General features: G+C 65.3%; 45 protein-coding genes. 20 read left to right on the top strand and 25 right to left on the bottom strand.

Translation table 11 applies throughout. The features are described 5' to 3' along the window. Window positions 1-158 precede the first annotated feature (158 nt). Window positions 159-794, top strand: coding sequence for a hypothetical protein (locus ACXAF3_RS16540; protein WP_475113401.1), 636 nt, complete (start codon window positions 159-161; stop codon window positions 792-794). Window positions 795-872: 78 nt separating this feature from the next. Here ACXAF3_RS16540 and ACXAF3_RS16535 read toward each other — a convergent pair whose 3' ends face one another. The 5 genes from ACXAF3_RS16535 to ACXAF3_RS16515 all read right to left on the bottom strand — a co-directional run bounded on the left by ACXAF3_RS16535 (window position 873) and on the right by ACXAF3_RS16515 (window position 7613). Beyond that, window positions 873-1685 carry a symmetrical bis(5'-nucleosyl)-tetraphosphatase gene (locus tag ACXAF3_RS16535; protein ID WP_475113400.1) on the bottom strand — a complete coding sequence of 271 codons (813 nt, stop codon included), beginning with the start codon at window positions 1683-1685 and terminating at the stop codon, window positions 873-875. After that, window positions 1685-2500, bottom strand: a complete 816-nt coding sequence (gene rsmA, locus ACXAF3_RS16530) for a 16S rRNA (adenine(1518)-N(6)/adenine(1519)-N(6))-dimethyltransferase RsmA (protein ID WP_475113399.1) — start codon at window positions 2498-2500, stop codon at window positions 1685-1687. Before rsmA ends, ACXAF3_RS16535 begins: the two co-directional genes overlap by 1 nt. Before the next feature lie 95 nt (window positions 2501-2595). Further along, window positions 2596-3588: a 4-hydroxythreonine-4-phosphate dehydrogenase PdxA gene (gene pdxA, locus ACXAF3_RS16525; RefSeq protein ID WP_475113398.1), complete on the bottom strand. Its 993-nt coding sequence runs from the start codon at window positions 3586-3588 to the stop codon at window positions 2596-2598. Between the two features lie 93 nt (window positions 3589-3681). Further along, on the bottom strand, window positions 3682-5025 hold the full coding sequence (locus ACXAF3_RS16520) for a peptidylprolyl isomerase (RefSeq protein WP_475113397.1): 1344 nt from the start codon (window positions 5023-5025) through the stop codon (window positions 3682-3684). A gap of 8 nt (window positions 5026-5033) precedes the next feature. Then, window positions 5034-7613: an LPS-assembly protein LptD gene (locus ACXAF3_RS16515; protein ID WP_475113396.1), complete on the bottom strand. Its 2580-nt coding sequence runs from the start codon at window positions 7611-7613 to the stop codon at window positions 5034-5036. Window positions 7614-7832: 219 nt separating this feature from the next. Here ACXAF3_RS16515 and ACXAF3_RS16510 point away from each other — a divergent pair, with 219 nt between their 5' ends. The 8 genes from ACXAF3_RS16510 (at window position 7833) to trpC (ending at window position 15624) form a co-directional block, all read left to right on the top strand. Continuing rightward, window positions 7833-8891: an aminoglycoside phosphotransferase family protein gene (locus tag ACXAF3_RS16510; protein ID WP_475113395.1), complete on the top strand. Its 1059-nt coding sequence runs from the start codon at window positions 7833-7835 to the stop codon at window positions 8889-8891. A gap of 30 nt (window positions 8892-8921) precedes the next feature. Further along, entirely contained in the window at window positions 8922-9635 is a 714-nt protein-coding gene (gene murU / locus ACXAF3_RS16505) for an N-acetylmuramate alpha-1-phosphate uridylyltransferase MurU (RefSeq protein ID WP_475113394.1), read from the top strand. A 12-nt stretch (window positions 9636-9647) separates the two neighbouring features. Beyond that, complete coding sequence (rpe, locus tag ACXAF3_RS16500; RefSeq protein WP_475113393.1) at window positions 9648-10313, top strand: ribulose-phosphate 3-epimerase; 666 nt, start codon at window positions 9648-9650, stop codon at window positions 10311-10313. Between the two features lie 282 nt (window positions 10314-10595). Then, window positions 10596-12104 (top strand): anthranilate synthase component I, encoded by a 1509-nt coding sequence (gene trpE / locus ACXAF3_RS16495; RefSeq protein WP_475113392.1) that lies wholly within the window; start codon window positions 10596-10598, stop codon window positions 12102-12104. Further along, window positions 12091-12939: an ion transporter gene (locus ACXAF3_RS16490; RefSeq protein ID WP_475113391.1), complete on the top strand. Its 849-nt coding sequence runs from the start codon at window positions 12091-12093 to the stop codon at window positions 12937-12939. Before trpE ends, ACXAF3_RS16490 begins: the two co-directional genes overlap by 14 nt. Further along, a complete protein-coding gene (locus tag ACXAF3_RS16485) occupies window positions 12936-13514 on the top strand; it encodes an anthranilate synthase component II (protein ID WP_475113390.1) in 579 nt (192 codons plus the stop codon). The genes ACXAF3_RS16490 and ACXAF3_RS16485 overlap by 4 nt, the downstream gene beginning before the upstream one ends. A gap of 197 nt (window positions 13515-13711) precedes the next feature. Then, complete coding sequence (gene trpD, locus ACXAF3_RS16480; protein ID WP_475113389.1) at window positions 13712-14779, top strand: anthranilate phosphoribosyltransferase; 1068 nt, start codon at window positions 13712-13714, stop codon at window positions 14777-14779. 38 nt (window positions 14780-14817) lie between these two features. Continuing rightward, window positions 14818-15624, top strand: a complete 807-nt coding sequence (gene trpC / locus ACXAF3_RS16475; RefSeq protein ID WP_475113388.1) for an indole-3-glycerol phosphate synthase TrpC — start codon at window positions 14818-14820, stop codon at window positions 15622-15624. 137 nt (window positions 15625-15761) lie between these two features. Here trpC and crp read toward each other — a convergent pair whose 3' ends face one another. Next, a complete protein-coding gene (gene crp / locus ACXAF3_RS16470; RefSeq protein ID WP_475113387.1) occupies window positions 15762-16397 on the bottom strand; it encodes a cAMP-activated global transcriptional regulator CRP in 636 nt (211 codons plus the stop codon). 346 nt (window positions 16398-16743) lie between these two features. Here crp and ACXAF3_RS16465 point away from each other — a divergent pair, with 346 nt between their 5' ends. Beyond that, window positions 16744-17151 (top strand): OsmC family protein, encoded by a 408-nt coding sequence (locus ACXAF3_RS16465; protein WP_475113386.1) that lies wholly within the window; start codon window positions 16744-16746, stop codon window positions 17149-17151. A gap of 38 nt (window positions 17152-17189) precedes the next feature. Here ACXAF3_RS16465 and coq7 read toward each other — a convergent pair whose 3' ends face one another. The 11 genes from coq7 to ACXAF3_RS16410 all read right to left on the bottom strand — a co-directional run bounded on the left by coq7 (window position 17190) and on the right by ACXAF3_RS16410 (window position 29300). Further along, window positions 17190-17834, bottom strand: a complete 645-nt coding sequence (gene coq7, locus ACXAF3_RS16460) for a 2-polyprenyl-3-methyl-6-methoxy-1,4-benzoquinone monooxygenase (RefSeq protein ID WP_475113385.1) — start codon at window positions 17832-17834, stop codon at window positions 17190-17192. A 28-nt stretch (window positions 17835-17862) separates the two neighbouring features. Beyond that, window positions 17863-19155 (bottom strand): phosphoribosylamine--glycine ligase, encoded by a 1293-nt coding sequence (gene purD / locus ACXAF3_RS16455; RefSeq protein ID WP_475113384.1) that lies wholly within the window; start codon window positions 19153-19155, stop codon window positions 17863-17865. 130 nt (window positions 19156-19285) lie between these two features. Continuing rightward, a complete protein-coding gene (gene purH, locus ACXAF3_RS16450; RefSeq protein ID WP_475113383.1) occupies window positions 19286-20851 on the bottom strand; it encodes a bifunctional phosphoribosylaminoimidazolecarboxamide formyltransferase/IMP cyclohydrolase in 1566 nt (521 codons plus the stop codon). Window positions 20852-21150: 299 nt separating this feature from the next. Further along, on the bottom strand, window positions 21151-21459 hold the full coding sequence (fis, locus tag ACXAF3_RS16445; protein WP_475113382.1) for a DNA-binding transcriptional regulator Fis: 309 nt from the start codon (window positions 21457-21459) through the stop codon (window positions 21151-21153). Next, window positions 21456-22394, bottom strand: a complete 939-nt coding sequence (gene dusB, locus ACXAF3_RS16440) for a tRNA dihydrouridine synthase DusB (protein ID WP_475113402.1) — start codon at window positions 22392-22394, stop codon at window positions 21456-21458. Before dusB ends, fis begins: the two co-directional genes overlap by 4 nt. A gap of 268 nt (window positions 22395-22662) precedes the next feature. Next, window positions 22663-23799, bottom strand: a complete 1137-nt coding sequence (locus ACXAF3_RS16435) for a DUF3426 domain-containing protein (RefSeq protein ID WP_475113381.1) — start codon at window positions 23797-23799, stop codon at window positions 22663-22665. Between the two features lie 63 nt (window positions 23800-23862). Continuing rightward, the gene (gene prmA, locus ACXAF3_RS16430; protein WP_475113380.1) at window positions 23863-24744 is read right to left on the bottom strand and encodes a 50S ribosomal protein L11 methyltransferase; all 882 of its coding nucleotides are present in this window, start codon (window positions 24742-24744) and stop codon (window positions 23863-23865) included. A 194-nt stretch (window positions 24745-24938) separates the two neighbouring features. Then, entirely contained in the window at window positions 24939-26279 is a 1341-nt protein-coding gene (gene accC, locus ACXAF3_RS16425; protein WP_475113379.1) for an acetyl-CoA carboxylase biotin carboxylase subunit, read from the bottom strand. Between the two features lie 15 nt (window positions 26280-26294). Next, window positions 26295-26756: an acetyl-CoA carboxylase biotin carboxyl carrier protein gene (accB, locus tag ACXAF3_RS16420; protein ID WP_475113378.1), complete on the bottom strand. Its 462-nt coding sequence runs from the start codon at window positions 26754-26756 to the stop codon at window positions 26295-26297. 39 nt (window positions 26757-26795) lie between these two features. Next, window positions 26796-27251 carry a type II 3-dehydroquinate dehydratase gene (aroQ, locus tag ACXAF3_RS16415; RefSeq protein ID WP_475113377.1) on the bottom strand — a complete coding sequence of 152 codons (456 nt, stop codon included), beginning with the start codon at window positions 27249-27251 and terminating at the stop codon, window positions 26796-26798. A gap of 261 nt (window positions 27252-27512) precedes the next feature. After that, window positions 27513-29300, bottom strand: coding sequence for a protein-disulfide reductase DsbD family protein (locus ACXAF3_RS16410; RefSeq protein ID WP_475113376.1), 1788 nt, complete (start codon window positions 29298-29300; stop codon window positions 27513-27515). A 120-nt stretch (window positions 29301-29420) separates the two neighbouring features. On the opposite strand from ACXAF3_RS16410, the gene ACXAF3_RS16405 reads away from it, so the two are divergent. The 4 genes from ACXAF3_RS16405 (at window position 29421) to ACXAF3_RS16390 (ending at window position 33142) form a co-directional block, all read left to right on the top strand. Further along, window positions 29421-30149 carry an N-acetylglucosaminyltransferase gene (locus ACXAF3_RS16405; protein WP_475113375.1) on the top strand — a complete coding sequence of 243 codons (729 nt, stop codon included), beginning with the start codon at window positions 29421-29423 and terminating at the stop codon, window positions 30147-30149. After that, window positions 30149-30625 carry a copper chaperone PCu(A)C gene (locus tag ACXAF3_RS16400; RefSeq protein ID WP_475113374.1) on the top strand — a complete coding sequence of 159 codons (477 nt, stop codon included), beginning with the start codon at window positions 30149-30151 and terminating at the stop codon, window positions 30623-30625. Before ACXAF3_RS16405 ends, ACXAF3_RS16400 begins: the two co-directional genes overlap by 1 nt. A 67-nt stretch (window positions 30626-30692) precedes the next feature. Further along, window positions 30693-31262: a YajG family lipoprotein gene (locus ACXAF3_RS16395; protein WP_475113373.1), complete on the top strand. Its 570-nt coding sequence runs from the start codon at window positions 30693-30695 to the stop codon at window positions 31260-31262. Between the two features lie 119 nt (window positions 31263-31381). After that, window positions 31382-33142 (top strand): EAL domain-containing protein, encoded by a 1761-nt coding sequence (locus ACXAF3_RS16390; RefSeq protein ID WP_475113372.1) that lies wholly within the window; start codon window positions 31382-31384, stop codon window positions 33140-33142. 139 nt (window positions 33143-33281) lie between these two features. Here ACXAF3_RS16390 and ACXAF3_RS16385 read toward each other — a convergent pair whose 3' ends face one another. Further along, entirely contained in the window at window positions 33282-34280 is a 999-nt protein-coding gene (locus ACXAF3_RS16385; protein ID WP_475113371.1) for an adenosine kinase, read from the bottom strand. Window positions 34281-34518: 238 nt separating this feature from the next. Here ACXAF3_RS16385 and mrcB point away from each other — a divergent pair, with 238 nt between their 5' ends. Next, window positions 34519-37158 carry a penicillin-binding protein 1B gene (gene mrcB / locus ACXAF3_RS16380; RefSeq protein WP_475113370.1) on the top strand — a complete coding sequence of 880 codons (2640 nt, stop codon included), beginning with the start codon at window positions 34519-34521 and terminating at the stop codon, window positions 37156-37158. A gap of 43 nt (window positions 37159-37201) precedes the next feature. Here the strand turns inward: mrcB and hemB are convergent, their stop codons facing one another. From hemB to ACXAF3_RS16355, 5 genes are all read right to left on the bottom strand, one after another. Continuing rightward, window positions 37202-38215: a porphobilinogen synthase gene (gene hemB / locus ACXAF3_RS16375; protein WP_475113369.1), complete on the bottom strand. Its 1014-nt coding sequence runs from the start codon at window positions 38213-38215 to the stop codon at window positions 37202-37204. A gap of 17 nt (window positions 38216-38232) precedes the next feature. Then, window positions 38233-39516, bottom strand: a complete 1284-nt coding sequence (hemL, locus tag ACXAF3_RS16370) for a glutamate-1-semialdehyde 2,1-aminomutase (RefSeq protein WP_475113368.1) — start codon at window positions 39514-39516, stop codon at window positions 38233-38235. 348 nt (window positions 39517-39864) lie between these two features. Next, window positions 39865-40650: a bifunctional hydroxymethylpyrimidine kinase/phosphomethylpyrimidine kinase gene (thiD, locus tag ACXAF3_RS16365; protein WP_475113367.1), complete on the bottom strand. Its 786-nt coding sequence runs from the start codon at window positions 40648-40650 to the stop codon at window positions 39865-39867. Between the two features lie 92 nt (window positions 40651-40742). Further along, window positions 40743-41165, bottom strand: a complete 423-nt coding sequence (gene hemJ, locus ACXAF3_RS16360) for a protoporphyrinogen oxidase HemJ (RefSeq protein WP_475113366.1) — start codon at window positions 41163-41165, stop codon at window positions 40743-40745. Window positions 41166-41193: 28 nt separating this feature from the next. Then, complete coding sequence (locus ACXAF3_RS16355; RefSeq protein WP_475113365.1) at window positions 41194-43014, bottom strand: chloride channel protein; 1821 nt, start codon at window positions 43012-43014, stop codon at window positions 41194-41196. A gap of 98 nt (window positions 43015-43112) precedes the next feature. On the opposite strand from ACXAF3_RS16355, the gene argC reads away from it, so the two are divergent. The 4 genes from argC (at window position 43113) to erpA (ending at window position 45951) form a co-directional block, all read left to right on the top strand. Next, entirely contained in the window at window positions 43113-44159 is a 1047-nt protein-coding gene (gene argC / locus ACXAF3_RS16350) for an N-acetyl-gamma-glutamyl-phosphate reductase (protein WP_475113364.1), read from the top strand. A 54-nt stretch (window positions 44160-44213) separates the two neighbouring features. Further along, entirely contained in the window at window positions 44214-44957 is a 744-nt protein-coding gene (locus ACXAF3_RS16345; RefSeq protein WP_475113363.1) for a DUF6776 family protein, read from the top strand. Window positions 44958-45021: 64 nt separating this feature from the next. Beyond that, window positions 45022-45432 carry a bactofilin family protein gene (locus tag ACXAF3_RS16340; protein ID WP_475113362.1) on the top strand — a complete coding sequence of 137 codons (411 nt, stop codon included), beginning with the start codon at window positions 45022-45024 and terminating at the stop codon, window positions 45430-45432. A 165-nt stretch (window positions 45433-45597) separates the two neighbouring features. Further along, window positions 45598-45951, top strand: coding sequence for an iron-sulfur cluster insertion protein ErpA (erpA, locus tag ACXAF3_RS16335; RefSeq protein ID WP_475113361.1), 354 nt, complete (start codon window positions 45598-45600; stop codon window positions 45949-45951). Window positions 45952-46132: 181 nt separating this feature from the next. On the opposite strand, the gene ACXAF3_RS16330 is transcribed toward erpA, so the two are convergent. Next, window positions 46133-47242: an anhydro-N-acetylmuramic acid kinase gene (locus ACXAF3_RS16330; RefSeq protein ID WP_475113360.1), complete on the bottom strand. Its 1110-nt coding sequence runs from the start codon at window positions 47240-47242 to the stop codon at window positions 46133-46135. Window positions 47243-47251: 9 nt separating this feature from the next. Then, on the bottom strand, window positions 47252-48622 hold the full coding sequence (locus ACXAF3_RS16325) for a peptidoglycan DD-metalloendopeptidase family protein (protein WP_475113359.1): 1371 nt from the start codon (window positions 48620-48622) through the stop codon (window positions 47252-47254). A 292-nt stretch (window positions 48623-48914) separates the two neighbouring features. Between ACXAF3_RS16325 and tyrS the strand changes: the two genes are divergently transcribed. Next, window positions 48915-50219: a tyrosine--tRNA ligase gene (gene tyrS / locus ACXAF3_RS16320; protein WP_475113358.1), complete on the top strand. Its 1305-nt coding sequence runs from the start codon at window positions 48915-48917 to the stop codon at window positions 50217-50219. Window positions 50220-50579: the final 360 nt, after the last annotated feature.

Here is a 50579-nt window from a genome sequence, read left to right as displayed (position 1 = left end):
TGCGCGGCCTCCAGCTTGAAATCCGGGCTAAATCTTCTTTTTGTGGTGGTCATTTATTCACCTGATCTTCGTTGAGAGTGATAATATCACTCAAAATCAGGTGGCCAAATTTACTATGCCACTACAGGGTGAAAAGGCTGCTTTTGCGGCTCTGCTTAGTGCATTTCAAAGTAAACATCCTCTACTGGGGCCTCTGGGTAACCCCCTTACTGGTCTTATTGCATCTTGGAGAGGCGTTTCACTTTGGGCTTTATTCCCTCTGGTTTGTTCTATTTACGCTGCTGTATATGCTGGCGGTACTGGCGTTTACCCTGCTCAGGTATCGGGCGATCCTATTCTCTACCCGTCCAGACAGGCTGCTGGGGAAGGGGAGTGGTGACCGCTACAAATGGCTGATGGCGCCGCTGGGATACATCATCTTTTCCTGTGGGCTGCTGTATCCCGGCCTGTCGGTCGCCCCGAGATTTCTGCTGGCGGTCTTTGCCTCTGTACTGGTGGCCCAGGGGATCAATGCCATTCTCCGCAACGATGCCCAGGTCCGTTTCTGGATGCATGTGAAATCCTGCAGTCGGGTCTACCTGTTGATCGAGGGGGTCTGTGGAGGTGCGGCGTTGGCTTCGCCGTTCATCGCGGCGATATCCTGGCTGCTGAATACCTCGCCACTGGACTATTGTTTCGTTTTCCTGCTGGCTGCGGGGCTACTCTCGTTCTTGTCTCTGTCGAATCGCGGGCGAAGCCTTGTGGCCCCCCTGCTCGCGGGGGCGGGTGTGGGGCTGCTGTTCCTGTCAGGCTGAAGGGAATCCCTGAAGCAGTTTTAAGGGAGGGCTAGCGAAGTTTACCCTGCCTAGATCCTGGTCGAGTGCCAGCCCGCCCTATAGACTGCAGTCCGCGCAGAAAAATTCCTCGTCGCTCAATCGCATCGCAGTCAGGTAGCCGCCCCAGACACAGCCGGTATCCAGCGCATAGACATTGGGTGTATCAGCCCTGCCCTCCAGCGCGGCCCAGTGGCCGAAGATGATCTTGTCGTTTTTGGTCTTGCGCTCGGGGAAGCTGAACCAGGGCTTGAACTCGCCGTGGGCGGCCTGGGGGCCGCGCTTGGTGACCAGGTCCAGGGTGCCGTCGGCCTTGCAGAAGCGCATGCGGGTGAAATAGTTGGTGATGGAGCGCAGCCGCTCGATTCCCAATAAATGGTCGCTCCAGCAGTGGGGTTCGTTGCCGTACATGCCGTAGAAATAGGCCTTGGCCAGGGCGTCATCGGCCAGCGCCCGGTGTACTTCGCGCGCGAGTTCGAGCGCCTTGGTGACGCTCCAGATCGGCGGAATGCCGGCGTGTACCATGGTGAAGCCCTTCTTGTGCACCACCAGCGGCAGGCCCTGCAGCCACTCGAGCAGTTTGTCGGCGTCTTTCGCGCGCAACACTTTGGCCAGGTCGTGCTCTTTGTCTGTCAGTCGCTTGGCGCCGTGGGCCAGGGCCAGCAGGTGCAGGTCGTGGTTGCCGAGCACCGCGGTGACCTGGTGGCGGTGTTCATACAGGAAGCGCAGGGTGCCGAGACTGTCGTGGCCGCGGTGCACCATATCGCCGGCCAGCCACAGTTTGTCGCGGTCGGGGCGGAAGTGAATTTTTTTCAGCAGCCGCTGCAGTGGCTCGAAGCAGCCCTGTATATCGCCAATGGCGTAGGTGGCCATTAATCCCCGGTCCCCGCTCCGTTTGTCTCAGCGTATAAATAATTTGTCAGCTGCACGAACTCCTGCACGCTCAGTGTCTCCGGGCGGCGTCCGGCATCCACCGGCAGCTGCGCGGCATCGAGTTCCGGGTACAGGGGTTTCAGCGCGTTGCGCAGCGTCTTGCGGCGCTGCTGGAAGGCGACGTTGACGATGCGCTCCAGTAGCTGCTCGTCTTCGGCCGGGTAGGGCGGTGTGGCGTGGGGCACCAGGCGCACTATCGCGGATTCCACCTTGGGCGCCGGGCGGAAGGACTGCGGCGGCACCGGGAAGAGTCCCTGCACGCGGCAGTGGTATTGCACCATTACGCTGAGGCGGCCATAGGACTTGCTGCCGGGCGTCGCACTGAGGCGATCCACCACCTCCTTCTGCAGCATAAAGTGCATGTCCTGCACCACACCGCGGAAACTGAGCAGGTGGAACAGCAGCGGCGTGGAGATGTTGTAGGGCAGATTGCCGACGATGCGCAGCGGCTGGCCGGCGGCGAATTCGCCGAAGTCAAACTTGAGCGCGTCTTTTTCGATGATTTTGAACTGGGGGTAGTCGCGGAATTTGAATTGCAGCAGCGGTATCAGATCGCGGTCCAGTTCCACCGCGGTCAAAGATGGGCAGCGTTGCAATAACAGCTGGGTGATGGCGCCCTGGCCGGGGCCTATCTCCACCAGCTTGTCGCTTTCCTTCGGCGCTACGGCGCGCACTATCTTTTCGATGATATTTTCATCGATGAGGAAATTCTGGCCGAAGCGCTTGCGCGCCTTGTGTTGGAAAAAGTTGTCCATTAAAAAATGTTCGTCTGATTTGCGTAGGAGGGCAAGGGAGCGCAGCGCTGTGCCCATCTTGGCGGTGGTGATGGGCACGCTGCGCTTTGCCCATCCTACAGGTGGCGCAATTGCGCTAATTCTATGGCCTGGGACAGGGCCGCCCGCAGGCTGCCGGCGTCGGCCACACCCTGGCCGGCGATATTGAGGGCGGTGCCGTGGTCCACCGAGGTGCGGATAAACGGCAGCCCCAGGGTGATGTTCACCGCGTGGCCGAAACCCTTGAATTTTAACACCGGCAGGCCCTGGTCGTGGTACATGGCCAGCACCGCGTCGCAGCGCGCCAGCTGTGGCGGGGTGAACAGGGTGTCGGCGGGCAGCGGGCCGATCAGCTGCAGGCCCAGGGCGCGCAGCTTGTCCAGTGCGGGCTCTATGACTTCGATTTCCTCGCGCCCCAGGTGGCCGCCCTCACCGGCGTGGGGGTTGAGGCCGCAGACACCGATACGCGGTGTCTCTATGCGGAACTGATCGCGCAGGCTGCGGTGCAGTATCGTGATGATCTGCTCCAGGCGCGGGCCCGTGATTGCGGCGCTGACGTCCTTAAGGGGCAGGTGGGTGGTGGCCAGGGCCACGCGCAGGTCGTCCGCGGCCAGCATCATTACCACCCGCTCGACGCCGGCCAGATCGGCGAAGAATTCGGTGTGGCCACTGAAGGCGATGCCGGCGTCGTTGATCACGCCCTTGTGCACCGGGCCCGTCACCAGGGCGTCGAAGCGCCGCTGCCGGCAGCCGTCGGCGGCGGTGCGCAGGGTATTGAGCACATAGGCCGCGTTGGCGGTGTTCAGGCGGCCCGCCTCGGCCGGTTCGGCCAGCGGCACCGGCTGGACAAAAAGGCTGCCGGAGGGGGTGGCCGCGGCGGGGGCATCTGGGTCGAACGGCAGCAGTCTGAGGGGCTGGCGCAGCTGCGCGGCGCTTTGTTCGAGCAGTTGCGGGTCACAGACGGCGACGATTTGTGCCGCCTGCGCCGCGCCGGCGGTGGCCAGTTTAACCGCCAGCTCCGGGCCTATACCGGCGGGTTCGCCGGGGGTCAGGGCGATTCTCGGGATCATGTCTGCGCCGGTCCTTCGATAAAAATACCGGGCGCTGGACGCCCGGTGTTCGCCTGCAAGCAGGCTCCTACAGCTATGCGTGCGGCGCGGGGGTTACTGCCGGGTTGCGCCTTCCGCTTCGGTGGACTCTTCCTGCATATCCGGCAGCTTGATCTCGACATAAGCCTGGTCGCGGATTTCGCGGCGCCAGTTCTGCAGCTCTTCCTCGTAGCGGCGGTTGCGCAGCAGGTTGGCGGCCTGGTTGCGGATGTACTGGTCGGTCATGTCCTGCTTGCGGCGGCCCTCCACCTTGAGGATATGCCAGCCGAACTGGCTGCGGAACGGCATGCTCACCTCACCCACCGGGGTGTTGTTCATGGCCTGGGTGAACTCGGGTACGAACTGGCCGGGCATGGACCAGCCGAGGTCGCCGCCGGAGAGCATGGTGCCGATATCCTCGGAGTTCTCCCGCGCCAGCTCGCCGAAGTCGGCGCCGTCCAGTATTTGCTGGCGCAGTTCGAGCAGCTTGTTGTAGGCGTCGTCGTCACTGAGGATGGCAGAGGGCTTGACCAGGATATGGCGCACCTTGGTCTGCTCCACCACCTGCTCGGTGGAGCCGCGCTGGGCGTGGATCTTCAGCAGGTGGAAGCCGGCGTCGCTGCGGAAGGGGGCGGTGACATCGCCGACTTTCAGGCCCTCGAGGGCCTCGGCGAACAGGGTCGGCAGCTCGACTGTCTTGCGCCAGCCCAGGTCGCCGCCGGCGAGCGCGTTCTGGCCGGCGGAGTTGGCGATGGCGAGGCGGCGGAAGTCGGCGCCGCCGCGTGCCTGCTGGGCCAGCTGTTCGGCTTTTTCGCGCGCCTTGGCCACCTCCTCGCTGGGCGCGCTGGAGCTGACCGGTATCAGGATATGGCCCAGCTCGTACTGGGGGGATTTCCAGAATTCACCCTCTTTGGAGCGCAGGAAGTTGTCGATGTCCTGGTCGCTGATCTGGATGCGGCGGTTGACGCTGCCCTGCTCGACGCGGCGGATCAGCAGTTCCTGGCGGATCTGCTGACGGAAGTTCTTCATGGACAGGCCGTCGGCGGCCAGGCGCTGGCGGAACTGCTCCGGGCTGACGCCGGCGTTCTGCTGCACCCGCGCTATGGCCTGGTCCAGCTCCGCCTCGGAGATGGTAACGCCGGCGCGCGATGCCATTTGCAGCTGCAGCCGCTCGATGATCAGCTGTTCCAGCACCTGGCGGCGCAGTATGTCGAGCGGCGGCGCCTGCACCTGCTGGGCCCGGATCTGGTTCATGATGGTGTTGAGGCGCTGTTGCAACTCGCTGGCCATGACCACGTCGTCATCGACCACGGCAACCACCCGGTCGAGTGTCTGCACCTGGGCGGAAACGGTGGTCGCAGCCAGGGCGCAGAGCGCAACCAGCGCCAGCAGGCCGCTTTTCAGCGCGGATTTATGCATTATTGTCATCACTGTTTCAGTACTTCTCTCTGATCAAAGTTGGCGATGCCCTGGCTGAGCATACGGGTGACGGTGGTGCCCAGGCCGGCGAGCCCCTTCAGTTGCAGTTCCAGGTAGATCCCCTCGTCGAACTTCAGGTCCTCCGGCTCGACCACATCCGCCAGGTCGTTGTCCAGGGAGCGGCGCCACACGAGGCGCGCGCGGTAGCAGCAGCTGTCATATTCGACGCCGGCCAGATATTCCAGTTCCCGGTCGAAGGTGAAGTCGTAGTTGGCACCGGCCAGTATAGAGGTGCGGGCGTTGAGCGGTAAAACCGCCGACGCGTTGCCCTGGCGGATGGATCTGTCGGTCTCGTCGCCATTGGCGAAGCGGATCACCTGGTCGTTGCGCTGGTAGACATAGCCCAGGTTGAAGATGCGGAAGTCGTCGTCCAGGTAGCGCAGGCTGAAGTTGCCGCGGTTGATCGTGTGATCGCTGTCGTCGTAGACCACCTCGCTGCCGATGCGCAGGGAGTGAATCGGGCGGCTCTCCAGGCGCGCGGCCAGTTCCGAGCGGGGCGACCCCTCGATGGCGTCGTCGAGGCCGATACGCGCGTCGTCGGAGTAGAAGATCTGTCCGACACTGGCGGACAGCAGGTCGCGGCCGCTCGACGGGTCGATAAGGCGCGTGGTCAGGCCGAGGGCCACCCGGTCGGCGTCGTCGATGCGGTCGTTGCCGGTAAAGCGGCTGTCGCGGAACAGCTGGTCGTAGCTGAAGGTGAACAGCGAGGTGTCGAACAGCAGGTCGTTGCCGCCGTCGAGCGGATTCTGACTGATATCGATAAAGTCGCTCTGGTCGGCGTCGCTGCTGACCAGCGCAAACAGGCGCGGCTCCAGTGTCTGCACATAGTCGCGGCCGAAGGCGCTGCCGTCGCGCTCGAAGAAGAGCCCGGTATCCAGCGTGAACTGGCCGGCGGAGGCTTCCGGGGTATCGCTGCTCTCGGGTTTCAGGAACTGGTCGTCCAGGCGGTAGCCCAGGTAGCGGGCCGCCAGGCCCGGCTTTACATAGCCCCAGAGCCACTGCTTGTCCCAGTAGAGCTCGTAATCGAGCCGTACCCGCTCGCCGGTGACGAAGTCGCGTGTGTCCTCGGTGACGCTGTCGGGATTGTCCGCGTCGGCGATAAAGCGGATAGTCTGGGTGTCGTCGTGATCCCAGCTGGTGATCTCGTTCTGCATCGACAGCAGCCAGTCGCCCCAGCGGTAGTTGCCGTCCACATCCAGGCGCGGCAGCTGGGCGTAGGTGTCGAATCTGTCTTTCTGCAGCAGCTGGTAGTCCTGGGCGCGCAGGGTCGCCCGCCAGTGCTCGCTGCTGAGGCTGCCCTGCACCATCTGGTTGACCTGGGTCTCGGCGGAGACGCTCAGGTTGGCGGTGTCCAGGTCGCGGAAGTAGTCCGGGTCGCTGACCTTGGTGTAGTCGATAGCGGTGCGCCAGAAACCGTCGCCGCCGCCCTGCTGTTCCAGGTTCACAAGCCAGCGATCGGTGCCCTTGGCCGGATTGACCAGGTCCTCCGGGAAGCCGGCCTGGATCAGCTCGCGGGCGTCTTCGTCGTCGCCGCCCTTGTCGTTCGGCAGGCCGGCGAAGCGGACCTCGGTGTTGAACAGCCGGCTCAGATGGCGCACTTCCACCTCGGCGCCTGTGCCGCGGTGCTGGATATAGCGCGGCACTATGGTCGCGTCCATCTGCGGCGCTATGTTCCAGTAGTAGGGGATGGCGACATCCCAGCCGTTCTCGTCGCTGTTGCTGACACTGGGGAACAGGAAGCCGGACAGGCGCGCATCCCCCACCGGGAAGCGCAGGTAGGGGAAGTAGAACACCGGCACGTCGAGGATCTCGAGGCGCACGTCCCGCGCCACCCCCTGGCGCTGCACATTGTCGATAGTGATCTGGCCGCCGCTGACCCGCCAGATCTCGTCGCCCGGTTCGCAGCGGGTGTAGTTGCCCCGGGTCAGCGTCAGCTCGCCACTGGCCTCGCGGGCGGCGTGGCTGGCACTGCCGTGCACGAAGGCGTCGTGTACCACATAGGTGGCATCCTCGATGGCCGCGGCGCGGCTGTCGGTGTGCACCTCGGCGGCGGCGCCGCGCACCAGCAGGTTGGGCTCGCGCATCTCTATGGCGCCGCGCAGGTAGGCGGTGCTCTCGTTGCGGTTCACATCCACCTGGTCGGCGAACAGCTGCCGGTAGCCCTGGGTGATATGCACATTGCCGCGCAGCTCCGCGGTGCCGTCGTCCAACCACTTGGATTCGTCCGCGGTGGCGCGCAGCGGTGCCTCGTCCGGGTCCAGGTCTGCGTCGGCGTAGTTGCGCGGCGGCGCGACAAAGGTGCCGGAGCAGACCGCCGGCATGGCGGCACGCTGCGCGGGGCTCAGCTGCGACTTGGGCAGCCAGTCCAGGTACAGGTAGGGGTTGTAGTCGGCATCCGCGGGCGTGCCGGGGTCCTCCGCGGCGGCCCACAGCGGCTGCGCGGCGATCAGGCCGATGGCGAGCGAGTGCGGGCGTGAAATCTGTTTAATTGCCAGCGCCAGGCGGCGCCACCGGGAAGCTTCCAGCATCAGGTGATATGTTCCGGCTATCTTTAGTCTTTTCTACCGTCGGGAGGGGCGCGCGGCGCGACCTGGCGCGCGCAAAAATCAGCGGACGATTCTACTTGAATGTAGAAGTGGTTGATAGCGGCTTGCCCCGGCGCGGGCGGCGGGATTTCTGCGGTCGCCGCTGGACGCGGACGGCGTCGCGGTTACAATGCGGCCAAAGTATCGGAGTAGTAACGGCGGATGAGCGGGCAATCGACGGGTGGAACAGACAAGCGGCGCGAGGCATTGAGCCTGTGGGCCGGCCGCGCACTGGGGCTCGATCGCGCCGCACCGCTGCAGACGCTCGCCGGCGATGCCGGTTTCCGCCGCTACTTCCGCACCGAGACGGAGCCGCGGCTGATCGCGGTGGATTCCCCCCCAGAGCGCACTAATCCCGCCCGCTTTGTGGCCGTGGCCGACTATCTGCGCCGCAACGGCATCCACACGCCGCTGGTGACGGCGGCGGATGTGGAGCAGGGATTTATGCTGCTCGAGGATCTCGGCGACCGGCAGCTGCTCGGCGAACTGGACGACGACAGCGTCGAGGGCCTCTACGCCGAGGTGCTGAGCGAGCTGCTGTGCCTGCAGCAGATACCGCCGGCGGACGACCTTTTCCCCCCCTACAGCCGCGAACTGCTGCTGACGGAGATGCGCATACTGCCGGAGTGGCTGGCGCAAAAACTGCTCGGCTACCCGTTGCGTGCGGCGGACGAACAGCTGCTGGAGCACACCTTCGACCTGCTGCTGGACAGCGCCGCGGAGCAGCCGCAGGTGCTGGTGCATCGCGACTATCACAGCCGCAATCTGATGATCCGCGACGGCGAGCGCCCGGGCGTAGTGGATTTCCAGGACGCCGTGTGGGGGCCCGTCACCTACGATCTGGCCTCGCTGCTGCGCGACTGCTATATACGCTGGCCGCGCGAGCGCGTGCAGCGCTGGGCCCTGTCGTACGCCGCCACCGCAGAGGCGGCGGGGGTGCTGGAGCCGGTTGCGCCTGCGACCTTCCTGCGCTGGTTCGACTGGATGGGGCTGCAGCGGCATATCAAGGTGCTGGGGCTCTTCCCGCGCCTGTATCTGCGCGACGGCAAACAGGGCTACCTGCCGGACCTGCCGCTGGTGATCCGCTATGCGCTGGAGGTGGCCGGGCGCTACCCTGAACTGAAGCCCTTTGCCGACTGGTTTGCCGCCGAGCTGCTGCCGCTGATCGAGCGCCAGGACTGGTACCGGGATTACCGCACTGCCGGCGGGCGCCGCCGCTAATCAGAAACCGCAACCGCACAGAATTCTTCCATGAGCGAGACACAACACCCTATTCCCACCGCGATGGTGCTGGCCGCCGGCTTCGGCAAGCGCATGCGCCCGCTGACCGACAAGGTGCCCAAGCCGCTGCTGCCGGTGGCCGGCAAGCCGCTGATCGAGTACGCGCTGGAGCGGCTGGCGCGCATCGGTGTGCAGCGCGTGGTGATCAACCTCGGTTATCTCGGCCACAAGATCCGCGAGCGGTTGGGCAATGGCGAGCGCTGGGGGTTGGAGATCCGCTACTCGGTGGAGCGGGAGGAGGAGCCGCTGGAGACCGCCGGCGGCATTATCAAGGCGCTGCCGCTGCTGGGAGAGGATCCCTTCCTGGTGGTCAACGGCGATGTCTGGTGCGACTTCGACCTGGCCCAGTGGCTCGCGCGGCCGCTGCCCGACGACTGCCCCGGGCGCCTGCTGATGGTGCCCAACCCGCCGCACAATCCGGAGGGGGATTTCGGCATCGATAACGGCCTGCTGTCCGGTACCGTCAAGCCGCGCTATACCTTCGCCGGCATCAGCTGGCTGCGCCCGCAGATGCTGACCGGCTACCCGAAGGCGCGCCGCTGTTTCGGTCTCGGCGAGGTGTTCACCTACAACGAGGACCGCCTGCAGGCGGAGCTCTACCGGGGCGACTGGTGTGATGTGGGCACCCCGGAGCGTCTCGAACGGCTGGATGCGCGCCTGGCAGAAGGCAAAGCGAACCAATAAAGGAAGCAGAAAATGTCGAACTACAAAATTGCCCCGTCCATTCTCTCTGCCGATTTCGCCCGTCTCGGCGAGGAGGTGGATGCGGTGCTGGCCGCCGGCGCCGACTGGGTGCACTTCGATGTGATGGACAACCACTATGTGCCCAACCTGACCATCGGCCCGATGGTCTGCCAGGCACTGCGCAAGCACGGCGTCGAGGCGCCCATCGACGTGCACCTGATGGTGGAACCGGTGGACGATATGATCCGCATGTTCGCCGATGCCGGCGCCACCTATATCACCTTCCACCCGGAGGCCTCGCGCCACGTGGACCGCTCCCTGCAGCTGATCCGCAGCCTCGGCTGCAAGGCCGGTCTGGTGTTCAACCCGGCCACGGGCCTGGATGCGGCCAAATACGTGATGGACAAGCTGGATATGATCCTGCTGATGTCGGTCAACCCGGGCTTCGGCGGGCAGAAATTTATCCCGGCCGCGCTGGACAAACTGCGCGAGGCGCGCGCGCTGATCGACGCCTCCGGCTTCGATATCCGCCTGGAGATCGACGGCGGCGTCACCCGCGACAATATCGCCGAGATAGCCGCCGCCGGCGCCGACACCTTTGTGGCCGGCTCGGCCATCTTCAATGCGGACGATTACGCGGAGGTCATCGGGGCCATGCGCCGGGAATTGGCGAAGTAAGCTCGGCGGCTCCCCTGTCCCGCCCGCGAAGCGGGCGTATGCCATGGATGGCCGAGCCCAAACCCCTTGCCCGCCCCCAAATGGATTTGTACACTTGAGCGCCTGCAATGAGGGAATACCCGTGATCCACACAGCCCCCCACAACACCAGCTGGCGATGGCGCCACTGATCCGCTGAGGCCAAACCGGTACCCGATACCGCCGCGGCCGCCTTTCCCGTGGGCGCCTGTCCCGCCCGCCGACCGAATCTCTAAAAACAATTCCAAACTCTGGAGTCGTCGCCATGACCCCAAGCGAATACGCCCAACTTGCGTCTGCGGGCTACAACCGCATACCGCTGGTGCGCCGCGTGCTGGCTGACATCGAAACGCCGCTGTCCACCTACCTGAAGCTGGCCGCGGGCCGCTACAGCTACCTGCTCGAATCGGTGCAGGGCGGCGAGAAGTGGGGGCGCTACTCGATTATCGGCCTGCCGGCGCGCACCCTGCTGCGAGTGCGCGGCCACGAGGTTGCCGTCGAGCGCGACGGCGAGGTCATCGAGCGGAGTGAGTGCGCCGATCCGCTGGCCTTCGTGGAGGAATTCCAGCGCCGCTACCGGGTGCCGGAGCTGCCGAATCTGCCGCGTTTCAACGGCGGCCTGGTGGGTTATTTCGGCTACGACTGCGTGCGCTATATAGAGCCGCGCCTGGCCGACAGCGCGCCAGCCGATACCCTCGGCAACCCGGATATACTGCTGATGGTCAGCGATGAACTGGTGGTATTCGACAATCTGGCCGGCGCGGTGATCTTTATCGTGCACGCGGACCCGGCGCAGGAGGATGCCTACGCGCGGGCGCAGCGGCGCCTGGATCAGCTGGTCGGCAGACTGGCGCAGCCGCTGCCGGACACTGTGCCGCTGGATCTGGACGGCAACGCCATCGACGAGTCCGCGTTCAAATCCCACTTCGGCGAGGCCGCCTTCAAGCGCGGCGTCGAGCGGGTCAAGGAGTACATACTCGCCGGCGACGTGATGCAGGTGGTGCCGTCACAGCGCCTGTCCGCGCCCTTCGACGCGCCGCCGCTGAATTTCTACCGCGCGCTGCGCAGCCTGAACCCGTCTCCGTACATGTATTTCCTCGACCTGGGGGACCACCAGGTGGTGGGCTCCAGCCCGGAAATCCTCGTGCACCTGGAGGAGGGCGAGATGACGGTGCGCCCGCTGGCCGGCACCCGCCGCCGCGGCGCCAGCGAGGAGGAAGACCGGGCGCTGGAAGAGGAGCTGCTGGCGGACCCGAAGGAGATCGCCGAACACCTGATGCTGATCGACCTGGGGCGCAACGACGTCGGCCGGGTCGCGGAGACCGGCAGCGTGCGGGTCACCGAGAAGATGGTCGTCGAGCGCTACTCCCACGTGATGCACATCACCTCGAACGTAACCGGCAAACTGAAGGCCGGTCTGTCCGCGATAGACGCGCTGCGCGCGGCGCTGCCGGCGGGCACTCTATCCGGCGCGCCGAAGATCCGCGCGATGGAGATTATCGACGAACTGGAACCGGAGAAACGCGGTATCTACGGTGGCGCGGTCGGCTACCTGGCCTGGAACGGCAATATGGACACCGCCATCGCGATACGAACCGCGGTCATCAAAAATGGTCAGCTCTATATCCAGGCCGGCGCCGGTCTGGTGGCCGACTCGGACCCCCAGTCCGAGTGGGATGAAACCATGAACAAAGCCCGCGCGCTCTTCCGCGCCGCGGCCATTGCCCTATCGACCCGTGAGACGAACAAGATCACCAGCGATGAACGAAGTTAGTATTCCGCAGAAGTTGACCCTGGCCGAGCAGTGCGCGCGCATTGTCGCGGCGCCGCTGTTCAACCGGGTGATTATCGGCCTGATCCTGCTGAACGGCATCGCCGTGGGCCTGGAGACCTCCACCTGGGTGACCGAGCGTTTCGGCGGCCTGCTCGGCGCGATCAACCAGCTGATCCTGGCCGCGTTTATCGCCGAGGCGGCGATCAAGATGGCCGCCCACGGCAACCGCCCGTGGCGCTATTTCGCCAGCGGCTGGAACTGCTTCGATTTCAGCATTATCGCGCTGAGCCTGATACCCGCCGCCGGTCCGCTGGCGACGCTGGCGCGCCTGGTGCGGGTACTGCGCGTACTCAGGCTGGTATCGGCCTTCCCGGAGCTGCGCCTGCTGGTGGACACGCTGCTGAAGAGCCTGCCGAGCATGTTCCATATAGCGCTGCTGATGAGCATCATTTTCTATATCTACGGCGTGGCCGGCTATTTCCTGTTTCACGAAATCGATCCGACCCACTGGCGCAGCCTGCCGATCGCACTGCTGAGCCTGTTCCGTATCGTCACCTTTGAGGACTGGACCGACATCATGTACACGGCCATGGAGGCCATGCCCTGGGCCTGGGTCTACTTCGTCAGCTTCGTCGTGATGGGGGCTTTCGTGATGATCAACCTGTTTATCGGCGTGGTGCTGAACAACCTCGAGGAGGCCAAGCTGCGGCGCCTGGATGAGCTGCAGCTGCCGCCGAGCCAGACCGAAATCCTGCGCGAACTGCGCGCGACCCAGGACGCGCTGGCGCGCCTGCAAAAACGCATGGAGCAATCCAACGGAGGAGCCGCACAATGATACTGATGATCGACAACTACGACTCCTTCACCTGGAATGTGGTGCAGTACATGGCCGAACTGGGCGCGCTGGTCAAGGTGGTGCGCAACGACGAGATCGCGGTCGACGATATCGAGCGCCTGGCGCCGGAGAAGATCGTGATCTCCCCGGGGCCCTGCACGCCGAACGAGGCCGGTATCTCGATGGACACCATCCGCCGTTTCGCCGGGCAGATTCCGATTCTGGGTATCTGCCTCGGCCACCAGAGCATCGGCCAGGTATTCGGCGGTCGCGTCGTGCGCGCGCGGCAGGTCATGCACGGCAAGACCTCGCCGATTGTGCACAACAACCTGGGGGTGTTCCACGGCCTGTCGAATCCGTTCGAGGCCACCCGCTACCACTCGCTGGTGGTGGAGAAGGCAAGCCTGCCGGAGTGCCTGGAGATCACCGCCTGGACCGAGACCGAAGATGGCGAGATCGACGAGATCATGGGCTTGCGCCACCGCGAGCTTCCGGTGGAGGGGGTGCAGTTTCACCCAGAATCCATTCTGACGCAGCACGGCCACGATATGCTGAGGAATTTTCTCGAACAATAAGAGTAGAAGTTTGCAGTGCTCGATGAGAAGGCCCTGTTGCCGGGGGGGGAATTTTAGGAACAACCGTGAAACATCCCCCCACGTCTTTTTGGTCAGGCCCCCCCCCCCCCCCCCCCCCCCCCCCCCCCCCCCCCCCCCCCCCCCCCCCCCCCCCCCTCCCCCGCCACGACGCTTGATCGAAACGGTAGGGGAAAATAATGAATATCCAACAGGCCATCGCCAAGCTGGTCGACGGCGAACACCTGAGCCGCGCCGAGATGCGCGAGACTGTGGGCCAGATTATGCGCGGCGAGGCCGAGGAGGCGCAGATAGGTGCGCTGCTGGTGGCGCTGCGCATCCGCGGCGAAACCGTCGACGAGATCGCCGGTGCGGTGGAGATGATGCGCGCGCTGGCGAAGAAGGTGGAGCTGGATCTGACCAACGCGGTGGATATCGTCGGCACCGGCGGCGACGGCGCCAACCTGTTCAATGTCTCCAGCGCGGCCAGCTTCGTCGCCGCCGCCGCGGGCGCGCGGGTGGCCAAGCACGGCAACCGCTCGGTGTCCTCCTCGAGCGGCGCCGCCGACCTGCTCGAGCGCGCCGGTATCTTCCTGGAGCTGAGCCCGCAGCAGGTGGCCCGCTGTGTCGATGCCATCGGTGTCGGCTTTATGTTCGCGCCCACCTATCACAGCGCCGTGCGCCATGCGGGCCCGGCGCGCAAGGCGCTGGGTATGCGCACCATCTTCAACCTGCTCGGCCCGCTGACCAACCCCGCCGGCGTCAGGCGCCAGGTGATCGGCGTCTACGACAAGCGCTACTGCCGCATACTGGCCGAAGTGCTGCGGAGTCTCGGCTCCGAACACGTGCTGGTCGTGCACAGCGACGACGGCCTGGACGAGGTCAGCCTGGCTGCGGATACCTTCGCGGTGGAGCTGAAGGGCGGTGAGCTGCGCGAGCGCGTGCTGCGCCCGGAGGACTTCGGCATCGAGCGCCAGAGCCTGGACGGCCTCTGCGTATCCGGCTCCGAGGAGTCCCTGGCGCTGATCCGCGACGCGCTGGGCAAGGGCGCCACAGAGGCCGGGCGCAAGGCCGCCGATATCATCGCGATAAACGCCGGCCTCGCGATCTACGCGAGCGGTGTGGCCGACTCCGCCGAACAGGGCGTGGCCATGGCCCAGGATGCGATAGCCAGCGGCCTCGCCGGCGAGAAGATCAACGACCTGGCCGCCTTTACCAGCGCCTTCCGCCCGGAAACCGCTGCGAGCGCAGGGGAGAAACAGCCATGAGCGGTAAAGAGACAGCCATGAGCGCTAAGGAGACAGCCATGAGCGTGAACAAGGACACGCCGACCATCCTGAAAACCATCGTCGAGCGCAAGTGGCAGGAGGTGGCCGAGCGCAAGCGCCAGTGTTCGCTGGCAGACATGCGCGCGCGGGCGCTGGACCAGCCACCGGCGCGGGGTTTTGTCGCCGCGATAGAGAACAAGCTGGCGGCCGGCGAGGCGGCGGTGATCGCCGAGATCAAGAAGGCCTCGCCGAGCAAGGGCGTGATACGCCCGGATTTCATCCCGGCCGAAATCGCCACCAGCTACGAGAAGGGCGGCGCCGCCTGTCTGTCGGTGCTGACCGATGTGGACTTCTTCCAGGGCAGTGACGCCTATCTGCAGCAGGCGCGCGGCGCGGTGCGCCTGCCGGTGCTGCGCAAGGACTTCACCGTGGATCCCTACCAGGTGTGCGAGGCCCGCGCGATAGGTGCCGACTGCATACTGCTGATCGCCGCCTGCCTCGAGGACGCGCAGATGCGCGACCTGAACGGCCTGGCGCAGGAGCTGGGGCTGGACGTGCTGGTGGAGGTGCACAACCGCGCGGAGCTGGAGCGCGCGCTGGCGCTGCCGAACCGCCTGATCGGTATCAACAACCGCAACCTGCACACCTTCGACGTGCAGCTGGAGACCACCTTCAAGCTGCTGGATCTGATTCCCGACGACCGCATAGTCGTCACCGAGAGCGGCATCCACACCACCGACGACGTCGCCGCGATGCGCGGCCACGACGTGCACTGCTTCCTGGTCGGCGAGGCGTTTATGCGCGAGCCGGAGCCGGGGCGCAGGCTGATGGAGATGTTCAATTAATATTTCAGGTGGGAAAAGGCACTGAAACTCAATGCGAAAGCCCTGATGTCGGGGGCTGCCACGACACTTTCTACAGGCTCCCCTAACGAAAAAGGGCGATCACAAGGATCGCCCCAAAAATCGAATCCGCTGTGACTTCAGCGGGTCCCGTAGACCACCATCGTCTTGCCCTTCACCGATACCAGCCCCTGTTCCTCCAGGGTCTTCAGTACCCGGCCGACCATCTCCCGTGAGCAGCCGACGATGCGGCCGATTTCCTGGCGGGTGATCTTGATCTGCATGCCCTCCGGGTGGGTCATCGCATCCGGCTCGTTGCACAGGTCGAGCAGGGTGCGCGCCACGCGGCCGGTCACGTCGAGGAAGGCCAGGTCGCCGACCTTGCGCGTGGTGTTGCGCAGACGGCCGGCCATCTGTGTGGCCAGCGCGAACAGGAATTCCGGGTGCTGGCGGGTCAGCTCCTGGAACTTGCTGTAGGAGATCTCCGCCACCTCGCATTCGGTCTTGGTGCGCACCCAGGCGCTGCGGGTGTCCTGGTCGAACAGGCCCATCTCGCCGAAGAAGTCGCCGTCGTTCAGGTAGGCGACGATCATCTCGCGGCCCTCGTCGTCCTCGATCAGTACGGTCACGGAGCCGCGCATAATGAAGTACAGGGACTCGCAGCGGTCGCCCGCGTAGATGATGGTGCTCTTGGCCGGGTAGCGGCGCCGGTGGCAGTGGGCCAGGAAGTCTTCGATATTGCCGATAGTCATGGATTCTTCGGTAGCAACCGTCACGGATCTACTCCTTCTTGTTTTAATCTTGTGCCTGATCCCGACCAGAATGCGCCGCAGCACTGGCGAATTATGGCGCTAAAAACCTGTCCCCAACAGTGGCCGGGTCCGCGAAAGGTCCGCAGTGTGACCTGCGACACTTTTTACCGGATCAACAACAGACCTTGTAGCGGTTGTCGGGTTCACAGACAAGCGGCACATTGCGCTGACTGGCGGTTCGCATTTGGCGACACGGCGTGAGCGGTCACTATACCGGAAATATCGCCGTTCAGCTTGACCGCGCGGCGCGATATCCGCGCGGCGCAATATGCTAAGCTTCGCGCCCTCGGAATTTGGAAGGAGTGAGGCAATGCAGGGCAGAGTGACTTGGGTGGATGAACTGACCTTTGTCGGCGAGGCCGGCAGCGGCAATTCGGTGGTGATGGAAGGGGGGCGCAAGAACAACGGCATCCGCCCGATGGAGATGATTCTGCTGGGGGTCGGCGGCTGCGCCTCCTACGACGTGGTCAGCATTCTGCAGAAGGCCCGCCAGGACATCGTATCCTGCCACTGCGAACTGAACGGCGAGCGCCCGGATGCGACGCCCGCGCCCTTTACCCGCATAGAGATGGAATTCGTCGTGCGCGGCCGCGGCCTGAAGGAAAGCCAGGTGGCGCGGGCGGTGGAACTGTCGGCGGACAAGTACTGCTCCGCCTCCATCATGTTGCGCAACGCCGGCGTCGAGATAGTGCACAGCTACCGCGTGGAGGAGATCTGATCGGTGGTGCCGGCGCGCACCACTGACCACCAGCCCCTTTAAACCCTATAGCTGGCCGAGGTCATCGCCCTGGATACCAGCGACATCAATCCCTTCAGCGGTGCCGGGAAGCGCGCGCCGCCGGCTTCCAGGGCCGCGTGGCCGTGGGCTTCCTCGTCGATGCGCATCTGCTCGACGATGGCGCGGCTCTTCTTGTCCTGCGCCGGCAGCCGCTGCAGGTGGCTCTCCAGGTGTTTGCACACCTGCTCCTCGGTCGCGGCGACGAAGCCGAGGCTGATGCGGTCGCCGATCTTGCCGGCCGCGGCGCCGAGACCGAAGGAGAGGCCGTACCAGAGCGGGTTCAGCAGGCTCGGGCGGCTGTCCAGTTCGCGCAGGCGCTGTTCGCACCAGGCCAGGTGGTCTATCTCTTCGTCCGCGGCGCGCTCCATCTCCCCGCGCACCTCAGGCAGCCTGGCGGTCAGCGCCTGGCCCTGGTAGAGGGCCTGGGCACAGACCTCGCCGCTGTGGTTGACGCGCATCAGACCGGCCGCGTGGCGGCGCTCGGCGTCGCTCATCTCCGCCTCGTCCTCGGCCGCAGCCGGGGACGGGCGCCCGTGGCAGGGGGTGCCCGGGCTCAGGGTGCGCAGGGCGCGATCCGCCTGCAACAACAGCCGGTCGAGACCGGTCAGTTTGCGCTCACTCATCTGTACTGCTCCCGCTGATTCGCCGCTCCTACAGGGTGGCTTCCTCCCGCTCGACGGCGCGGTAGCCGATATCCTTGCGGTAGAAGACGCCGTCCCAGTAGATGGCTTTGGCTGCCGTGTAGGCGTTGGCCTGGGCCTCGGCGACGGTGTCGCCGAGGGCGGTGGCGCAGAGGACGCGGCCGCCGTTGGTGACCACCCGCTCGCCGTCCAGCGCGGTGCCGGCGTGGAAGATCTTGGCATTTTCGCTGTCGGCGCGCTCCAGGCCGCTGATCGCATCGCCTTTGCGGTAGCTGCCGGGGTAGCCGTGGGCGGCCAGCACCACGCCCAGGGCCGGGCGCGGATCCCACTCCGCGCTCACCTCGTGCAGGCGCTTGTCCAGCGCGGCCTGGCACAGCTCCACCAGGTCGGACTTGAGGCGCATCATGATCGGCTGGGTTTCCGGGTCGCCGAAGCGGCAGTTGTACTCGATCACCTTGGGCGCGCCTTCGGCGTCGATCATCAGGCCGGCGTAGAGGAAGCCGGTGTAGGGGGTGCCCTCGGCGGCCAGGCCCTTCACCGTCGGCTCTATGACCTCGGCCATGATGCGCCGGTAGACCGCGTCGGTGACCACCGGCGCCGGGGAGTAGGCGCCCATGCCGCCGGTGTTGGGGCCCGTGTCGCCGTCGCCGACGCGCTTGTGGTCCTGGCTGGTGGCCATCGGCAGTATGTGCTCGCCGTCCACCATCACGATAAAGCTGGCCTCTTCGCCGCGCAGGAATTCCTCGATCACGACCCGGCAGCCCGCCTCGCCGAAGGCGTTGCCGGACAGCATGTCGCGCACTGCCAGTTCCGCCTGCTGTTCCGTCTCGGCGACGATAACGCCCTTGCCGGCGGCCAGACCGTCCGCCTTGACGACGATGGGCGCGCCCATCTCGCGGATATATTCGATCGCCGGCTCCACCTCGGTGAAGTTGCGGTAGGCGGCGGTGGGGATCTGGTGGCGTTCGAGGAAATCCTTGGTGAAGGCCTTGGAGCCCTCCAGCTGGGCTGCGGCCTTGCCCGGGCCGAAGATGGCCAGGCCGCGGCCATTGAAAAAGTCGACGATGCCGTCGACCAGCGGCGCCTCGGGGCCGACGATGGTCAGCTCGACGCCGTTGTCCTCGGCGAAATCCGCCAGCGCGGAGAAGTTGTCCACGCCGATGGCGACATTCTGCAGCTTGGGTTCGCGCGCAGTGCCGGCGTTGCCGGGCGCCACGAAGACGGTGTCGACGGCGGGGTTCTGCGCCGCTTTCCATGCCAGGGCGTGCTCGCGGCCGCCTGCGCCAATTACCAATACATTCATTCTCAAATCCCCCTGAGTCGGCCGGTGTGGTCCATTGGGTACGGTTTTAGATGCGCTATTTTAGCCCGGAATCGTTGCGGGCAAGAGAAAGCCGGGCCGTTGGCGCCGGCTTTTGACTGAAAGTTTGATATCAGTGGCGGAAGTGGCGCATGCCGGTGAAGACCATGGCCATATCGTGCTCGTCCGCCGCGGCGATGACCTCCTCGTCGCGCATGGAGCCGCCGGGCTGGATCACGGCGCGGATACCCGCCTTGGCCGCGTTGTCGATGCCGTCGCGGAAGGGGAAGAAGGCGTCGGAGGCCATGACGGAGCCCTTGACCTCGAGGCCGGCGTGCTCGGCCTTGATCGCGGCGATGCGCGCCGAGTTGACGCGGCTCATCTGGCCGGCGCCGACACCGATGGTGCGGCCGTCCCTGCCGTAGACAATCGCGTTGGATTTGACGAACTTGGCCACCTTCCAGGTGAACAGCAGGTCGCGGATCTCCTCTTCGCCCGGCTGGCGTTTGGTCACCACCTTCAGGTCGGATGCGGTCACGACGCCGTCGTCGCGGTCCTGTACCAGCAGGCCGCCGTTGACGCGCTTGTAGTCCAGCGCCGGGGCGCGCTCGGCGCGCCACTGGCCGCAGACCAGCAGGCGCACATTCTTCTTCTCGGCGACGGCGGCCCTGGCCTCGTCGGACACGGACGGGGCGATGATCACTTCGACGAACTGGCGCTCGACTATGGCCCGCGCGGTGGCCCCGTCCAGCTCGCGGTTAAACGCGATGATGCCGCCGAAGGCGGATTCGCTGTCGGTCTCGAAGGCCCGATCGTAGGCCCTGCCGATATCTTCGGCGATGGCCACGCCGCAGGGGTTGGCGTGCTTGACGATCACGCAGGCGGGCTGGTCGAAGGCCTTGACGCACTCAAGCGCCGCGTCTGTATCGGCGATATTGTTGTAGGACAGCTCCTTGCCCTGCAGCTGCTCGGCGGTGGCGATGCTGGCTTCGGTCGGATTGGCCTCGACATAGAAGGCGCTCTTCTGGTGCGGGTTCTCGCCGTAGCGCAGATCCAGCTTCTTGATGAACTGGCTGTTGAAGGTGCGCGGGAAGGGCTGCTTTTCGCCGCCTTTGATTGAACCCAGGTAGTTGGCGATGGCGCCGTCGTAGCCGGCGGTGTGCTCGAAGGCCTTCACCGCCAGATCGAAGCGGCTGGCCTCGCTCAGGCTGCCGCCGCCCGCCTTCATCTCGGCGATGACGCCGTCGTAGTCATCGGCATTGACGACGATGGCGACGTCTCTGTGGTTCTTGGCCGCGGCGCGCACCATGGTCGGGCCGCCGATATCGATATTCTCGATCGCGTCCTCCAGCGTGCAGTCCGGCCTGGCGACGGTCTGGGCGAAGGGGTAGAGGTTGACCACCACCATGTCGATCGGCGCGATGCCGTGCTCCGCCATGACGCCGTCGTCGGTGCCGCGGCGGCCGAGGATGCCGCCGTGCACCTTCGGGTGCAGGGTCTTCACGCGCCCATCCATCATCTCCGGAAAACCGGTGTAGTCGGAAACCTCGACCACGGCAATGCCGGCCTCCTTCAGCTGGCGGTGGGTGCCGCCGGTGGAGAGGATTTCCACGCCCATTTCGGCCAGCTGGCGGGCGAATTCAACGATACCGGTCTTGTCCGACACGCTGATCAGCGCGCGGCGAATGGGTTTGCTCATGGATCGATGCTTCCTGTCAGATAGGTGTTGGATTGGTTGAATTCTAATGCTCCAAACTGGAATTTCAGAGCCCGGGAAGAATATTGAAACTCAATGCGAAAGCCCTGGTGTCGGGATCTTTTGGCGGGACTGTCTGCGAGAGGGACCTCGCAGACAAGCCTCCAGGGATGGATTCACGGCGTGTCCCGCCAAAAGATCCCGGTACCAGGGCCGCCCTTGAAGCCGACTGAAGGCGCCGGCCCAAATGTAAAAGCCGCGCGGTGCGCGGCTTGGTGTCTATTCTCAGCGGACTGATAGTGTTACAGCAGCCCGTAACGCTTCAGCTTCTTGCGCAGGGTGCCGCGGTTCAGGCCCAGCAGCTGTGCGGCGCGGGTCTGGTTGTGGCGGGTGTACTTCATCACCACTTCCAGCATCGGCGCTTCGATCTCGGACAGCACCATGTCGTAGACATCGGTGACCATCTGCCCGTCCAGGTGGCGGAAGTAGTTCTCCATCGCCTGCTCGACGGCATCGCGCAGAGACTGCTGCTGCGGCTGTGCCAGTTGAGTCTGCCCCCCGGTGGATACCTCTTCGCTGGCGGTATCCGGAATCAGTGCTTCATTGTTCATGCCGCTTGTGCCCCTCTCGTTATTCGGCGTTCAAACCACTCGCGAACGCTGGCATGTTGTGCTTCTGCGCTATCCAATTGGAAAAAGGTCTTGCGAAAGGACTCGCTCCCCGCGAGTGTCTTCAGGTACCAGCCCACGTGCTTGCGGGCGATACGGACCCCCATCACATCACCGTAGAAACGGTGTAATTCGCCCAAGTGGGCGAGCAAAATATCCCTGACTTCTTCCAGTGAGGGTTCGGGCAGCCGCTCGCCGGTGGCGAGGTAGTGGGCTATCTCCCGAAAAATCCATGGCCGTCCCTGTGCTGCACGGCCAATCATCACTGCAGCGGCGCCGGTGTAGTCGAGCACCTCCCGGGCCCGCTCCGCACTGGCGATGTCTCCGTTGGCGAAAACCGGGATTTTCACCCTGGATACAATCTCGGCAATGGTATCGAATTCGGCCTGGCCGTGGTAGCCGCAGGCGCGGGTGCGCCCGTGTACCGCCAGCGCCGAGATACCTATGTCTTCGGCCATCCTGGCCACCGCGACCCCATTGCGCGAATCCGGACACCAGCCGGTGCGGATTTTCAGGGTCACAGGTACTGAGACGGACTGGACCACGGCTTCCAGAATATCCGCGACCAGTTTTTCGTCCCGCAGCAGGGCGGAGCCCGCCGCCTTCTTGCAAACCTTCTTCGCCGGGCAGCCCATATTGATGTCGATGATCTGGGCGCCGCGCCGGACGTTTTCCCGCGCCGCCTCGGCCATCATCTCCGGGTCGCCGCCGGCGATCTGCACCGAGATAGGCGCCGCCTCGCCGCCGTGGTCGAGACGCAGCCGCGACTTGCGGCTGTTCCACAGGCGCGTGTCCGAGGTCACCATCTCCGACACCACCAGTCCCGCCCCCAGCTCCCGGCAAAGCCGGCGGAAGGGGCGGTCGGTAACGCCGGCCATTGGCGCCAGGATTACCGGTCTGTCGATAATATAGGGGCCTATGGCGATGGACACTGCAGCTCCACGGGGCGTCGAATCGGACTGTCGGGCCGGGGTCGGAGCCCGCGGCCCCGACTAAAACGGCCGCCTATGATAGCGGCTGCCCCGGCGTTGGAAAAGCGAAAAAGCGCGCAATTTGGTCGCTCGCTGTGCGTTTAGACTGAGGTTTGCGCAGTTTTCGCGGATTCGTGCGCCAGCGGGCGGGTCCGGATCACACAAAAGCTGTGCTCTAGCGCGCAATATGCAGCTCGTAGTTCACCGCCTCGCTGCCGGGATCCACTATCTCGATCGCAATATGCACAGGGCTGCCGCTGGGCATCTGTTTGCGCCCGGCCAGTTCGCCCTGCAGGTAGTCCCGCGGCGCGAAGCGGCGGCTGGCGACCGGCCTGTTCTTCAGGTCGCTGAAGCTGAGCAGCAGGTCCGGGAAGGGCTGTGCATAGGGGGCGGTGTTGAGCAGCACCGCGTCCACGACCAGGGCGCCCTCCAGTTGCGGGTGGCTGCGCACTATCAGGTTGGCGGTGTGAATCGCCTGCAGGTCTTCCAGCGCGGGCAGCCGGCAGTCCAGCAGCGGGCAGATCCGGGCATAGAGGTCGCGCCAGGGCTGCTGCCTGCTCAGGGTGTCGAAACGAAAGTAGGCGACCTGGGCGGCGATACCGGCCAGCAGCAACAGCGCCAGCAGCGCCCACAGCCAGCCCGGCACGCGGTTGTCGCGCCTGGGTTTCCAGGCCACTTCCAGTGGCGCGGGTTCGATTGCGGAGATCAGCCGTTCGCGCTCCGGGTCGATGGAAAACGGGGGCTTGTCGCCGCTGCCGCTGCGGGCGGCGGGTGTCTCGGCCGGTTGCCGGTGTCCGGGGAAGCCGTCTTGTGTCCGCCCGCTTTCCCCGAGCCCGCCGAGCGGTGTTTCGCGGCTCGGCGGCTCGGGGACTTCGCCGGCCCAGGGGTCGTCCTCCCAGTCCGGCAACAGCACCTCTTCCTCTTCTTCGTCGTCATCGGTTTCAGCCGTCGGTGGGGCGGCGATATCCCGCCACTGGCTGTCGCCAAACGCCTCTTCTATCAGGGGCTCATCCCCGGTTTCTCTTTCTCCACCCGCCTCTTTCCCGCCCGGTTTGGCTGCGGTGGGCGGTGTCTGTTCGTCCTCCCCGTCCAGGTCGATATCGTCGTGGATCAGGAAATCGTCGTCTTCGAGCAGTGCCTCGAGGTCTTTCTTCGTTTTCGTGTCGCTCTCAGCGAACACGATATTTTCGTCGGCGCGGAAGACCTGCAGGCAGGAGCCACAGCGCACGGCGCCGCGGGCGGCGCGCAGCTGCTGTTCGTTGACGTGGAAGGAGGTGCTGCAATGGGGGCAGCGGGTTACCAGTTGCGACATTCGACAGGGCTTGTATTTATCGGACGGCCAAGTCTATCAGCCCAACCCCCGGCGGCGTAGTGTTCAGCGCACACGGGTACCGCTGAGCCGCACCCAGTCTTCGCGTTCGCCATCGCGGTCGAAATCGATCCACTGGCGGTAGGCGTCTTTTACTTGCTGCGCCTGGGACGCGAGTATGCCGGACAGGCAGATGCGGCCGCCGACTTCGGTCAGCTGCACCAGTTGCGGTGCCAGTGCCACCAGCGGGCCGGCGAGGATATTGGCGAGCATCACGTCGGCCGGCGTCTGCGGCATCTGCTCCGGCAGGTAGACGGGGAAGCGCGCGGGATCCAGGCCGTTGCGCCGGGCATTGTCGCGGCTGGCGATCAGTGCCTGGGGATCTATGTCCGTGCCGGTGGCGCGCTCGGCGCCGAGCAGCAGCGCGCCTATGCCGAGGATGCCGGAGCCGCAGCCGAAGTCGATAACGCTCCTGCCGGCCAGCGGTTCCTGCGCGAGCCACTGCAGGCACAGGAAAGTGGTCGGGTGGGTGCCGGTGCCGAAGGCGAGGCCGGGGTCCAGCAGCAGGTTGACCGCGTCCGGCTGCGGCGGCTCGCACCAGCTGGGACAGATCCACAGCCTGTCGCCGCACTGGATCGGCTTGTAGTGGCTCATCCACTCCCGCTCCCAGTCCTTGTCCTCCAGCTGTTCCCAGCGGGCGTTGGGCAGCGGTTCGCACAGGTAGGAGGCGGCCCTGGCCTCGGCCACGGCGGTGTCCACCTCGGCATCGAACAGGCCGGTGACCCGCGTCTGGTCCCACAGCGGCACCTCGCCGAGGCCCGGCTCGAGGATCGGCTGGTCGGCGTTGTCCTGCAGGGTCACGGATACGGCGCCGGCGAACAGCAGCGCATTCTCGATTTTTTCGGCGTGTTCGCGGTCGGTGTCTACGCGGAGTTGGAGCCAGGGCATATCGGAGTGGCCAGTGGTTTGCGGTTGATGTAGAGGGAAAAGAGCGCAGAAGTCGGAAGCGAAGGCGCTGATACCGATACCTCCTTGCGGGACTGTCTGCGAGAGGGATCTCGCAGACAAGCCTACAGGGATGTATTCACGGCGTGTCCCGCAAGGAGGTATCGGTAGCGGAGCCGGGGCTCCGCGCTCCCGGGTCAGAGCCCCAGCTTCTTCTCCAGGTAGTGAATATTCACCCCGCCCTTGGCGAAGGCCTGGTCGCGCACCAGATCTTCCTGCAGCGGAATATTGGTCTTGATGCCGTCGACGATCAGCTCCGACAGGGCCACGCGCATCCGCGCCAGGGCCGCCTCGCGGCTCTCGGCGTGGGTGATGACCTTGGCGATCATCGAGTCGTAGTTGGCCGGCACCGTGTAGCCGGAGTAGAGGTGCGAGTCGACGCGCACGCCGAGGCCACCGGGGATGTGGAAGTTGTTCACCTTGCCCGGGCAGGGGAAGAAGCTCTTCGGGTCTTCCGCGTTGATGCGGCACTCGAAGGCGTGACCGCGGATGACGATGTCCTCCTGCTTCAGCGACAGCTTCTCGCCGGCACAGACGCGGATCTGTTCCTTGATCAGATCGACGCCGGTGACCATTTCGGTGACCGGGTGCTCCACCTGGATGCGGGTGTTCATCTCGATGAAGTAGAAACGCTCGTCCTCGTACAGGAACTCGAAGGTGCCGGCGCCGCGGTAGCCGATATCGATACAGGCCTGCACACAGGCCTCGTACACGTCGGCGCGCACCTGGTCGGGAATACCCGGCGCCGGGGCCTCCTCCAGCACCTTCTGGTGGCGGCGCTGCAGGGAGCAGTCGCGGTCGCCCAGGTGAATCGCATTGCCCTGGCCGTCGGACATCACCTGGATCTCCACGTGGCGCGGGTTCTGCAGGAACTTCTCCATATACACGGTGCTGTCGCCGAAGGCCGCGCCGGCCTCGGATTTGGTCACCGAGATGGCGTTCAGCAGGGCGGCCTCGGTGTGCACCACGCGCATGCCGCGCCCGCCGCCACCGGCGGCGGCCTTGATGATCACCGGATAGCCGATGTTGCGCGCTATCTCCAGGCAGCGCTCGCTGTTGTCCGGCAGTGGGCCGTCGGAGCCGGGCACCGTGGGTACGCCGGCCTTCTTCATCGCCGCGATGGCGGACACCTTGTCGCCCATCAGGCGGATCACGTCCGGGTCCGGGCCTATAAAGGTGAAGCCGCTTTTCTGTACCTGCTCGGCGAAGTCGGCGTTTTCCGCCAGGAAGCCGTAGCCGGGGTGCACCGCGACGGAATCGGTGATCTCCATCGCGGAGATGATCGCGGGGATGTTCAGGTAGCTCTGCGGCGACGGGTTGGGGCCTATGCATACGGACTCGTCGGCGAGGCGCACGTGTTTCAGGTCGCGGTCCACCTGGGAGTGGACGGCCACGGTGGCGATGCCCATCTCCTTACAGGCGCGCAGTATCCGCAGCGCAATTTCGCCGCGGTTGGCGATCAGGATTTTTTCAAACATAGTGGCTCACCCCGCTCAGACGATGGTCACGAGCGGCTGGTCGAACTCTACCGGCTGGCCATCTTCCACCAGGATGGATTCGATGGTGCCGGCCTTGTCGGCTTCGATCTGGTTCATCATCTTCATCGCCTCGACGATGCAGACCACGTCGCCCACTTTGACCTGCTGGCCGACTTTTACGAAAGGCTCCGCGCCGGGGCTGGGGGCGGCGTAGAAGGTGCCCACCATCGGTGACTTGATCGGGTGCCCGGTGAGCGCCGGCACGGCTTCCGGCTCCTCGGCGGCGGCTTCCGCCGCCGGCGCGGCGGGCGCTGCCGCGGGGGCCGCCGGCGCCTGGTAGACGGGGGCCGCGGCCTGGGGCGCGCCGCTGACGCCGCGGCTGATGCGCACCGATTCCTCGCCTTCCTTGATTTCCAGCTCGCCGATATCCGATTCTTCGAGCAGTTCAATCAGTTTTTTAATCTTGCGGATATCCATAGTTCTTCACTCGTGTGTTGGGCAGTAGTGTCGGTTTGTTTATTTTTTGGCGGGCGTCGCATCCAACTGGTGGATGGCCGCCTGCAGGGCCAGGGTGTAGCTGTGCGCGCCGAAGCCGCACACGACACCGCGGGCCAGGTCGGAAAAATAGGAGTGGCGGCGGAATTCCTCGCGCGCGTGGGGGTTGGACAGGTGCACCTCGATAAAGGGGATCGCCACGGCTGCCAGTGCATCGCGCAGCGCCACGCTGGTGTGGGTAAAGGCGGCGGGGTTGATGACGATAAAGTCCACGCCCTCGCCGGCGGCCGCCTGGATGCGCTCAATCAGTTCCGCCTCGCTGTTGCTCTGCAGCGCCTGCAGCTGGTGACCGGCCGCCTCGCACTGGGCGCGGGCCGCCTCGTCTATCTGCGCGAGCGTGGTGGCGCCGTAGATATGCGGCTCGCGGGTGCCGAGCAGGTTGAGATTGGGGCCGTGCAGCAGTAGAAGTCGTGCCATAACTTGCTCTGAAGAAAAGACGCGAAACAGTCACAAAATACGGGCGAAAGTTGGCTATCTTGCGGGCAACCTCGATTTTTTGGCGAAATTGCCCGAGTGCTGGGGCGAGTGTGCCGCAAAAGTGACTCTCTGTCCATGCCCGCCACACGGATTATTGAAGTTAGCCGCAGTTCGGCGACTTTTCCGTGAAATTTAGCGCAAAACTGCGTGGAGGCTTGGCTTTTTTGCCCGGTGGAATGGCTACAAAGGCGGTCTGTCGCGTCAGTCGACCGTCAGGGCGCTGGAATTGCGCGCCGCCGCTTCGAGTTCTGCCAGCAGTCCGTCGCGGGTCAGCACCTGCGGCAGAATGCGGGCCTCGCCGCCGCCGGCCGGGTAGAGGAGATACAGGGGGACGCTGGAGCGGCCGTATCTGGCCAGCAGCTCGCTGATCTGCGGGTCCTGGTTGGTCCAGTCGCCTTTCAGCGCCACGACGCCAAGCTGCCGCACCGCGTCGCTGATTTCGTCGCTGGACAGTACCACCTTCTCGTTGGCGAGGCAGGTGATGCACCAGGCCGCGGTCATATTGGCCAGAACCGGGCGCCCTTCATTGCGCGCCTGTTCGAGGCGCGCCGGAGAGTAGGGCTGCCAGTAGCCGCCGGCGCTGTCCGCGGGTTGCTGCACTGTGGACAGGCGCGGCAACAGCAGCGCGGCGAACACCAGCGCCAGCAGGGCGGCGCCCCCCCGGCCCCAGTGCCACTGCGGCCGCGGCCACAGCCACAGGGCGAAGGCGATGGCCACGGCGCCGGCCAGTACCAGTGCGACGCCGTCGCTGCCGGCCTGGCGCCCGAGTACCCACAGCAGCCACACGGCGGTCAGGTACATCGGGAAGGCCAGCAGCTGTTTCAGTGTGTCCATCCACGGGCCCGGGCGCGGCAGCCTGTCCGCCAGCGCCGGGATATAAGTCAGCAGCAGGAAGGGCGCCGCCATACCGGCGCCGAGCGCGGCGAACACCAGCAGCGCCACCGGCGCCGGCTGGGTGACCGCGAAGCCGAGCGCCGAGCCCATCAGCGGAGCGGTGCAGGGACTGGCGACCACCGTGGCCAGGACGCCGGTGGCGAAGGAGCCGCGCAGCCCCTGCCGGGCGTTGAGGCTGCCGCCGATACCCATCAGACCGCTGCCGAACTCGGTCAGGCCGGACAGACCGAGGCCCATCGCGAAGAACAGATAGGCCAGCGCCGCCACCAGCCACGGCGACTGCAACTGAAAGCCCCAGCCGATCGCCTCACCGCCGGCGCGCAGTGCCAGCATCAGTGCCGCGATCAGCACGAAGCTCAGCACCACGCCGGCGCCGTAGGCCCAGCCGTGGCAGTGGCGCGCGTGCGCGTGCTGCGCGGCCTGGCTGACCGCCAGCAATTTGATCGACAGCACCGGGAAGACGCAGGGCATCAGGTTCAACAGCAGGCCGCCGGCGAAGGCAAGCAGCAGTGCCAGGGGCAGGGTGGTGCCACCGCTCGGCTGCGCGCCCGGCGGGGTGCCGGCGGCGGGCGCCGCGCCGCCGCCATCGATCGCAGTGGCGCTGCCCGCATCTATATCCAGGCGGAACTGGCGCACCTGCGGCGGGTAGCAGAGGCCGGCGTCGGCGCAGCCCTGGTAGTGGACCTCCAGGCGCACCGGATCCGCGGCGCCGCCCAGTTCCAACGGGAATTCCAGCTGCAGCCGGTAGACCTCGGTCTCTTTTTCGAAGTATTCGTCCCAGATGACCTCGCCATCGGGCAGAGTCAGCGGCAGTGGCTGTTTTTCGCCGCCGTCCAGGCGGTAGACGGCCAGTTTGTCGCGATACAGGTAGTAGTCCGGGGCTATCTGGAAGATGGCGCTGACGCCGTCGGCAGAGAACAGGAAGTCCTGCCGATAGGCCTCGTCCACCGGCAGGAACTCGGCGTCCTGCGCCGCCTCCAGGGACGAGAAGGGGGATTGGGATGGCTGTGCGCCGGCGCCTGCCGCGAACACAAATACCACTGCGGCCAGCAGGGCGAGGAAATTTTTTCGGAAACTGTCTGTCATCACAGCCATAGGGGCAAAAATTCTTTATAGTCAGACGCATACATCTGACTGCCGCCGCGGGCGGGGGTTCAGTGGAGCCGGCAGTATAGCGATGCCCGCGGAGCAAAAAAACAACACGGGGGATTGGGATTGTCGTCGTTTGAGCGCCTTCACGTTATCGGGCCAGCGCTGTTGCTGGTCGCCTGGTTGAGTGGCTGTGTCAGTACCCCGCCGGTGCCGGCGCCCCGCGCGGTGCCTCTGCCGGAACCGGCCGGCCCGTCGCCGGAGGAGATCCGCCGGCGCAATGTGGCCTTCTTCCTCGAGCGCGCCGAACAGGCCCAGCGCGAGGGCCAGCTGACCGAGCCGGCCGGCGCCAGCGCCTATGACTATTACCTGCGCGTCCAGCAGCTGGATCCGGACAACAGCCGCGCCGCCAGCGGCATCCAGACCATCGTGATCGAATTCGTCGAACGCGCCCGCGGCGCGCTGCGCCGGCGCGCCTTCGGAGAGGTCGGCAGCCTCCTGAACCGCGCCGAGGCGCTGGCGCCGGGCAACCCGCTGGTGGCGGAGGTGCGCGCGCAGTTGCGGCGCGAGCGCAGCCGCGCGGAGCTGGATCTGCCGGACGGGGAGCCCCTGGCGCTGCCGGCGGCCGCCCTGGCGGCCAGATCCGACGAGGTCACAGCGCAGCTGCGCGGCGCCGCCGAGCGGATCCGCCGCGAGGGTCTGCGCGTCCTGATTGTCGCGCGCGACGATGCCGAGGGGCGCTGGATCTACCAGCAGCTGCGCGAAGCGGTGCCCGGCTACCGGGTGCGCGGCGATATCAAACTCGGCAGCCCGCCGCGGCTGCTGCTGATGAAACCTGCAGCGGAGACTGAATAGTGAAAAAACTGTTGATCTGTTTTGGAGCGCTGCTGTGCGGCGCGCTGCTGTCCGGCCCCGGCCTGGCACAGGGGGGCGATGCCCCCCGGCTGCAACTGGAGGGCTATGCGCGCGAGACGCTGCCGGGCGCAGCCATGAGCGCCGCCTACCTCACGCTGAAAAACGCCGGCGACCGGGCGCTGGAGCTGCAGGGGGTCGAGCTGCCCGGTATCGAGGGGGCCGCCGCCGACCTGCACACGACGGTGCACGAAAACGGAATCAGCCGTATGCGCCCGCTGGCCGCACTGACGATACCCCCTGGTGAACAGGTGGCGATGGCGCCCGGCGGCGTGCACCTGATGTTGCGCGGGGTGCGCCTGCGCGCCGGCGAGGTGGTGCCGCTGCGGCTGCGCTTTGCCGGCGGCCTGGCGCTCGAATTCCGCGTGCCGGTGGTGCGGCTGAAGGCGTCCGACGGCGACCATCACCACCACGGTTGAACTTTCGCTACCGTAGACGTACGAACGGGATCAGACAATTTCCCACAGATATTCGTTGGAGGAATCGATGAAGAAACTGCTGCTTTTTCTCGCCGCCTGCACGCTGGCGGCCTGCGCCCACAGCCCGCTGCAGATTCAGGTGCGACCGCAGGTGGACGTGGCGCCGAGTGATATCGGTGCGGGACACACCCTGAGTGTGCGCGGCGTCAACCAGCTGGGCGGCGGCGGCCTCGGCTCGCTCGGCGGCATCTACGCGGACACGGCCCGGGTGAACCTGGCCAACAATGTCGAAGACGCGGTGGCCGACAGCCTGCGGCGCGGATTCGAAAACTGGTCTTTCCGCACCGTCGATACCGCTGCCGACGTGCAGGTGCTGGCGAAACTGACCGGGCTCAAATACGAAAGCCCGGACAAGCTGTATACCAGCAAGGTGGACACCGCGGCCGAGGTGCAGCTGGAAGTGAAAATCGGCGGCGCCACCTATTTTGGCAACTACCGTTCCAGCGGTGTGGACCGCACCCTGATCAAGCCGAGCCGCGAGGAAGTGGAGTCCCGTATCAACGGCCTGTTGAGCGCCACGCTGCAGCGCGCCTTCGAAGACGAGAAACTGAAAAACTTCTTGCGCACCCATCTGTGAGGGTGCAATTTAAACGCCTGCTGGTGGGGAAGGTGTTGAATGGCGCCGCCACAACCCGACTTGAAAAAGACCGGAGCGGGTCTTTTTCGGCGACCTGTTAGAGACACGAGCCTGCAGTTTTGACTGAATTTGATCCGAAATCCGCCGAATACCTCGGCCTGCTGGCGCAGGTGGAGGACGCGCTGATGCCCGGTGCAGAAATCAGTCGGCTGGCGGCGGAGGCGGCTTTGGGGGAGGTCGCCGACGCGGTTATCGTGACCGACCCGCGGGGCCGGGTGACCTACAGCAATCCGCTCGCCGGCGAGATGATCGGCGAGCTGGTCGGTCTGCTGCCCGGTCAGCCCCTGAACGACCACCTGCAGCTCTACGACCACAGCGGCGCGCCGCTGCCGCCGCTGCTGCCGCAAGCCGGCGGCGACGCGGGCGCCGAGCGCAGATTCATCGCTTATATCCTGCGCCCGGGCGAGGTCCGCGATCCGCTGGAGGTCAGCGTGCAGGTGATTGCGGTGCGCGAAGGCGCGGCGCTGCAAAACTATGTGGTGGTGCTGCGCGATACCTCCCCCGCGCGCCGCATCTCCTCCCGCCTCAGCTGGCAGATCAGCCACGACTCCCTGACGCGGCTGCCCAACCGCCAGTATTTTGAGCGCGAACTGCAGCGGTGCCTGTCCCAGTGCGTGGACAAGCGCCAGCATCACGTGCTGCTGTACCTGGATATCTACCAGTTCAAGGTCATCAACGACACCCTCGGCTACGGTGCCGGCGACCAGCTGCTGGTACAGCTGGTACAGCTGGTGCAGCGCTGTCTGTCCGGCACCGATCTGTTCGCGCGCGTCGGCAGCGATGAATTTGCGATTCTGCTACGCGACTGCACGCTGGAGGAGGCGGGGCGGGTGACCGCGCGCCTGCGCGAGGCGGTACAGAGCTTTGTCTTCCACTGGGACGGCAGCGACAGCCGTGTGGCTCTGTCCATCGGCGTCGTCGCGGTCGACCGGCACGCCCCCGGCGCCGGCCAGCTGCTGGCGTCCGCCAACGACGCCTGCTGCACCGCTCGGGATCAGGGGCGCAACCGGGTGAAGCTGTTCGGCGATTCGCGCAAGGCGCTGGAGAAGCGCCGCGAAACCACCTGGGTCGCGGAGATACATGCGGCGCTGCGCGAGGAGCGGCTGCTGCTCTACCGCCAGCCGGTGGTGTCGCTGAAGGGGGAGCAGCGGGTGCACCACTACGAGGTTCTGGTGCGCATGCGCGGCCGTGACGGCGGCGTCATCTCCCCCGGTCTCTTCCTGCCCGCCGCGGAGCGCTACGGCCTGATCGAGGAGGTGGACCGCTGGGTGATCCGCCGCATCTTCGCCTATATGGCGCAGGAGCAGCGCCAGGGCATCGGCGGCTTCGGCTATGCGATCAATATCTCCGGCATCAGTCTCGGCGACGAGACCTTCGCCGACTTCGTACTGCGGGAACTGACCGAGGCCGGGGTGGCGCCGTCGCGGGTGCAGTTCGAGATCACCGAGACCAGCGCGATCGAAAACCTGGAGCGGGCGCTGATTTTCATTCACAAGCTGCGCGCCGCTGGCTGCAGTTTCGCCCTGGACGATTTCGGCCGCGGCGTCTCCTCCCTGGCCTACCTGCGCCAGCTGCCGGTGGACTACCTGAAGATCGACGGCGCCTTCGTACGCAATATGCTCGAGGACGAGATCGACAGCGCGATGGTCAGCACCATCGACCACCTGGCCAAACGTATGGGCATCAGCACCATCGCCGAGTATGTGGAGACGCCGGAGCTGATGGACAGGCTGAGCTTGATGGGGGTGGATTACGCTCAGGGCTTCGGCATTGCCGCTGCGGCCTGCCTGCCGGAAATCTGCGGAACCCGGGATCCGTAGGGGCGAACCTTGTGTTCGCCCTGGTGCGGCGGAATTTTGGGACTTCGTTGCTGGCGCCGTGGCGGCCCTGCTACCGGGGCCTTCGCATTGAGTTTCGCTGCCTTTGCGGCCTGTGCCAGGGCGAACACAAGGTCCGCCCCTACATTACTGGCGCCAGCAGTTCCGCGTGCTGCTCCGCCCGCAGCCGCGGCCCGTACTGGCTCACCACCTGTGCCGCCGCGCGGCAGGCCAGTTCGCCGGCCTCGGCAAAGGACATCTCCCGGTTGATGCCGTACAGGAAGGCGCCGGCGAACATATCGCCGGCGCCGTTGGTGTCTATCGCATGCACCGCCGGGCTCGCGACCCGCTGCTGGCGCTTGCCGTCCCACAGCAGCGCGCCCTCGGCGCCGAGGGTGATGGCGAAGCTGCGGCAGTGGTCGCGCAGGGCCTGCGCGGCCGCATCCACCGAATCGGTGCCGGTAAAGCCGAGGGCCTCGTCGCGGTTGCAGAACAGCATATCCACGCCGCCGCCGATCATCTCCCGCAGGCCGTCGCCGAACAGCTGTACCATGGCCGGGTCGGACAGGCTCAGCGCGGTCTTGACGCCGGCCTTTTCCGCCTGCTCGCGCAGAGCTATGGCGGCGGCGCGGCCGCTGGAGGAGGAAACCAGATAGCCCTCGATATAGGCCCAGCGCGAGGCGGCCAGCGCCTCGCTGTCCAGTTCCGTCACGGACAGCCGCTCGCTGATACCGAGATAGGTGTTCATACTGCGCTCGGCATCCGGCGTGATCAGCACCAGGCACTTGCCGGTGGTGCCGCCGTCGGCCTGTTGCAGGCTGGCCGGATAGGCGACCCCGGCACTGGTGAGGTTGGCGCGATAGAAGTCGCCGTTGTCGTCCGCCGCCACCTTGCAGGAATAGAAGGTGCGCAGACCGAAATAGCTGGCCGCGATCACGGTGTTGGCGCCGGAGCCGCCGCAGGCGCGCCTGGCGGTCACCAGGTGATCTTGCAGCGCGTCGACCAGCTCGCGCTGGCGCGCGTCGTCCACCAGGGTCATGACCCCCTTGTCGACGCCGAGTGTCTGCAGGTCGCTGTCGGTGACCTCGATTTCTGTATCGAGCAGGGCGGCGCCTATGCCGTAGAGATCATACTGGTGCATCTGTGTCCTATTCCCGGGCTGATTCGTGTACTTTTCCGGCGCATTATGGCCGCCATCCGGGCAAGTGCAAGGCGGCCGGCCCGCCAATTCCGCTACTCGGCTTGAGACGGGATACGGCAGACCTTATAAAGGCCAGCCCCTGCGCAGTGAACTCAGGCACCGAAGTTGCGGTCAATCCCCGGATAGGTGGGATTTACATCTATCTATAGTTGAATGAACAGTTAGGTATTTCCTCTCTATGGCATCGACAAAGCGCCGGCGCGGCAAGGCGTCGAAACCGGGAAGACTCCACCGCTGGATGGTGCGGCTCGGCCTGCTGGCCCTGGTGGGCGGGCTGGTGCTGGCCGGCTATATGGTCTACCTGGACGTGCAGCTGCGCGAGCGGCTCGACAGCCGCCAGTACCAGTTGCCGGCGCGGGTCTTCGCGCGCGCGCTGGTGTTGCGCGAGGGCATGGTCATGCGCCCGGACGAACTCGAGGCCGAGTTCGCGGCCCTGAACTACCGCCAGCAGAAGTCGCTGTCCGAGCCGGGGCAGTGGACCCGCGACGGAATGGACTACCGGGTCTGGCGCCGCGACTTCGTGCATGCGGACGGCCGCGAGCCGGCCGCGGTGGTCAGCTTCCGCCTGCGCAACGACGAGATCAGCAATCTGCGTGACGAGAATGGCGAGCGCCTGAAATCCTTCCGTCTCGACGCCGCCAATATCGGCACCCTGCTCGGCGGCGGCGACGACCGCAACCCGGTGCGTTTCGCCGACATTCCGCCGCTGCTGGCCAACACCCTGATCGCGGTGGAAGACCAGGATTTTCTCTACCACTTCGGCGTGTCCCCGCGCGGCATAGCCCGCGCCATGGTGGCCAACCTGAAGGCCGGCGAAGTGGTGCAGGGCGGTTCCACCATCACCCAGCAGCTGGTGAAGAACATCTTCTTCGACCACAAGCCGAGCCTGAGGCGCAAGTTCAACGAAGCGCTGATGGCGATCCTGATGGAGCTGCACTACGAGAAGGGCTACATACTGCAGGAGTACATCAACGAGGTGTGGCTCGGCCAGCAGGGCAGCCGCGCCATCTACGGTTTCGGCCTGGCGTCCGAGTTCTACTTTCAGAAGCCGCTGGACACCCTGGAGCCGCACCAGATAGCGCTGCTGGTGGGGCTGGCCAAGGGCGCCTCCTACTACAACCCCTGGCGCAACCCGAAGCGCGCGCTGGAGCGGCGCAACACGGTGCTGGACGTGATGCTGGAACAGGGCCTGATCACCCCGGAACAGCACAAGACCTACAGTGCCAAGCCGCTGGAGGTGGCCAGCGCCGGCGCCCGGGCGCAGAACCCCTACCCGGCGTTTACCGAGCGGCTGCTGGAGGAGCTGCGCCCCTACTACTCGATCGAGGAGCTGCGCACCGCCGGTCTGCGCATCTACACCACCCTGGCGCCCTCGGTGCAGAAGCTGGCCGAGGACGCGGTCAGCAATGGCGCCGCGCAGCTGGAGAAGGACCGCGGTATCCAGGCCGACTCCCTGCAGGCGGCCACGGTGCTGCTGGACAATCACAGCGGCGACGTGCTGGCCATGGTCGGCGACCGCCGCCCCCACTACCCGGGCTTTAACCGCGCGCTGGAGGCGCGGCGCCAGGTCGGTTCGCTGATCAAGCCGGCGGTCTATCTGACCGCGCTGGAGCGGCCGCACCAGTACAACCTGGCCACCCCAATCGAGGATGCGCCCATCCGCGTCGAGGGGGACAATGGCGAGGTGTGGATGCCGTCCAACTTCGACAAGCGCAGCCACGGCCCCACGCCCCTGTATATGGCTCTGGCCAAGTCCTACAACCAGGCCACCGCACGCCTGGGTCTGGATCTGGGGCTGGAGAATGTGCGCCAGACCATCCGCCGCCTGGGGGTGCAGGCGGACCTGCCGCGGGTGCCATCCATGTTGTTGGGGGCGGTGGAACTGACCCCCTTCGAGGTGGCGAATATGTTCCAGACCATCGCCAACGGCGGCGAGCATGTGGAGCCGCGCACCCTGCTGGCGGTGTCCGATGCCCACGGCGAGCAGGTGCAGCACTTCCGCCGCCGCGCCGAGCGCAATGTGGATGCGGTGCCCGCCTACCTGCTGCGCTACGCGCTGGAACAGGCGATGCGCCAGGGCACCGGCAGGAGTGCCTACCGCCGCCTGCCGGGCAGCGTGGCCTTTGCCGGTAAGACGGGCACCACCAACGACTACCGCGACAGCTGGTTCGCCGGTTTCTCCCCGGGGGTGACTGCGGTGGTGTGGCTGGGGCGCGACGACAACGAGCGCACCAGCCTGACCGGCGCCACAGGCGCGCTGAAGATCTGGACCGAAATCATGCGCAAACTGCCGCACCGCCACGGCCGCGTGGCGCCGCCGCGCGGGGTCGAGTTCAAGCCGGTCAATGCGCGCGGCCAGTATATGAACCCGGAGTATTGCCGCGGTGGCACCGAGCTGCCCTTCTCCTACGAGACGCGCCTGGAGCCGGCGCCGGAGTGTCGCGGCCGCGACCGCTGGCGCTGGTTCCGCGATCTGTTCGGCGACGACGAGCGCGAGGAGGCCGCACCGCGCGAGGAGATGACGCCCGGCTGGGGTGTTGATCCGCGGGAGGAGCAGCGCCGCCGTGAGCGCGAGCGCCAGCTGCAGGAGCAGCTGCGCCGCGACGACGAGCAGCAGATGCCGCAGATCGAGGATGAACCGCTGCAACTCCCGCAGGGCGAGGACGATCTCTACTGGGAGGAGGAGCGGCGCGCGCAGGAGGAGCGGCGTATCCTCGAGGAGCGCTGGCGCCGCAACGAGGAGATCCGGCGCCAGCGGGGCGCACCGGTGGAGGAGGCGCAGCCCTGGCCGCCGGGGGACGAGGATCAGTGGCCCTGAGGCGGCGCCCCGCCCGGTCAGGCGCGGCGCCCCCACAGAGGGATTAAACGCTCTGCAGCAGCCGCGCCGCCTCCTCGGCGAAATAGGTCAGCACGCCGTCCGCGCCGGCGCGCTTGAACGCCAGCAGGGATTCCAATATCACCGCCTCGCGATTCAGCCAGCCGTTGTCAAACGCGGCGCAGTGCATCGCGTATTCGCCGCTGACCTGATAGGCGAAGGTCGGCACCTTCAGCCCGTCTTTGACCCGCCGCACTATGTCCAGGTAGGGCATACCCGGCTTGACCATGATCATGTCGGCGCCCTCCTGCAGGTCCAGCGCGCACTCGTGCAGCGCCTCGTCACCGTTGGCGGGATCCATCTGGTAGCTGGCCTTGCTGCCACCCTTCAGGTTGCCGGCGGAGCCGACCGCGTCGCGGAAGGGGCCGTAATAGGCGGAGGCGTACTTGGCCGCGTAGGACATGATCATCGTGTTCACATGGCCCTCGCGTTCGAGCGCATCGCGGATCGCGCCTATGCGCCCGTCCATCATGTCCGACGGCGCCACCACATCGGCGCCGGCGGCGGCGTGGGACAGGGCCTGCTGTACCAGCACTTCCACCGTGTCGTCGTTGACGATATAGCCGCTGTCGTCCATCAGGCCGTCCTGGCCGTGGCTGGTGAAGGGGTCCAGGGCCACATCGGTGATCACGCCCAGTTCCGGCGCGGCGTCCTTCAGTGCGCGCACCGCGCGCTGGGCCAGGCCGTCCGGGTCGTAGGCGGCGCGGGCGTCATCGGACTTGTGCGCCGGGTCCACCACCGGGAAGAGCGCCACCGCCGGAATACCGAGGCGCAGCAGCTGCTGCGCCTTTTTTGCCAGCAGATCCACACTCAACCGCTCGACGCCGGGCATGGAGGCGACGCGCTGGGTCTCGCCGCGGCCCTCGATCACGAACAGCGGCAGAATCAGATCGTCGCAGCTGAGGCGGTTTTCCCGCGCCAGGCGGCGGGAAAAATCCTGCGCGCGCAGCCGGCGCAGACGGGTATTGGGGTAGGCTCCCCGATTGATCGACAAGGACATGACTGCTCTACCTCTCTTCAAGCCAGGGTGGTAAACACTTTTTTCGCCGCGGCGATGGTGTTTTCAATATCCTCGTCGCTGTGCGCCGCGGACATAAAGCCTGCCTCGTAGGACGCCGGCGCCAGGTAGACCCCCTCCTCGAGCATGCCGTGGAAGAAGCGGTTGAAACGCGCGTTGTCGCAGGCCATGACCTGCTGGTAGTTGGTGACCTGCGGTTCTTCGGTAAAGAAGAAGCCGAACATGCTGCCGGCCCTGTTGGCGGTCAGCGGTATACCGGCCTCGCTGGCCGCGGCCAGTACGCCCTCCACCAGGCGGTCGGTCTTGGCGGCCAGGGATTCGTAGAGGCCCGGTTCCTGCACCAGACGCAGGGTTTCCAGGCCGGCGACCATGGCCACCGGGTTGCCGGACAGGGTGCCAGCCTGGTAGACGGGGCCCAGTGGCGCGATCTTCTCCATGATCTCGCGCTTGCCGCCGAAGGCGCCCACCGGCATGCCGCCGCCGATCACCTTGCCGAGGGTGGTGATATCCGCCTCGATGCCGTAGTGGCCCTGGGCGCCGGTCAGGCTGACGCGGAAGCCGGTCATGACCTCGTCCAGGATCAGCAGCGCGCCGTGCTGGTCGCAGACTTCGCGCAGGGTTTCCAGGAAGCCGGGCTGCGGCGGAATGCAGTTCATATTGCCGGCCACCGGCTCGACGATGATGCAGGCGATCTGGTCGCCGATTTCGGCAAAGCACTCGCGCACGCCGTCGGCGTCGTTGTAGGAGAGGGTGATGGTGTGATCGGCCAGGGATGCCGGCACCCCGGGCGACGAGGGCACGCCCATGGTCAGGGCACCGGAGCCGGCCTTGACCAGCAGCGAGTCGGAGTGGCCGTGATAGCAGCCCTCGAACTTCACTATCTTGTCCCTGCCCGTATAGCCGCGCGCCAGGCGGATGGCGCTCATGGTGGCCTCGGTGCCGGAGTTGACGAGGCGCACCAGGTCCATATTCGGCCACAGGCGGCACAGCTCTTCCGCCAGCTCGGTCTCCAGCTCCGTGGGCGCGCCGAAGCTGAGACCGGATTGGGCCTGCTCGACTACTGCTTCTATCACGTCCGGGTGCGCGTGGCCGAGCACCATCGGGCCCCAGGACTGCACATAGTCGATATAGCGTTTGTCGTCGGCGTCGTAGAGGTAGGCGCCCTCGGCGCGGCGGATAAACAACGGCGTGCCGCCCACCGCGCGGAAGGCGCGCACCGGTGAATTTACGCCGCCGGGAATAACTCGCTGGGCTTCGGCAAAGAGTTGCTCGGATTTGCTCATTTCACTCGCTCGGGAATTTTGGAGGGGAATGGGTTGGAAATACAGCGGGCTATTATCGCGGCCATGAGCCGGTGGTACAACGTGCCTTCTATTTGGCCAAGTGGCGGGCCTGCTGCCGATGGCCTTTTGCGGGACACGCCGTGAATCCATCTCTGGAGGCTTGTCGGCCGGGTCCCTCCGGCCGACAGCCCCGAAAGGCCATCGGCATCAGTCCCTTCGCATTGGATTCCGCCGTTCTTTACCGATCGAAGTCAGGATGTTGATGCGAAGGTCCTGATGCCGGGATTTGTTTGCGGGACCGCCCGGAAGCTTGAGCTTGCGACGGGCATGGCTTAAAAGCCTGGAAAACTAGCGCTTACACCAGAAAAGCCGGTTCGGAATCGGCCGCCCCATACCCAGCCGGCGGCTGTCGGCAATCGCTTTCCAGGTGAACTGCTGGCTGCGGCTGACCGCCTCGATGATGGTCAGGCCGTGGGCGACATGACAGGCGATGGCGGTGGCGAGGGTGCCGCAGACGCCGTAGGCGGTCGGCGGCAGTCGTTCCCAGTGGAACTGGCGGATCAGGCCGCGCTCGTCATAGAGGCGGTTCTCCAACTGTTGTTCGCAGGGGACGCCGGTCAGCAGCAGGTAGCGGCAGCCGCTCTCGAGCAGCTCCTGCGCCATGGCGTCCAGCACGTCCGCCTCCACCGCCATGGCGCGGGCCTCGCGCCGGTTGGGGCAGGCCATGGTGGCGTAGGGCAGCAGCAGAGAGGTCATCGCCTCCCACAGCGGCGGCGCCAGTAGGCTCTGCTTGTCGGCCAGGGTCGCGTCCGGGTCTATGATGACCGGGATATTCGGGTAGTCGCGCAGCACGCTGTGCAGCGCGCGCACGTTCTCCACCGAACCCAGGTAGCCCACCTTGATCGCCGCCACCGGCATATCCTCGAGAATCGCGCGCGCCTGCTCCACCAGCAGGCTGTCGTCCACCGGCGCCACGCCGAGCAGCTCCCCCGTATCGCCGACGCTGATTGCGGAGACCACCGAGGCGCAGTGGCAACCGAGGCTGGCCGCGGTCTCGGTATCCGCCGCAATGCCGGCGCTGCCACTGGGATCGTGGTGGGTGACGGTCAGGATAACGGGTTGGCGGGTGTCCATAGGCTAATTGCAGGCTAGCGGTTGCTGTGCGCCTAATTCTAGTTGTTGTGCGGCGCCCCATCGGAGTGATGCGGCGCCCATTTATCCAAATGTCAAAACGGTTTGACCACCGCCAGGATCACGATGGCGATCAGTGCGATCACCGGCAGTTCGTTGAAGATGCGGAAGAAACGCCCGCTCTTGGTGTTGGTGCCGGCGGCGAATTTGCGCACATAGGCGCCACAGATATGGTGGTAGCCGATCAGCAGCACGACGAAAAACAGTTTCGCGTGCAGCCAGCCGGCGCTCTTGTAGTAGACCCAGTTGAAGCTCAGCAGCCAGATGCCCAGCGCGATGGTGGCGATCATCGAGGGCGTCGCGATACCGCGATACAGGCGGCGCTCCATGATGCAGAAGCGGTCGCGGCTGACCGCGTCGGTGGCGTCCACGTGGTAGACGAACAGGCGCGGCAGGTAGAAGAGCGCGGCGAACCAGCAGACCATCGCGACCAGGTGAAAAGCTTTGACCCACGGCATCGAGTGCCCCCCCGGGAAATTAAGATAGTTACTTGCGGTAAAAATTTTCGATATGTTGCGGCAGGATAATGCCGGCGACGCTGTTGTCCAGTGCGCCGTCGTGGCCGCGGCTGATGTAAAGCGCGCCGGCGCCGCTGCTCTCCAGTTTCTGTTGCGCCTCCAGCAGGGTGGCGCGCCAGCTCAGCTCCGCCAGCTGTTCGCGCTTGCCGGGCAGCTTGAGCAGGTCGACCGGTTCCGCTTCTTCCGCAGCGGTTTTTTCCTTTCCGCTTTTGCGCGCCTCCTCGCGCGCATCTTTGACCCGCAGCAGGAAACTGGCCAGGTCGGCGGCCAGCAGCAGCTGCGGTGCCGGCTCCTGCGGCAGATCGATCAGAATCCACTGCGGGTGCCGCTCGATCAGCCGCACCGCCTCCGCCTCGGGGATTTTCTGCGGCGCCACGGCAAATCGCCGCTCCATCACACTGGCGACGCCGACGCGGCTCAGCATCTGCTGCCGCCAACTGGGGGTGCCGCTCTTGTCCAGTGCGCGCAGCGTCTCCTGAAAAATCCCTTCGGTAGCAAAGAAATTCCGGCTCACCAGGCAGGCCACCACGATCATCATCATGCCGGGGAAGAGCACATTGGGGTTGTAGGTCAGCTCGAGAATCGCCAGCAGCGCCGCCAGCGGCGCGTTCAGCAGGGCAGCCATCATCGCCGCCATGCCCACCATGGCGTAGAAACCGGGGCTGGCGGTGTATTCCCCCAGCCACAGGTTGGTGAGTCCGCCGGCGATGCCGCCCAGGCAGGCGCCGAGAAACAGGCTCGGGCCTATGACACCGCCGGGAATGCCGAGGCCGGTGCCTATCGCGGTGGCCGCCAGCTTCGCCAGCACGATGATCGTCAGCGAGGCCAGGCCCAGCTCGCCGAGCATGGCCACCTCCAGAGTGTCGTAGCCGGTGCCGAGAATTTCCGGCACCCAGATGGCCAGGGTGCCGGTGGTGACGCCCACGACGAGGAAGCGCAGCAGGGGCGAGCGGCGCTGCTGCGGCGCCAGCCAGCGGTGGGCGCGGATAAACACGGCGGCCAGAGTGCCGATGACCAGCGCGCACAGCAACAGTACCGGCAACTCCGCCAGGGAGGTGAGCTGGATCGCGGGCACATTGAACGCGGGCTGGCGGCCGAAGGCGATCTGCGCGGTGGCACTGCCGGCGACCGCGGCCAGTATCACCGGCAGGAAGCCCGCAACCGAATACTCGAGCATCACCACTTCCATCGCGAAGATCACGCCCGCCAGCGGCGTGTTGAACGAGGCGGCGATGGCGGCGGCCACGCCACAGGCCAGCAGGCTGCGCGCCGAGTTGTTGGGCAGCCGCAGCCGGCGCGCCACCCAGCTGCCGCTGGCGGCGCCCAGGTGCACCGCCGGCCCCTCGCGCCCTACAGAGTGGCCGCTGACCAGCGCCGTGGCGCCGGCGAAGAACTGCAGCACGGCATTTTGCGGCGGCATCCGCCCCTGGTGGTTGTGCAGGCGGTCGAGCACGTGCACCACACCCACGTTGCGGCGGCTCGGGGTCAACAGCAGGTACATGCTGCCGAGCAGTAGCCCGCCGGCAACCGGCAGGGCGAAACGCCAGTGCGGCGGCAGGGCTTCGTAGCGGTCCGGCACGGGCAGAAACAGCTGCGCCGGCCACTCGCTCAGCAGACGGAAGGCGACTGTGACCATGCCGGCACAGGTGCCGGTGAGCAGGGCCAGCACCAGCAGCGGCGCCAGCGCATCCTGGGCCGACAGCATCAGGCGCAGCTTTTCCAGGCCGCGCTCCCGCTGCGGCCAGCCGACATCTGTGTGTTTTCTGGTGTCTTTGGGTGGCTGCGGCACAGCGCGTCCTTAATGTGTCCGAGCTTGTGGTAGAGTGCTCCGCTGATCTAAAACCGCCGCCGCGGTGGTCGGCGGGCCCACAGGGAGAATCGAACAAGGTGATTAAGGTAGCAATTGTCGGCGGTACCGGCTACACGGGTGTGGAATTGTTGCGCCTGCTGACGGCGCACCCTCAGGCGGAACTGACCGCCATCACCTCCCGCTCCCTGGCCGGCACGCCGGTGGCGGAGCTCTTTCCCAGCCTGCGCGGCCACTGTGAACTGGCCTTCTGCGAGCCGGACGTGGATCAGCTGGCCGCCTGCGATCTGGTGTTTTTCGCGACGCCCCACGGCGTGGCGCAGGCGCAGGTGCCGGAGTTGATCCGCCGCGGTGTGCGCGTCGTCGACCTGTCCGCGGATTTCCGCCTGCAGGATATCGCCACCTGGGAGCGGTGGTACGGGCAGAAACACGCCGCGCCGGAGCTGGCGGTGCAGGCGGTCTACGGTCTGCCGGAGGTGAACCGCGCGGAGATCGCCGGCGCGCAGCTGGTCGCCTGCCCGGGCTGCTACCCGACAGCGATCCAACTGGGCTGGATTCCGCTGTTGGAGGCGGGGCTGGTGGATCCCGAGCAGCTGATCGCAAGCGCCGCCAGCGGTGCCAGCGGCGCCGGTCGCCAGGGCAAGACGGAGCTGCTGCTGGCGGAGAACAGCGACAACTTCCGCGCCTATGCCGCCGGCGGCCACCGCCATCTCCCGGAAATAGAGCAGGGGCTGCGCCGGGTGCAGCCGGCGGGCGCCAGCGCTGCGTGCGTGACCTTCGTGCCGCACCTGCTGCCGATGGTGCGCGGCATTCACGCGACCCTGTTCGCAAAACTGCAATCCGGCCAGTCGGCGCAGGAACTGCAGCAGCTGTTTCAGAGTCGGTATAGGGATGAGCCGTTCGTGGACGTGATGCCGGCTGGCAGTCACCCGCAGACCCGCAGCGTGCGCGGCACCAATATGTGCCGCATCGCCCTGGCGCAGCCACAGGGGCGGGATACGCTGGTGGTCATGTCGGTGATCGACAACCTGGCCAAGGGGGCCTCGGCGCAGGCGGTGCAGAACATGAATATCATGTTCGGCCTAAATGAGACGCTGGGGTTGGAGAGCCCGGCGCTGCTGCCTTAGAATCGGGCAGAATTATCACGACGAAACAAAAACCAGATAAAAACAGCGGATTTCATGGCGCGCAAAGTAAAAGGCAGCAAGCAGTACCGCATGAAGGTGGTGCCTCATCGCCCGTTTTCCGGTGTCCTTTCCGTTGGGGGGGTGGCCCTGCTGGTGCTGGCCACTTCCGCCGCGGCCTATTTCGCCGGCCAGCACCACCTGCGCAAGGGCCTGGACGAGAAAAGCCTGGCTTACGAGCGGGCCCTACAGCAGCTGGAGGCCTTGAAACAGGAGAACGAAACTCTGCGTCTGCGCGCCGCGACCGCCGAACAGTCCCTGGCGATCGGGGAGCAGGCCAGTGAGAAGGTGCGCGCCGAATTGGTGGAGAAAGAGAGCCGCATCGCCGAACTCAAGCAGGAAATCTCCTTCTACCGGGGCCTGATGGCGCCGGCCGACGGCAGCGATGGCGTCTCCATCGGCCGCTTCAGTATTTCGCAGACCGCCGACACGCGCCGCTACCAGTACAAGTTGCTGGTGCAGCAGTCGGCCACGCGACACAATTTGGTGAAGGGGCACGCGACCTTCACCGTTGTGGGCCGCCAGGATGGACAGCCAAAACGCTACCCGCTCCGCGACCTGTCGCCACAGGTGGATAGCGAATCGATTCCGTTGCGCTTCAAGTACTTCCAGAATATCGAAGGCGAGCTACAGTTGCCCCAGGGCTTTGAGCCGGAAGGTGTCGAACTGTCGCTTAAATCCAGCGGGCGCAAGGGTTTCAACATAGAGCAGCGTTACGGCTGGCTGGTACAGAAGAGCTAGCAGCGGCGCTGAACCGACGAGGTTTGACTGAAACATGTTTAGTAAAAAAGAGAAGACAACAACTATGGCCAGTTCCGGTAGCAACCACACGACCCTGATTGCGCGCCAGACCGAGGTGTCCGGCGATCTGCATTTCCGCGGAAATCTGGTGATCGAGGGCAAGGTCAAAGGCAATGTCAATGCCCACAGCGACAGCGACGCGCGCCTGCAGATCGTCGAGGGCGGCCAGGTGGAAGGGGAGATCCGCGTTCCGCAGGTAGTCATCAACGGCAACGTCAAGGGCGACGTCTACGCCGCGCGCCACCTGGAGTTGGCCTCCAAGGCGATGGTGGAGGGCAATGTCCACTACAAGCTGATCGAGATGGTCAAGGGCGCCCAGGTGAACGGCTCACTGGTTTCCAACGTGGAGATCGACAGCGCCGGCGAGCCGCGCATGATCGAATACGCGGATGAAACCGTTATCGAAGCCGAATAAGGCTCTTCCCGCCATCCCGGGCTCCTGCGCGCCTCGGGCGCCGGAGCCCGCCACTTCCCGCAATACTTGACTGAAATTCTCGGTTTTAGCAAGATGGCGGCCGCGAGGCTGCGCTCGGTATACTTTTATACAGACGTGAATGTCTCGATTTGCTGAGAGAGCACTATGTCAGAAGCTGTATCCTTTTCTCCCGAACCGGTTGTGGTGACCGATAAGGCGGTGGCCAAGGTCAAGAGCCTGCTGGAAGAGGAGGGCAACCCGGAGCTGAAACTGCGAGTTTTTGTGACCGGTGGTGGCTGTTCCGGTTTTCAGTACGGATTCACCTTTGACGAGCTGGTGGCCGAGGATGACGCTGTGGTCGAAAAAGATGGTATCCAGGTGCTGGTCGATGCGATGAGCTACCCCTATCTGGTCGGCGCCAGTGTCGATTACGAGGAGGGGCTGTCCGGCTCCCGCTTCGTTGTGCAGAACCCCAACGCCTCCTCCACCTGCGGCTGCGGTTCCTCCTTCTCGATCTAGTCCAGAACCTCTACCTTGTAGGAGCGGCCCGCGGCCGCGATCGATCTATCCGGTTCGGCCCGCGAAGTTTTGGCGCTCTGTAGCCGGCTCGAGGCGGCTCTGCCTTCTAGCTAGCGAGACAAGTCGTGAAACATCCCCGGGGTGGCTCAGCCGCTCCGCGCATTCGCGGCGCCGACACACCCTAGACTGGGTAAATGGCTCCCAACACCGTCTCCTGCCGCGCCCCGGTCACCCCGGGGCAGTTGCCCGGCAGTCCCAGCAGCGTCTGCCGCGCCAGCCAGGCAAAGCCCACCGCTTCCAGCCAGTCGGCGTCTATGCCGTAGCTGCCGGTATCGGCGATGGACCAGGTCGGCAAGCGCCGGCGCAGTCGCGACAGCAGATCCCTGTTCTTGGCGCCGCCGCCGCATACCAGCAGTTCGCCGCCATCGGCAAACAGGTGCACCGCCTCGGCGATACTCGCCGCGGTGACCTCGGCCAGGGTCGCCTGCACGTCCGCCGGCGCCAGTTCCAGTCCGGCGCAGGCCTGCTCCAGCCAGCTGGCGTTGAAAGTCTCGCGGCCGGTGCTTTTCGGCGGCTTGGCGGCGAAGTAGGGGTCGGCCATCAGCCGGTTCAGCAGTTCCGGGTGCACCCGGCCGCTGGACGCCCAGGCGCCTTCGCGGTCGTAGGGCTGCCCCTGGTGCAGGCCTATCCAGTAGTCCAACAGCACATTGCCGGGCCCAGTGTCGTAGCCGTAGACACTGCCGTCCGCGGCCAGCTCGGTGATATTGGCCATGCCGCCGATATTGACCACCGCGCGGCTGCGGTCGGTGGCGAAGGCGGCGCGATGGAAGGCGGGCATCAGCGGTGCGCCCTGGCCGCCGAGCGCCATATCGCGGCGGCGGAAGTCCGCCACCGTGGTGATGCCGGTGAGCGCGGCTATGGTGTTGGGGTCGCCGATCTGCAGTGTGAAGGGGGAGGCGACGGTGCCCGGCGGTCGGTGTCGCACCGTCTGCCCGTGACTGCCGATGGCGGTGACCTCGCCGGCCTCGACGCCGGCCCGCGCCAGCAGTGTGTTGGCGGCCTCGGCGAAGGCCTGGCCTATCTGCCGGTCCAACTGGCCGGCGCGGTCCAGTTCGGAGGGGCCGGGTGCACAAAGTGCCAGGATGGCATCCCGCAGCGGCGGTTCGATCGGGTGGCCGAGGGCGGTGTGGATACGCGGCTTGATGGTGTCTTCGTCGCCAAAGTCGACCAGCACCGCGTCGATAGAGTCGACGCTGGTGCCGGACATCAGGCCAATGTAGAGATCGGGCATTGCTCCGCCCTAATTGATGTTGTTGTCGTCGCTTTCGCTGTTTTGCGCCAGGGCCGGCTGTTCATAGCTCTCGAGCTGTGCCAGCAGCGGCTGGGTCTGGGCTCTGAAGCGGGCCATCTCGGAGGCGGGAATGGATTTTGCCTTCGGCAGCTTGCGCACTATGGTGGCCGGGTTGCGGTGGCGGCCGTTGACCAGGAATTCGTAGTGCAGGTGCGGCCCGGTGGCGTAGCCGGTGGAACCGACGGTACCGATCACCTGGCGCTGTTTGACACGCTGGCCGCGCTTGACCTTGCGCTTGTGCAGATGCAGGTAGCGGGTCACGTAACGTTCGCCGTGCTGGATAAAGACGTAGTTGCCGTTGGCTTTGCTGTAGCCGGCCTTGATCACGCGACCGTCGCCGGCGGCGTAAACCGGCGTGCCGCGGGGCGCTGCATAGTCGGTGCCGTTGTGCGGGCGACGGGTTTTGAAGATCGGGTGCAGGCGGCGCGGGTTGAAGTGCGAGCTGATGCGACCGATATCGACCGGGGTGCGGATAAAGGCCTTGCGCATGCTCTTGCCATCCGGCGTGTAGTAGTTGGCATCGCCGTTGGCGTCTACATAGCGCACCGCGCTGAAGGTTTTGCCCTGGTTGGTAAAGCTCACGGCCTGGATGGGGCCGTTGCCGATCTTCTCGCCCTCGAGGAATTTCTCCTCGAACATCACGCTGAAGTGGTCGCCCTTGCGGATATCCAGTGCAAAGTCGATATCGGAGCTGAACACCTCGGCCATTTCCATGATCAGGTCATGGCTGAGGCCGGCTTCGCTGCCGGCGACGAACAGGGAGCTGTCGATTTCCGCCTGGCGGTGTGCGGTATAGCTTTCGGGTTCTCGCTGGTGCAGCGCGTAGTTGAACTTGTCGGCGTCGCCGCGGGTGAATTCAACCAGGTTGAGTCGGTCCCTGTGCAGCTCCAGGCTCTGCAGAGTGCCGTCGGCCCTGACATGAAAGGTGAGCTTCTCTCCGGGCGTCAGCCGCGCCAGCTGTTTCGCCTCCTTGCCACTGGCGAGGAGCTTGTACATCTCTGCGGCACTGATCCCGGCGCGCTTGAACAGATCGGACAGGGTGTCGCCATTCTTTACCTGCAGGCTGTGGGCGCGGAGGTCACTTTCGGCGGGGGCGCTTTCCATCACTGCCTTGGATATGGCGGGGGCCGTCTCTTCAGCTTCGACGCTGGGGAGGTTGACCGGCAGCGAGAGCCTCTTGGCCTCGACGTCCGGAGTGGAGACGAACATGGTCAGCGCCAGGGCAAAGCTGGCGACGCCAGCGGTGACGGCGTGGGTGCGCGGGAAGTGCTGGCGCAGGGCGCCCAGCAGGCGCGGTGTCGGTTTGCGTTGGTTCTGCATGGTCTTAATGATTGGCGCTGGTTGTCGTTGTTATCGATGTCCCGGGCTTCCGATGCCTAAAAAACGAGCACTGAGGCGGCTTTATAACAAAATTCCCGCCGTCTATCACGGGGTAATTGACAAGTCTGTCCATGACTGAGTTCCTGTGTACCGGCTCCCTGGCTATTGTGTTGGGCGCCCTGCGCGCCAGTCGTTACCGCAACTTGTATTTAGCGCAAAGTGCGGTAATGTTGCAGCCCATTTTTCCGCCATCCGGCGGCTCTATTCACGATACTGACTACGAGGGGAAACCATGGCCGGGGTCGATGCGACACTGCTTAAAGACTTGGACCGCCGCGGGCTGATCAATCAGGCGACCGGTGACGGCGAGCTGACGCAGCATTTGACGGAGAGCCGCACCCTCTATTGCGGCTTCGATCCCACCGCGGATTCCCTACATATTGGCAGTCTAGTACCGCTGCTGACTTTGAAGAGGTTTCAGGCGGCAGGACACAAGCCGATTGCGCTGGTTGGCGGCGCAACCGGCCTGATTGGCGACCCCTCTTTCAAGGCGCAGGAGCGCAGTCTGAACACGCCGGAGGTGGTTGCCGGCTGGGTGGAGAAGATCCGCGCGCAGGTATCCCAGTTCGTCGATTTCGACTGCGGCGACAACAGCGCGCTGGTGGTCAACAACCTGGACTGGACCCGCGATCTGAATGTGCTCGATTTCCTGCGCGACGTGGGAAAACATTTCTCCGTCAACAATATGGTCAACAAGGAGTCGGTCAAGCAGCGCATCCAGCGCGAGGGGGAGGGTATCTCCTTTACCGAGTTCTCCTACATGCTGCTGCAGTCGATGGACTTCTCCGAACTCTACAAACGCCACAACTGCACGCTGCAGATCGGCGGTTCTGACCAGTGGGGCAATATCACCGGTGGCGTGGACCTGACCCGCCGCCAGCACCGCGGCAAGGTCTTCGGTCTGACGCTGCCGCTGGTGACCAAGGCGGACGGCACCAAATTCGGCAAGACCGAGAGCGGCACCATCTGGCTGGATGCCGGGCGCACCTCGCCTTACGCCTTCTACCAGTTCTGGCTGAACACCGCCGACGCGGATGTGTACAAGTTCCTGCGCTACTTCACCTTCTTGAGCGTCGACGAGATCGACGAGATAGAGGCGGCCGACCGCGAGCGAGCCGGTAAACCTGAGGCCCAAGGCATACTGGCGCGGGAAGTGACCCGCCTGGTGCACGGCGACGAGGGGCTGGCCGGGGCGGAGCGCATCTCCCGCGCTCTCTTCTCCGGCGATATCGCCGAGCTGTCCGTCGGGGACCTCGAGCAGCTGCGCCTGGACGGCCTGCCCAGTTCCACTCTGCCGGTGGAATTCGGCGACCAGAGTCTGATCAACCTGCTGGTCGATGCCGGCATGGCGCCGTCCGGCAAACCGGTGAAGGATGCGCTGGGGCGCAACGCGGTACTGGTCAACGGCGAGGCGGTGGGCATGGACAGCAACGGCGACCCGCAGTCGGTGTTCAGCGCGGCCAGCGCCCTGGCCGGGCGCTTCTTTATCGTGCGTTTGGGCAAGAAGAAGTACCACCTGTTCGAGCTGGCGGCCTGATCAACTCCCGCCTTCCGGGCGCCGCAAAGGTTAATTTCATCAAATTGCAAAAAAGGGCTTGCGGAGCCCGGCCGGAGGCCGTATAGTTCGCGCCCTCGCTGCTTGAGACGCAGTGAGGAGGCAGCTCCAAGTGATTGATTTTCTTAAGAAAATTTAATTCAAAAAGGGGTTGCCAAGGTCGGGGAGGTCGCTATAATGCGCGCCACTTCGAGGGTCGCCGGAAGCGGTGATCCGGAGGTTCCGGGAGGTCTTTAGAGTCCGCTTCGGAAGCCTCAAAAAAGTCTGCAAAAAGCGCTTGCTTCAGCAGATTGGATGTGTAGAATACGCGTCCCACAGTTAAGGCCAGGCGCCTAACTGAGT

Source organism: Microbulbifer sp. ABF4_143 (assembly GCF_056160225.1).
The sequence above is the reverse complement of the archived record's forward strand: the minus strand, read 5'-3'. Positions and strand labels throughout refer to the sequence as shown.

Excerpts from the sequence above, each read along its gene's own strand:
- ACXAF3_RS16535 (WP_475113400.1), bottom strand. The coding sequence starts at position 1,685 with ATGGCCACCTACGCCATTGGCGATATACAGGGCTGCTTCGAGCCACTG.
- rsmA (WP_475113399.1), bottom strand. The coding sequence starts at position 2,500 with ATGGACAACTTTTTCCAACACAAGGCGCGCAAGCGCTTCGGCCAGAAT.
- pdxA (WP_475113398.1), bottom strand. The coding sequence starts at position 3,588 with ATGATCCCGAGAATCGCCCTGACCCCCGGCGAACCCGCCGGTATAGGC.
- ACXAF3_RS16520 (WP_475113397.1), bottom strand. The coding sequence starts at position 5,025 with ATGCATAAATCCGCGCTGAAAAGCGGCCTGCTGGCGCTGGTTGCGCTC.
- ACXAF3_RS16515 (WP_475113396.1), bottom strand. The coding sequence starts at position 7,613 with ATGCTGGAAGCTTCCCGGTGGCGCCGCCTGGCGCTGGCAATTAAACAG.
- ACXAF3_RS16510 (WP_475113395.1), top strand. The coding sequence starts at position 7,833 with ATGAGCGGGCAATCGACGGGTGGAACAGACAAGCGGCGCGAGGCATTG.
- murU (WP_475113394.1), top strand. The coding sequence starts at position 8,922 with ATGAGCGAGACACAACACCCTATTCCCACCGCGATGGTGCTGGCCGCC.
- rpe (WP_475113393.1), top strand. The coding sequence starts at position 9,648 with ATGTCGAACTACAAAATTGCCCCGTCCATTCTCTCTGCCGATTTCGCC.
- trpE (WP_475113392.1), top strand. The coding sequence starts at position 10,596 with ATGACCCCAAGCGAATACGCCCAACTTGCGTCTGCGGGCTACAACCGC.
- ACXAF3_RS16490 (WP_475113391.1), top strand. The coding sequence starts at position 12,091 with ATGAACGAAGTTAGTATTCCGCAGAAGTTGACCCTGGCCGAGCAGTGC.
- ACXAF3_RS16485 (WP_475113390.1), top strand. The coding sequence starts at position 12,936 with ATGATACTGATGATCGACAACTACGACTCCTTCACCTGGAATGTGGTG.
- trpD (WP_475113389.1), top strand. The coding sequence starts at position 13,712 with ATGAATATCCAACAGGCCATCGCCAAGCTGGTCGACGGCGAACACCTG.
- trpC (WP_475113388.1), top strand. The coding sequence starts at position 14,818 with ATGAGCGTGAACAAGGACACGCCGACCATCCTGAAAACCATCGTCGAG.
- ACXAF3_RS16465 (WP_475113386.1), top strand. The coding sequence starts at position 16,744 with ATGCAGGGCAGAGTGACTTGGGTGGATGAACTGACCTTTGTCGGCGAG.
- coq7 (WP_475113385.1), bottom strand. The coding sequence starts at position 17,834 with ATGAGTGAGCGCAAACTGACCGGTCTCGACCGGCTGTTGTTGCAGGCG.
- purD (WP_475113384.1), bottom strand. The coding sequence starts at position 19,155 with ATGAATGTATTGGTAATTGGCGCAGGCGGCCGCGAGCACGCCCTGGCA.
- purH (WP_475113383.1), bottom strand. The coding sequence starts at position 20,851 with ATGAGCAAACCCATTCGCCGCGCGCTGATCAGCGTGTCGGACAAGACC.
- fis (WP_475113382.1), bottom strand. The coding sequence starts at position 21,459 with ATGAACAATGAAGCACTGATTCCGGATACCGCCAGCGAAGAGGTATCC.
- dusB (WP_475113402.1), bottom strand. The coding sequence starts at position 22,394 with ATGGCCGGCGTTACCGACCGCCCCTTCCGCCGGCTTTGCCGGGAGCTG.
- ACXAF3_RS16435 (WP_475113381.1), bottom strand. The coding sequence starts at position 23,799 with ATGTCGCAACTGGTAACCCGCTGCCCCCATTGCAGCACCTCCTTCCAC.
- prmA (WP_475113380.1), bottom strand. The coding sequence starts at position 24,744 with ATGCCCTGGCTCCAACTCCGCGTAGACACCGACCGCGAACACGCCGAA.
- accC (WP_475113379.1), bottom strand. The coding sequence starts at position 26,279 with ATGTTTGAAAAAATCCTGATCGCCAACCGCGGCGAAATTGCGCTGCGG.
- accB (WP_475113378.1), bottom strand. The coding sequence starts at position 26,756 with ATGGATATCCGCAAGATTAAAAAACTGATTGAACTGCTCGAAGAATCG.
- aroQ (WP_475113377.1), bottom strand. The coding sequence starts at position 27,251 with ATGGCACGACTTCTACTGCTGCACGGCCCCAATCTCAACCTGCTCGGC.
- ACXAF3_RS16410 (WP_475113376.1), bottom strand. The coding sequence starts at position 29,300 with ATGGCTGTGATGACAGACAGTTTCCGAAAAAATTTCCTCGCCCTGCTG.
- ACXAF3_RS16395 (WP_475113373.1), top strand. The coding sequence starts at position 30,693 with ATGAAGAAACTGCTGCTTTTTCTCGCCGCCTGCACGCTGGCGGCCTGC.
- ACXAF3_RS16385 (WP_475113371.1), bottom strand. The coding sequence starts at position 34,280 with ATGCACCAGTATGATCTCTACGGCATAGGCGCCGCCCTGCTCGATACA.
- mrcB (WP_475113370.1), top strand. The coding sequence starts at position 34,519 with ATGGCATCGACAAAGCGCCGGCGCGGCAAGGCGTCGAAACCGGGAAGA.
- hemB (WP_475113369.1), bottom strand. The coding sequence starts at position 38,215 with ATGTCCTTGTCGATCAATCGGGGAGCCTACCCCAATACCCGTCTGCGC.
- hemL (WP_475113368.1), bottom strand. The coding sequence starts at position 39,516 with ATGAGCAAATCCGAGCAACTCTTTGCCGAAGCCCAGCGAGTTATTCCC.
- thiD (WP_475113367.1), bottom strand. The coding sequence starts at position 40,650 with ATGGACACCCGCCAACCCGTTATCCTGACCGTCACCCACCACGATCCC.
- hemJ (WP_475113366.1), bottom strand. The coding sequence starts at position 41,165 with ATGCCGTGGGTCAAAGCTTTTCACCTGGTCGCGATGGTCTGCTGGTTC.
- ACXAF3_RS16345 (WP_475113363.1), top strand. The coding sequence starts at position 44,214 with ATGGCGCGCAAAGTAAAAGGCAGCAAGCAGTACCGCATGAAGGTGGTG.
- ACXAF3_RS16340 (WP_475113362.1), top strand. The coding sequence starts at position 45,022 with ATGGCCAGTTCCGGTAGCAACCACACGACCCTGATTGCGCGCCAGACC.
- erpA (WP_475113361.1), top strand. The coding sequence starts at position 45,598 with ATGTCAGAAGCTGTATCCTTTTCTCCCGAACCGGTTGTGGTGACCGAT.
- ACXAF3_RS16330 (WP_475113360.1), bottom strand. The coding sequence starts at position 47,242 with ATGCCCGATCTCTACATTGGCCTGATGTCCGGCACCAGCGTCGACTCT.
- ACXAF3_RS16325 (WP_475113359.1), bottom strand. The coding sequence starts at position 48,622 with ATGCAGAACCAACGCAAACCGACACCGCGCCTGCTGGGCGCCCTGCGC.
- tyrS (WP_475113358.1), top strand. The coding sequence starts at position 48,915 with ATGGCCGGGGTCGATGCGACACTGCTTAAAGACTTGGACCGCCGCGGG.